Genomic DNA, 51,706 nt, shown 5'->3' with positions numbered 1-51,706 from the left:
TCATGTATCACTGTAGGGGGTAGAGCACTGTTTCGGCTAGGGGGTCATCCCGACTTACCAAACCGATGCAAACTCCGAATACCTACAAGTGCCGAGCATGGGAGACACACGGCGGGTGCTAACGTCCGTCGTGAAAAGGGAAACAACCCAGACCGTCAGCTAAGGTCCCAAAGTTATGGTTAAGTGGGAAACGATGTGGGAAGGCTTAGACAGCTAGGAGGTTGGCTTAGAAGCAGCCACCCTTTAAAGAAAGCGTAATAGCTCACTAGTCGAGTCGGCCTGCGCGGAAGATGTAACGGGGCTCAAACCATACACCGAAGCTACGGGTATCACTTAGGTGATGCGGTAGAGGAGCGTTCTGTAAGCCTGTGAAGGTGAGTTGAGAAGCTTGCTGGAGGTATCAGAAGTGCGAATGCTGACATGAGTAACGACAATGGGTGTGAAAAACACCCACGCCGAAAGACCAAGGTTTCCTGCGCAACGTTAATCGACGCAGGGTTAGTCGGTCCCTAAGGCGAGGCTGAAAAGCGTAGTCGATGGAAAACAGGTTAATATTCCTGTACTTCTGGTTATTGCGATGGAGGGACGGAGAAGGCTAGGCCAGCTTGGCGTTGGTTGTCCAAGTTTAAGGTGGTAGGCTGGAATCTTAGGTAAATCCGGGATTCTAAGGCCGAGAGCTGATGACGAGTGTTCTTTTAGAACACGAAGTGGTTGATGCCATGCTTCCAAGAAAAGCTTCTAAGCTTCAGGTAACCAGGAACCGTACCCCAAACCGACACAGGTGGTTGGGTAGAGAATACCAAGGCGCTTGAGAGAACTCGGGTGAAGGAACTAGGCAAAATGGCACCGTAACTTCGGGAGAAGGTGCGCCGGTGAGGGTGAAGGACTTGCTCCGTAAGCCCACGCCGGTCGAAGATACCAGGCCGCTGCGACTGTTTATTAAAAACACAGCACTCTGCAAACACGAAAGTGGACGTATAGGGTGTGACGCCTGCCCGGTGCCGGAAGGTTAATTGATGGGGTTAGCTAACGCGAAGCTCTTGATCGAAGCCCCGGTAAACGGCGGCCGTAACTATAACGGTCCTAAGGTAGCGAAATTCCTTGTCGGGTAAGTTCCGACCTGCACGAATGGCGTAACGATGGCGGCGCTGTCTCCACCCGAGACTCAGTGAAATTGAAATCGCTGTGAAGATGCAGTGTATCCGCGGCTAGACGGAAAGACCCCGTGAACCTTTACTATAGCTTTGCACTGGACTTTGAATTTGCTTGTGTAGGATAGGTGGGAGGCTTTGAAGCGTGGACGCCAGTCTGCGTGGAGCCAACCTTGAAATACCACCCTGGCAACTTTGAGGTTCTAACTCAGGTCCGTTATCCGGATCGAGGACAGTGTATGGTGGGTAGTTTGACTGGGGCGGTCTCCTCCTAAAGAGTAACGGAGGAGTACGAAGGTGCGCTCAGACCGGTCGGAAATCGGTCGTAGAGTATAAAGGCAAAAGCGCGCTTGACTGCGAGACAGACACGTCGAGCAGGTACGAAAGTAGGTCTTAGTGATCCGGTGGTTCTGTATGGAAGGGCCATCGCTCAACGGATAAAAGGTACTCCGGGGATAACAGGCTGATACCGCCCAAGAGTTCATATCGACGGCGGTGTTTGGCACCTCGATGTCGGCTCATCACATCCTGGGGCTGAAGCCGGTCCCAAGGGTATGGCTGTTCGCCATTTAAAGTGGTACGCGAGCTGGGTTTAGAACGTCGTGAGACAGTTCGGTCCCTATCTGCCGTGGACGTTTGAGATTTGAGAGGGGCTGCTCCTAGTACGAGAGGACCGGAGTGGACGAACCTCTGGTGTTCCGGTTGTCACGCCAGTGGCATTGCCGGGTAGCTATGTTCGGAATAGATAACCGCTGAAAGCATCTAAGCGGGAAACTAGCCTCAAGATGAGATCTCACTGGGACCTTGAGTCCCCTGAAGGGCCGTCGAAGACTACGACGTTGATAGGTTGGGTGTGTAAGCGCTGTGAGGCGTTGAGCTAACCAATACTAATTGCCCGTGAGGCTTGACCATATAACACCCAAGCAATTTGACTACTTCGAAAGAAGCATCAGATTGCGGTGTGTGAAGACGAAACGAACCGAAAGTTCGAATCTGCTCAAAGCAACACACAACACCGAAAGCTATCACATACCCAATTTGCTGAAGCGAGGTCATCTGGCCACGACTCAGTACCCGAATTTCTTGACGACCATAGAGCATTGGAACCACCTGATCCCATCCCGAACTCAGCAGTGAAACGATGCATCGCCGATGGTAGTGTGGGGTTTCCCCATGTGAGAGTAGGTCATCGTCAAGATTAAATTCCGAAACCCCTATCTGCGTATGCAGGTAGGGGTTTTGTTTTTGTCCGCGAGAAAGTTGGCGTATAGGGTTTCTATGCAACAGCTCGGGGCATGGCTATCATGCGGGCCTCATTGTGAGGCGATACTTGCATGCTGACGTTGTTAAAACTCTTGAAAGATGGTCGTTTCCATTCCGGGCAAGCGCTTGGCGTTGCTCTGGGGATCAGCCGGAGTGCTGTTTGGAAGCAACTCCAGCATCTCGAGGCGGAGTTGGGTCTCACTATTCATAAGGTGCGCGGTCGCGGCTATCAGTTGCGCGCGCCCCTGACGCTGCTCGATCCGGCCGGGGTCGCTGAGCATTCGCCGTCCAGTCAATGGCCGGTGCTGGTCTTTGACTCGCTTGATTCAACCAATGCCGAAGCCCTGCGTTCAATCGAGCGGGGGATGGCGGCGCCGTTCCTGGTGCTTGCGGAGCGGCAAACGGCCGGTCGTGGTCGCCGGGGTCGCAAGTGGGTCAGTCCCTTTGCCGAAAACCTTTACTACAGCCTAGTGCTGCGTATCGATGGTGGTATGCGCCAGTTGGAGGGCTTGAGCCTGGTGGTAGGCCTTGCCGTGATGCAGACTTTGAGAGACCTGGGCATTGCTGGGGCGGGGTTGAAGTGGCCCAATGATGTACTGGTTGGCGAGAAAAAGATCGCCGGCATATTGTTGGAGTTGGTCGGAGATCCTGCTGATGTGTGCCACGTTGTCCTGGGTGTGGGGATCAACGTGAATATGCAGGAGGCTGATGAGGTCGATCAGCAGTGGACCTCCATGTACTTGGAGGCGGGCAAGGGGTTTGATCGTAATCTGCTGGTGGCACACCTCGGTGGTGTGCTCCAGGAACACCTTAATCGTCACCAGTCTGCAGGTTTTTCGGTGCTGCAGGCGCAGTGGGAGCAAGGTCACCTCTGGCAAGGGCGTGCGGTATCGCTGATTGCCGGGGTGAACCGGATTGATGGTGTGGTGATGGGTATCGACGGGCAAGGTGCGCTGCGCTTGAAAGTCGACGGCGTGGAAAAGGTTTTTAGTGGTGGCGAGCTAAGTTTGAGGCTGCGCGATGATTCTTGAGCTCGACTGTGGGAATAGCTTTATCAAGTGGCGCGTGCTGCATGCAGACGCCACGCATCTGTTTGCCGAGGGTGTGGTGGACTCGGACCTGGCCCTGCTGGAGGGTCTGCGCGGCTGTGTGGGGCTGGATCTCAAGTACTGTCGCCTGGTCAGTGTGCGCACCAATGATGAAACGGCAGCGTTGGTGACGGCATTGGCCGATGCATTTGGTGTTTTCGCGCTGTGTGCGGCGCCGTCCAGGTCGATGTCCGGGGTTGAGAATGGTTACGAGGATTTTCAGCGACTCGGCCTCGATCGCTGGTTGGCCATGCTCGGCGCCTATCACCTGGCCGCAGGGGCCTGTCTGGTACTGGATTTCGGTACGGCACTGACAGCCGACTTCATTGCTGCTGATGGCAAACACCTGGGGGGCTTCATTTGCCCGGGTATGCCGCTGATGCGTCATCAATTACGCACGCACACCCGGCGCATTCGTTATGACGACATCGCGGCCTCTCGGGCGCTGGAAAGTTTCGCGCCGGGTCGTAATACGGTTGAGGCGGTAGAGCGTGGCTGTTCATTGATGCTGCGTGGGTTTGTCCTGACTCAGCTGGAACTGGCGCGTGAGTACTGGGGCGAAGATTTCAGCGTGTTTCTCACCGGCGGCGACGCGGACCTGGTGTCCGGCGTCGTCCCGCAAGCGCGGGTAGTGCCGGATCTTGTATTCGTGGGTCTGGCCATGGCCTGTCCATTGTCCTGAGGTTCTTATGCGTTGGTTGTTTCTGCTGTTGTTGGTTCTTAACGTCTTCTATTACGTCTGGCATCAGCAGGAGGTGCCCTTGCGTGCCAAGGACGTTACTCCGCTAAGTTTGTATAAGGGGTCGCAGCAGGATATCCGGCTGTTGAGTGAAACCAGGAGCTCCGCAGTGGCGCGCGACACGTCCAGGGCTGAGTCGGCGGATGAGAGCTGCCTGTACCTGGGCGGATTTGCTCGCCAGGAGACGGCCAGGGCATTCGAGGGGCGGCTGGCTGCGCTCGATATCAAGGTGCAACAGCTGGCAACTTCGCTGCCAGATTCAGCCGGCTTCTGGATGCGCGTATCCCCGCAAACCCGGCATTTGGCCGATGACGCTGCCTTGCAGAAGCTTGTTAATGAATTCAATGAGTTAAAACATAAAATAATGCGGTGCGAGGGGGTTGCAACTGCTCAATAGGTTGCATAGAATGGCGCCCGCTACGCAGTGAAGGCCTTTAACGGCAAACATCGCGAAGCACGGTCAACGCAGCTAACCTCAGGTTTTTAATGAGAAAATGCTTGACAGAAGGCTGGCATGATGTAGAATGCCGGCTCGCTTAGGAGGGGTTCCCGAGCGGCCAAAGGGATCAGACTGTAAATCTGACGTCTACGACTTCGAAGGTTCGAATCCTTCCCCCTCCACCATTTTTAGCGTGAGCTGCAAGCTTACGCGGGTATAGTTTAGTGGTAGAACCTCAGCCTTCCAAGCTGATGATGCGGGTTCGATTCCCGCTACCCGCTCCAAGTTTGCAGGTTGTGCAAAGTGTTTCGCTCTTGTAGCTCAGTTGGTAGAGCACACCCTTGGTAAGGGTGAGGTCAGCGGTTCAAATCCGCTCAAGAGCTCCATATAACAAGGCAGATATGAAAATATCTGCCTTTGTTTTAATGGCTAGTGTGACTTGTTTAATTCTTCTCTGTAGGGGTGAATTCGATGGCTAAGGAAAAGTTCGAACGTAATAAGCCGCACGTCAACGTAGGCACCATTGGTCACGTCGACCACGGCAAAACTACTCTGACTGCTGCTCTGACTCGTGTCTGCTCCGAAGTGTTCGGTTCGGCGAAGGTCGACTTCGACAAGATCGATAGCGCCCCTGAAGAAAAAGCTCGTGGCATTACCATTAACACCGCTCACGTTGAGTACGATTCGGCCGTGCGTCACTACGCACACGTGGACTGCCCAGGTCACGCCGACTACGTAAAAAACATGATTACCGGTGCTGCTCAGATGGATGGCGCAATTCTGGTTTGCTCGGCCGCTGATGGTCCGATGCCGCAAACCCGTGAGCACATCCTGTTGTCCCGCCAGGTAGGCGTTCCGTACATCGTGGTCTTCCTGAACAAGGCTGACATGGTTGACGATGCTGAGCTGCTGGAGCTGGTTGAGATGGAGGTGCGTGATTTGCTCAGCACCTACGATTTCCCGGGTGACGACACTCCGATCATCATTGGTTCGGCGCTGATGGCGCTGAATGGTCAAGACGACAACGAGATGGGCACTACTGCCGTCAAGAAGTTGGTCGAGACTCTGGATACTTATATTCCGCAGCCTGAGCGTGCTATCGACAAGCCGTTCCTGATGCCAATTGAAGACGTATTCTCGATCTCTGGTCGTGGTACGGTTGTGACTGGTCGTGTAGAGCGTGGCATTGTTCGCATCCAGGAAGAAGTTGAGATCGTTGGTCTTCGTGACACGGTCAAGACAACTTGCACGGGTGTTGAGATGTTCCGCAAGTTGCTGGACGAAGGTCGTGCTGGTGAGAACTGTGGCGTATTGCTGCGTGGCACCAAGCGTGATGACGTTGAGCGTGGTCAGGTCCTGGTCAAGCCGGGTACTGTCAAGCCGCACACCAAGTTTACTGCAGAGGTTTACGTTCTGAGCAAGGAAGAGGGTGGTCGTCATACGCCATTCTTCAAAGGCTACCGTCCACAGTTCTACTTCCGGACCACTGATGTGACCGGTAACTGCGAACTGCCGGAAGGCGTCGAAATGGTAATGCCAGGTGACAACATCCAGATGACTGTCACTCTGATCAAAACCATCGCGATGGAAGATGGTCTGCGTTTCGCTATCCGTGAAGGCGGTCGTACCGTCGGCGCTGGCGTCGTAGCCAAAGTAATCGAGTAAGTTGTTGTAATGTCTTTTTCAGGCCGGCATAATGGTCGGCCTGATTTTGTTTTAGGTCAGTAGCTCAATTGGCAGAGCGACGGTCTCCAAAACCGTAGGTTGGGGGTTCGATTCCCTCCTGACCTGCCAGATTCACTCAGTGTGTCTGGCTTTCTTTTCACAGGATCTTCATAGATGACTCCTAAGGCTGAAGCTCAAGGCTCTCGCTTCGATCTGCTTAAGTGGCTAGTAGTAGCTGCTTTGGTGGTTGTTGGCGTTGTTGGCAATCAGTATTACTCTGCTTCGCCGATCCTGTACCGTGTACTCGCTTTGCTTGCTATTGCTGCTGCAGCTGCCTTTGTAGGCCTGCAAACAGCGAAGGGCAAGTCTTTCTTTGTACTGGTTAAGGAAGCTCGCACCGAGATTCGTAAAGTCGTGTGGCCAACTCGCCAAGAAACCACGCAGACCACCTTGATTGTGGTGGCTGTTGTTCTGGTTATGGCGTTGCTGTTGTGGGGGCTTGATTCCCTGCTCGGTTGGCTTGTTTCCTTGATTGTTGGCTAAGGGTGTCCCGTGGCTAAGCGTTGGTACGTTGTGCATGCTTACTCGGGTTACGAGAAGCATGTCATGCGCTCGTTGGTAGAGCGCGTAAAGCTGGCTGGCATGGAAGATGGCTTCGGCGAAATTCTGGTTCCCACTGAAGAAGTGGTTGAAATGCGTAATGGCCAGAAACGCAAAAGCGAGCGCAAATTCTTCCCTGGTTATGTGCTGGTCCAGATGGATATGAACGAGGGTACTTGGCACTTGGTCAAGGACACTCCTCGGGTGATGGGTTTCATCGGCGGTACCGCTGATAAGCCTGCACCGATCACTGATAAAGAGGCAGAAGCGATTCTGCGTCGTGTTGCTGATGGTAGCGACAAGCCGAAGCCGAAGACGTTGTTCGAGCCGGGCGAAGTGGTTCGTGTCACCGACGGTCCGTTTGCCGATTTCAATGGCACGGTCGAAGAAGTTAACTACGAAAAGAGCCGGATCCAAGTGGCAGTGCTCATTTTCGGTCGCTCTACTCCGGTAGAGCTAGAGTTCAGCCAGGTCGAAAAGGTCTAGCCGAACAAGCATCCCAACCCCGCAGCCCTAGGCTGTGGGGTTTTGTCGTCACTGGGATAAACGCGCAAGTAACCGGGGAGCCTTTCGAGGCGTTTGAACCCGTAATTGGAGTGCCTCATGGCCAAGAAGATTACCGCTTACATCAAGCTGCAAGTGAAGGCCGCTCAGGCTAACCCAAGCCCACCTGTTGGTCCGGCCCTGGGTCAGCACGGCGTGAACATCATGGAATTCTGCAAGGCTTTCAACGCCCGTACTCAGGGTCTTGAGCCAGGTCTGCCGACTCCAGTGATCATCACTGTCTACAGCGACCGTAGCTTCACGTTCGAAACCAAGTCGACCCCTGCTTCGGTTCTGCTGAAGAAGGCTGCTGGTCTGACTAGCGGTTCCGCTCGTCCTAACACCGTTAAGGTTGGCACCGTAACTCGTGCTCAGCTGGAAGAAATCGCGAAAACCAAAAACGCGGATCTGACTGCAGCTGATATGGAAGCAGCCGTGCGTACTATCGCCGGTTCTGCTCGTAGCATGGGCCTTAACGTGGAGGGTGTGTAATGGCTAAGCTGACCAAGCGCCAAAAGGCTATCGCCGGCAAAATCGAAGCGGGCAAGTCCTACAACTTTGTAGACGCTGCTGCCCTGCTGACCGAGCTGTCGACTGTCAAGTTCAGCGAGTCCGTTGACGTTGCTGTAAACCTGGGCGTTGACCCACGTAAATCCGACCAGGTCGTTCGTAGCGCTACTGTGCTGCCACACGGTACTGGCAAGACTGTACGTGTTGCTGTCTTCACCCAAGGCCCGGCAGCTGAAGCTGCTCTGGCCGCTGGCGCCGATCGCGTTGGCATGGACGACCTGGCTGCCGAAATGAAAGGCGGCGACCTGAACTATGACGTCGTTATTGCTTCCCCGGATGCAATGCGCGTTGTAGGTCAGTTGGGTCAGATCCTCGGTCCACGTGGTCTGATGCCTAACCCTAAAGTCGGCACCGTAACTCCAGACGTAGCTACCGCGGTTAAAAACGCCAAGGCTGGTCAGGTTCGTTATCGCACCGACAAAAACGGCATCATCCACACTTCCGTTGGCAAAGTCGGTTTCGACGCCGTCAAGCTGAAGGAAAACGTTGAAGCCCTGATCGCTGATCTGAAGCGTATCAAGCCAGCTTCCTCGAAAGGTATCTACGTCAAGCGCGTTACCCTGAGCACCACTATGGGCCCAGGTCTGGTCATCGACCAAGGCTCGCTGGACGTATAAGCAATACATTGGCGTGAGAAATCACGCCAATTGAAAAAATTGGGGTCCCTGCCTGGCGGGGGCTATCCAAGACCGTAGGCGACGTAAGTCTTAAACCACAAGCCTACGCAGATGGTGCTCCCGGTTCCTTACCGAATCAGACACCAAAACGACATCCGGCTCCGGCCAGATGAAACGGTAACAAGCAGGAGTTAAACCCGTGGCAATTAATCTCGAAGACAAGAAGGCCATCGTCGCTGAAGTCAACGAGGCTGCCAAAGCTGCTCTGTCCGCTGTCGTGGCTGATGCCCGTGGTGTGACAGTAGGCGCTATGACCGGACTCCGTAAAGAGGCTCGTGAAGCTGGCGTATACGTACGTGTTGTACGTAACACCCTGCTCAAGCGCGCTGTTGCTGACACTGAATACAGTGTCCTCAACGACGTGTTCACCGGCCCGACTCTGATCGCGTTCTCCAAAGATCATCCAGGCGCTGCTGCCCGTTTGTTCAAGGAATTCGCCAAGAGTCAGGATAAGTTCGAGATCAAGGCAGCTGCGTTCGAGGGCAAGTTCCTCGCAGCTAACCAAATCGACGTACTGGCAACACTGCCGACCCGTAACGAAGCTATTTCTCAGCTGATGAGCGTGATTCAAGGCGCTACCAGCAAGTTGGCTCGTACTCTGGCTGCAGTTCGCGAGCAAAAAGAAGCTGCCGCAGCCTAAGGCTGAGCACTTTCTCTCGCGTATTTTTGTTTATTTCGATGGCCGCGTAGGCCGTCCCCCAATTCAGGAAATACAGCAATGTCTATCTCCCAAGACGATATCCTCAACGCCGTAGCTGAAATGTCGGTTCTGCAGGTTGTTGAGCTGATCAAAGCTTTCGAAGAAAAATTCGGCGTTTCCGCTGCTGCTGCATCGGCTGGTCCAGCTGCTGCTGCCGCCGTTGTTGAAGAGCAAACCGAATTCAACGTCATGCTGACCGAAGCTGGCGAGAAGAAAGTAAACGTGATCAAGGCAGTACGTGAACTGACCGGTCTGGGCCTGAAAGAAGCCAAGGCTGTAGTTGACGGCGCTCCTGCCATGGTTCTGGAAGCTGTTTCGAAAGACGCAGCTGACAAAGCCAAAGCAACTCTGGAAGAAGCAGGCGCTAAAGTCGAGCTGAAGTAAGCTTCGACTTTGCGTCTCCAGCCCGAGCGTTAAGCGAAAGGCTGATGGCTGGTGGCTCTTGCCACCGGCCTTTTTCCGTTATTGGCAGCCGATTGGGTCGGTGTCGATAACGTGCTGTAACCACCCGATGCGGTGGCGCAAACCATGGGGTTTGCACGATTTTCTGGCTGCTCCCGTCGGGAGGGGCCAAACAAGCAGGTGACCAAGCTGGGGAACGCTGATGGCTTACTCATATACTGAGAAAAAACGTATCCGCAAGGACTTTAGCAAGTTGCCGGACGTCATGGATGTGCCTTACCTCCTGGCCATCCAGCTGGATTCGTATCGTGAATTCTTGCAAGCGGGAGCGACTAAAGATCAGTTCCGCGACGTGGGCCTGCATGCGGCCTTCAAATCCGTTTTCCCGATCATCAGCTACTCCGGCAATGCTGCGCTGGAGTACGTCGGTTATCGCCTGGGCGAACCGGCATTTGATGTCAAAGAATGCGTATTGCGCGGTGTAACTTACGCCGTACCTTTGCGGGTAAAAGTGCGCCTGATCATTTTCGACAAAGAATCGTCGAACAAAGCGATCAAGGACATCAAAGAGCAAGAAGTCTACATGGGTGAAATCCCCCTGATGACTGAGAACGGTACCTTCGTAATCAACGGTACCGAGCGTGTAATCGTTTCCCAGCTGCACCGTTCCCCGGGCGTGTTCTTCGACCACGACCGTGGCAAGACGCACAGCTCTGGCAAACTGCTGTACTCGGCGCGGATCATTCCTTACCGCGGTTCGTGGCTGGACTTCGAGTTCGACCCGAAAGACTGCGTATTCGTGCGTATCGACCGTCGTCGCAAGCTGCCTGCATCGGTACTGCTGCGCGCGCTGGGCTATACCACTGAAGAAGTGCTGGACGCGTTCTATACCACCAACGTTTTCCACCTGAGCGGCGAAACCCTCAGTCTGGAACTGATTGCTTCGCGTCTGCGTGGTGAAATCGCTGTTCTTGATATTCAGGACGAGAAGGGCAAGGTCATCGTTGAGGCTGGTCGCCGTATTACTGCGCGCCACATCAACCAGATCGAAAAAGCCGGCCTCAAGACCCTGGAAGTGCCTCTGGACTACGTCCTGGGCCGCACTACCGCCAAGGCCATCGTGCACCCGGCAACCGGCGAAATCCTGGCAGAGTGCAACACCGAGCTGAACACCGAGATCCTGGCAAAAATCGCCAAGGCCCAGGTTGTTCGCGTCGAGACTCTGTACACCAACGATATCGACTGCGGTCCGTTCGTCTCCGACACCCTGAAGATCGACTCCACCAGCAACCAATTGGAAGCGCTGGTCGAGATCTATCGCATGATGCGTCCAGGCGAGCCGCCAACCAAAGACGCTGCCGAGACCCTGTTCAACAACCTGTTCTTCAGCCCTGAGCGCTATGACCTGTCTGCGGTCGGCCGGATGAAGTTCAACCGTCGTATCGGTCGTACCGAGATCGAAGGTTCGGGCGTGCTGTGCAAGGAAGACATCGTCGCGGTACTGAAGACCCTGGTCGACATCCGTAACGGTAAAGGCATCGTCGATGACATCGACCACCTGGGTAACCGTCGTGTTCGCTGTGTAGGCGAAATGGCCGAGAACCAGTTCCGCGTTGGCCTGGTACGTGTTGAGCGTGCGGTCAAAGAGCGTCTGTCGATGGCTGAAAGCGAAGGCCTGATGCCGCAAGACCTGATCAACGCCAAGCCAGTGGCTGCGGCGGTGAAAGAGTTCTTCGGTTCCAGCCAGCTGTCCCAGTTCATGGACCAGAACAACCCGCTGTCCGAGATCACCCACAAGCGTCGTGTCTCTGCACTCGGCCCGGGCGGTTTGACTCGTGAGCGTGCTGGCTTTGAAGTCCGTGACGTACACCCGACTCACTACGGTCGTGTCTGCCCGATTGAAACGCCGGAAGGTCCGAACATCGGTCTGATCAACTCCCTGGCGGCCTATGCGCGCACCAACCAGTACGGCTTCCTCGAGAGCCCGTACCGTGTGGTGAAAGACGCCCTGGTTACCGACGAGATCGTGTTCCTGTCCGCCATCGAAGAAGCTGATCACGTGATCGCTCAGGCTTCGGCCACGATGAACGACAAGAAAGTCCTGATCGACGAGTTGGTAGCTGTTCGTCACCTGAACGAGTTCACCGTCAAGGCGCCGGAAGACGTCACCCTGATGGACGTCTCGCCCAAGCAGGTAGTTTCGGTTGCAGCGTCGCTGATCCCGTTCCTCGAGCACGATGACGCCAACCGTGCGTTGATGGGTTCGAACATGCAGCGTCAAGCTGTACCCACCCTGCGCGCTGACAAGCCGCTGGTCGGTACCGGCATGGAGCGTAACGTAGCTCGTGACTCCGGCGTTTGCGTCGTGGCTCGTCGTGGCGGCGTTATCGATTCCGTCGACGCCAGCCGTATCGTGGTTCGTGTTGCTGATGACGAAGTTGAAACCGGCGAAGCTGGTGTCGACATCTACAACCTGACCAAGTACACCCGCTCCAACCAGAACACCTGCATCAACCAGCGTCCGCTGGTGCGTAAAGGTGATCGGGTTCAGCGTAGCGATATCATGGCCGACGGCCCGTCCACCGACATGGGTGAACTGGCGCTGGGTCAGAACATGCGCATCGCCTTCATGGCATGGAACGGCTTCAACTTCGAAGACTCCATCTGCCTGTCGGAACGTGTAGTTCAGGAAGATCGCTTCACCACGATCCACATCCAGGAACTGACCTGTGTGGCACGTGACACCAAGCTTGGGCCAGAGGAAATCACTGCCGACATCCCGAACGTGGGTGAAGCGGCACTGAACAAGCTGGACGAAGCCGGTATCGTTTACGTAGGTGCTGAAGTAGGCGCAGGCGACATCCTGGTGGGTAAGGTCACTCCGAAAGGCGAGACCCAACTGACTCCGGAAGAAAAACTGCTGCGTGCGATCTTCGGTGAAAAAGCCAGCGACGTTAAAGACACATCCCTGCGTGTACCAACCGGTACCAAGGGCACTGTCATCGACGTACAGGTCTTCACCCGTGACGGCGTTGAGCGTGATGCTCGTGCTCTGTCCATCGAGAAGACTCAGCTCGACGAGATCCGCAAGGATCTGAACGAAGAGTTCCGTATCGTTGAAGGCGCGACTTTCGAACGTCTGCGTTCCGCTCTGGTCGGCCACAAAGCCGAAGGCGGCGCCGGCCTGAAGAAAGGTCAGGAGATCACCGACGAAGTGCTCGACGGTCTTGAGCACGGCCAGTGGTTCAAACTGCGCATGGCTGAAGATGCTCTGAACGAGCAGCTCGAGAAGGCCCAGGCCTACATCGTTGATCGCCGCCGTCTGCTGGACGACAAGTTCGAAGACAAGAAGCGCAAACTGCAGCAGGGCGATGACCTGGCTCCAGGCGTGCTGAAAATCGTCAAGGTTTACCTGGCAATCCGTCGCCGCATCCAGCCGGGCGACAAGATGGCCGGTCGTCACGGTAACAAAGGTGTGGTCTCCGTGATCATGCCGGTTGAAGACATGCCGCACGATGCCAATGGCACCCCGGTCGACGTAGTCCTCAACCCACTGGGCGTACCTTCGCGTATGAACGTTGGTCAGATTCTCGAAACCCACCTGGGCCTTGCGGCCAAGGGTCTGGGCGAGAAGATCAACCGCATGATCGAAGAGCAGCGTAAAGTTGCCGAGCTGCGCAAGTTCCTGCACGAGATCTACAACGAGATCGGCGGGCGCCAGGAAAGTCTTGATGACTTCTCCGACCAGGAAATCCTGGATCTGGCGAAAAACCTGCGTGGCGGCGTACCAATGGCCACTCCAGTGTTCGACGGTGCCAAGGAAAGCGAAATCAAGGCCATGCTGAAACTGGCAGACCTGCCAGAAAGCGGCCAGATGCAGCTGACCGACGGCCGTACCGGCAACAAGTTCGAGCGCCCGGTTACCGTTGGCTACATGTACATGCTGAAGCTGAACCACTTGGTAGACGACAAGATGCACGCTCGTTCTACCGGTTCGTACAGCCTGGTTACCCAGCAGCCGCTGGGTGGTAAGGCGCAGTTCGGTGGTCAGCGTTTCGGGGAGATGGAGGTCTGGGCACTGGAAGCATACGGTGCTGCATACACTCTGCAAGAAATGCTCACAGTGAAGTCGGACGATGTGAACGGCCGGACCAAGATGTACAAAAACATCGTGGACGGCGATCACCGTATGGAGCCGGGCATGCCCGAGTCCTTCAACGTGTTGATCAAAGAAATTCGTTCCCTCGGCATCGATATCGATCTGGAAACCGAATAACACGTGACGTGAATCGAGAGCGGGGCGCGATTGCCCGCTCTCTGCTCCGCCAGGAGGAAAGGCCTTGAAAGACCTACTGAATTTGCTGAAAAACCAGGGTCAAGTCGAAGAGTTCGACGCCATCCGTATCGGATTGGCATCGCCTGAGATGATCCGTTCGTGGTCGTTCGGTGAAGTTAAAAAGCCGGAAACCATCAACTACCGTACGTTCAAACCTGAGCGTGACGGCCTGTTCTGCGCCAAGATCTTTGGCCCGGTAAAGGATTACGAGTGCCTGTGCGGTAAGTACAAGCGCTTGAAGCACCGTGGTGTGATCTGCGAGAAGTGCGGCGTTGAAGTTGCACTGGCAAAAGTTCGTCGTGAGCGCATGGCGCACATCGAACTGGCCTCGCCAGTTGCCCACATCTGGTTCCTGAAATCGCTGCCGTCGCGTATTGGCTTGCTGATGGACATGACCCTGCGTGATATCGAACGCGTTCTCTACTTCGAGAGCTACGTCGTTATCGATCCAGGCATGACCACCCTTGAAAAAGGTCAGCTGCTCAACGACGAGCAGTACTTCGAAGCGCTGGAAGAGTTCGGCGACGATTTCGATGCCCGCATGGGTGCCGAAGCTGTCCGCGAACTGCTGCACGCTATCGACCTGGAGCACGAGATTGGCCGCCTGCGTGAAGAAATTCCGCAAACCAACTCGGAAACCAAGATCAAGAAGCTGTCCAAGCGTCTGAAGTTGATGGAAGCCTTCCAGGGTTCCGGCAACCTTCCAGAATGGATGGTGCTGACCGTTCTGCCGGTTCTGCCGCCAGACCTGCGTCCACTGGTCCCGCTGGATGGCGGTCGCTTCGCGACTTCCGACCTCAACGATCTGTATCGTCGAGTGATCAACCGTAACAACCGTTTGAAGCGCCTGCTTGATCTGTCCGCTCCGGACATCATCGTGCGCAACGAAAAGCGTATGTTGCAGGAAGCTGTCGATGCACTGCTCGACAACGGTCGTCGTGGCCGCGCTATCACCGGTTCCAACAAGCGTCCTCTGAAATCCCTGGCTGACATGATCAAGGGTAAGCAGGGTCGTTTCCGTCAGAACTTGCTCGGTAAGCGTGTTGACTACTCCGGTCGTTCGGTAATTACCGTAGGCCCGACCCTGCGTCTGCACCAGTGCGGTCTGCCGAAGAAAATGGCTCTCGAGCTGTTCAAACCGTTCATTTTCGGCAAGCTGGAAATGCGTGGTCTGGCGACCACCATCAAAGCGGCCAAGAAAATGGTCGAGCGCGAACTGCCAGAGGTTTGGGACGTTCTCGCTGAAGTGATCCGTGAACACCCGGTTCTCCTCAACCGTGCACCGACCCTTCACCGTCTGGGTATCCAGGCGTTTGAACCGGTACTGATCGAAGGTAAGGCTATCCAGCTGCACCCTCTGGTCTGTGCTGCGTACAACGCCGACTTCGACGGCGACCAAATGGCCGTGCACGTACCGCTGACACTGGAAGCCCAGTTGGAAGCGCGTGCGTTGATGATGTCGACCAACAACATCCTGTCGCCAGCCAACGGTGAGCCAATCATCGTTCCGTCGCAGGACGTTGTATTGGGTCTGTACTACATGACGCGTGAAGCGATCAACGCCAAGGGCGAAGGTCGTGTGTTCGCGGATCTGCAAGAAGTTGACCGTGTGTTCCGTGCCGGCGAAGCCGCACTGCACGCCAAGGTCAAAGTGCGCATCCATGAAACCGTCAACGACCGTGATGGCGGCAGCGTGAGCAACGTTCGTATCGTCGACACCACTGTCGGCCGTGCCTTGTTGTACCAGGTTGTGCCGAAAGGTCTGTCGTACGATGTCGTCAACCTGCCGATGAAGAAAAAGGCGATCTCCAAGCTGATCAACCAGTGCTACCGCGTGGTTGGTTTGAAAGAGACCGTGATCTTCGCTGACCAGCTGATGTACACCGGTTTTGCCTATTCGACCATTTCCGGCGTTTCCATCGGTGTTAACGACTTCGTTATCCCGGATGAAAAAGCCCGCATCATCAGTGCAGCCACCGATGAAGTGAAAGAGATCGAAAGTCAGTACGCCTCCGGCCTGGTAACCCAGGGCGAGAAGTACAACAAAGTGATCGACCTTTGGTCCAAGGCGAACGACGAAGTTTCCAAGGCGATGATGGCCAACCTCTCGAAAGAGAAAGTCATCGACCGTCATGGCGTCGAAGTCGAGCAAGAGTCCTTCAACTCGATGTACATGATGGCCGACTCGGGCGCACGGGGTTCTGCTGCGCAGATCCGTCAGCTCGCCGGTATGCGTGGCCTGATGGCCAAGCCGGACGGTTCCATCATTGAAACGCCGATCACTGCGAACTTCCGTGAAGGTTTGAGCGTACTCCAGTACTTCATCTCCACTCACGGTGCTCGTAAAGGTCTGGCGGATACCGCGTTGAAAACCGCTAACTCCGGTTACCTGACTCGTCGTCTGGTAGACGTGGCACAAGATCTGGTTGTAACCGAGATCGACTGCGGCACCGAGCACGGCCTGCTGATGACTCCGCACATTGAAGGCGGTGACGTTGTAGAGCCGCTGGGTGAGCGCGTATTGGGTCGTGTTATTGCCCGTGACGTGTTCAAGCCAGGTACCGAGGACGTCATCGTTCCTGCTGGCACCCTGGTTGACGAGAAGTGGGTCGAGTTCATCGAGCTGAACAGCATCGACGAAGTGATCGTGCGTTCGCCGATCAGCTGCGAAACCCGCTACGGCATCTGCGCCAAGTGCTACGGCCGTGATCTGGCTCGTGGTCACCAGGTGAACATCGGTGAAGCGGTCGGCGTAATCGCTGCCCAGTCCATCGGTGAGCCGGGTACCCAGCTGACCATGCGTACGTTCCACATCGGTGGTGCGGCAAGCCGGACCTCCGCAGCCGACAGCGTTCAGGTGAAGAATGGCGGTACCGTCCGTCTGCATAACCTGAAGCACGTTGAGCGAGTGGATGGTTGCCTGGTTGCTGTGTCCCGTTCCGGTGAGCTGGCGATCGCTGATGACTACGGTCGTGAGCGTGAGCGCTACAAGCTGCCGTACGGTGCTGTGATTTCGGTTAAAGAGGGTGACAAGGTCGACGCTGGCGCAATCGTGGCCAAGTGGGATCCGCACACTCACCCAATCGTTACCGAAATGAAAGGTACCGTGACCTACGTGGGCATGGAAGAAGGCATCACGATCAAGCGTCAGACTGACGAATTGACCGGTATGACCAACATTGAAGTACTCGACGCCAAAGATCGTCCAGCTGCCGGTAAAGACATCCGTCCTGCCGTGAAGATGGTCGACGATAACGGCAAGGATCTGTTGCTGCCAGGCACTGACGTAATTGCTCAGTACTTCCTGCCAGCCAACGCCCTGGTCGGTGTAGCGGATGGTGCGAAAATCGCGATCGGTGATGTTATCGCGCGTATTCCACAAGAGACTTCGAAGACCCGTGACATCACCGGTGGTCTGCCGCGTGTTGCCGACTTGTTCGAAGCTCGTCGTCCGAAAGAAGCCTCGATTCTGGCGGAAGTCAGCGGCACCATCGCGTTCGGTAAAGAGACCAAAGGCAAGCGCCGTCTGGTTATCACTCCGAACGACGGTACCGATCCGTACGAAGAGCTGATTCCGAAGTGGCGTCACCTGAACGTCTTCGAAGGCGAACAGGTAAACCGCGGCGAAGTTATCTCCGACGGCCCGAGCGATCCACACGACATCCTGCGTCTGCTGGGTGTAAGTGCGCTGGCCAAGTACATCGTCAACGAGATCCAGGACGTTTACCGTCTGCAAGGCGTGAAGATCAACGATAAGCACATCGAGACCATCCTGCGTCAGATGCTGCGTAAAGTTGAAATCGCTGAATCCGGCGATTCCACTTTCATCAAGGGCGACCAGATGGAATTGACTCACGTGCTGGTCGAGAACGAGCGTTTGGCTGGCGACGACAAGTTCGTCTCCAAGTTCACTCGCGTTCTGCTGGGTATCACCAAGGCGTCGTTGTCCACCGAATCGTTCATCTCGGCGGCCTCTTTCCAAGAGACCACTCGTGTACTGACCGAAGCGGCGGTAACCGGCAAGCGCGACTACCTGCGCGGCCTGAAAGAAAACGTGGTCGTGGGTCGTCTGATCCCGGCTGGTACCGGTCTGGCTTATCACAGCGAGCGCAAGCGTCGCCGTGATGCTGACAAACCGTTGCGCGTAAGCGCCAGTGAAGTGGAAGCTGCACTGACCGAAGCGCTGAACTCGAGCGGTAACTGAGTTCTGCGATAAATGAGCGTAAGGCCCTGACCGCTCCGTTCGTCGAATCCTGACAATTTGTCGAGGTTCAATGGGTGGGGAGGTTGGGGCCTTGCCTTGACTGGGGGCAAGATCCTCTTTAGACTCTTGTACCCCTAAATTTGGCGGGAATTCGTTCCTGCCATTTTGCTTTTCTTGCAAGACAATAGCGTCGCAAGACAACAGTGGAGCTAGTAGATGGCAACTATCAACCAGCTGGTACGTCAGCCGCGTAAGCGTATCGTCGAGAAATCCGACGTGCCTGCGCTGCAGAACTGCCCGCAACGTCGTGGCGTATGCACCCGTGTGTATACCACCACGCCGAAAAAACCTAACTCGGCACTGCGTAAAGTATGCCGTGTGCGTCTGACCAACGGTTTCGAGGTTTCCTCGTACATCGGCGGTGAAGGCCACAACCTGCAAGAGCACAGCGTGGTACTGATCCGCGGCGGTCGTGTAAAAGACTTGCCAGGTGTTCGTTACCACACCGTACGCGGCTCCTTGGATACTTCCGGCGTTAAAGGTCGTAACCAGGGTCGTTCGAAGTACGGTACCAAGAAGCCTAAGTAGTAGCGGCTTTTTGTAAAAACTGAATCATCTTATTTTCTGAGTCGATAAGAGTAAGGTCGGAGGCGTCCCGCAAGGGCACCGATTCCGAGCGAACCTGAAGACCGTTTGAGGGCTTATCCATGCCAAGAAGACGCGTAGCAGCCAAGCGCGAAGTGCTTGACGATCCAAAATACGGAAGCCAAATCCTGGCCAAGTTCATGAACCACGTGATGGAAAGCGGCAAGAAAGCCGTTGCCGAGCGTATCGTTTATGGCGCGCTGGAAAAGGTTAAAGAACGCAAGAACAGCGATCCCCTGGAAATCTTCGAGAAAGCTCTCGACGCCATCGCTCCGCTGGTCGAAGTGAAGTCGCGCCGTGTAGGCGGTGCTACTTACCAGGTTCCGGTCGAAGTTCGCCCGTCCCGTCGTAACGCCCTGGCAATGCGCTGGTTGGTAGACTTCGCCCGTAAGCGCGGCGAGAAGTCTATGGCTCTGCGTTTGGCCGGCGAACTGTTGGACGCTGCTGAAGGTAAAGGTGCTGCTGTTAAGAAGCGTGAAGACGTGCACCGTATGGCCGAAGCTAACAAAGCTTTCTCGCACTACCGCTTCTAATTTTAGCTTCACTAATTTTGCGAGGGCTTTATGGCTCGTACTACTCCGATTAGTCGCTACCGTAACATCGGTATCGTCGCTCACGTGGATGCTGGTAAAACCACCACCACCGAGCGCGTCCTTTTTTACACTGGCAAAAGTCACAAGATGGGCGAGGTGCATGACGGCGCCGCGACCACAGACTGGATGGTGCAGGAGCAGGAGCGTGGTATTACCATTACTTCTGCTGCGATCACCGCCTTCTGGAAAGGTTCTGCCAAGCAGTACAAAGACGAGCATCGCTTCAACGTAATCGATACCCCGGGCCACGTAGACTTCACTATTGAAGTTGAACGTTCCCTGCGCGTACTCGACGGCGCTGTCGTTGTGTTCTGCGGTACTTCGGGTGTTGAGCCACAGTCGGAAACCGTATGGCGTCAAGCCAACAAATACGGCGTTCCACGTCTTGTTTACGTCAACAAGATGGACCGTGCTGGTGCGAACTTCCTGCGCGTGATCGCTCAGATCAAGCAGCGTCTGGGTCACACTCCGGTGCCAATCCAGTTGGCCATTGGTTCGGAAGACAACTTCCAGGGGCAGATCGATCTGCTCAACATGGAAGCCGTCTACTGGAACGATGCTGACAAAGGCATGACTCCACGTCGTGAAGCTATCCCTGCTGAACTGCAGGAACTGGCTGACGAATGGCGCAACAACATGGTTGAGGCTGCTGCCGAAGCCAACGAAGAGCTGATGAACAAGTACCTCGAAGGTGAAGAACTCACCAACGAGGAAATCAAGGCCGCTCTGCGTCAGCGTACTATCGCTGGTGAGATCGTCTTGGCTGTTTGCGGTTCTTCCTTCAAGAACAAGGGTGTTCCCCTGGTTCTCGACGCCGTTATCGACTACCTGCCTGCACCTACGGATATTCCTGCCATCAAGGGTACTGACCCGGATGACGAGACTATCGAACTGGAGCGTCATGCAGACGATGCGGAGCCGTTCTCGGCTCTGGCGTTCAAGATCGCTACCGACCCATTCGTGGGTACTTTGACCTTCGTCCGCGTTTACTCGGGCGTGTTGAGCTCCGGCGACGGCGTGATCAACTCGGTTAAAGGCAAGAAAGAGCGCGTGGGTCGTATGGTGCAAATGCACGCAAACGCCCGTGAAGAGATCAAGGAAGTACGCGCTGGTGACATCGCGGCCCTGATCGGCATGAAGGACGTCACCACTGGTGAAACCCTCTGCAACGCTGACAAGCCAATCATCCTGGTTCGCATGGACTTCCCGGAGCCGGTTATTTCGGTTGCCGTAGAGCCTAAGACCAAGGATGACCAGGAAAAAATGGGTATCGCTCTGGGCAAACTTGCTCAGGAAGATCCATCTTTCCGCGTTAAAACCGATGAAGAGACTGGTCAAACGATCATCTCCGGCATGGGCGAGCTGCACTTGGACATCCTGGTTGACCGGATGCGCCGTGAGTTCAACGTCGAAGCCAACATCGGCAAGCCTCAGGTTTCCTATCGTGAGCGCATCACGAAGAACTGCGAAATCGAAGGCAAGTTCGTTCGTCAGTCCGGCGGTCGTGGCCAGTTCGGTCACTGCTGGATTCGTTTTGCTCCTGCTGACGAAGGTCAGGAAGGTCTGCAATTCCTGAACGAAGTAGTGGGTGGTGTGGTTCCTAAGGAATACATCCCGGCTATCCAGAAGGGTATCGAAGAGCAGATGAAGAACGGCGTTGTTGCCGGCTATCCGCTGATCGGCCTGAAGGCTACCGTGTTCGATGGTTCTTACCACGACGTCGACTCCAACGAGATGGCGTTCAAGGTGGCTGCTTCCATGGCGACCAAGCAACTGGCCCAGAAGGGCGGTGGTGAGTTGCTCGAGCCGATCATGGCAGTAGAAGTTGTTACGCCTGAAGACTACATGGGTGACGTGATGGGCGACCTTAACCGTCGTCGCGGCATGATCCTGGGTATGGAAGACACGGTTTCCGGCAAGGTAATTCGTGCTGAAGTGCCGTTGGGTGAAATGTTCGGTTATGCAACCGACGTTCGTTCCATGTCCCAAGGTCGCGCAAGCTACTCCATGGAATTCAAAAAATACAATCCAGCTCCGACGCACATCGTCGAAACTGTAACCAAAAAACAAGGCTGATTCAGCCCTTTAGGCAAGGAGTTAATTGTCGTGGCTAAAGAAAAATTTGACCGTACCCTCCCGCACGTCAACGTTGGCACCATCGGTCACGTCGACCACGGTAAAACCACGCTGACCGCTGCTCTGACTCGCGTCTGCTCCGAAGTTTTCGGTTCGGCTGTTGTTGCTTTCGATAAAATCGACAGCGCTCCAGAAGAAAAGGCTCGTGGTATCACCATCAACACCGCGCACGTTGAATACAACTCGCTGATCCGTCACTACGCTCACGTCGACTGCCCAGGTCACGCTGACTACGTGAAGAACATGATCACCGGTGCTGCTCAGATGGACGGCGCTATCCTGGTTTGCTCGGCCGCTGATGGTCCGATGCCACAAACCCGTGAGCACATCCTGCTGTCCCGTCAGGTTGGCGTTCCGTACATCGTTGTCTTCCTGAACAAGGCTGACATGGTAGACGACGCTGAGCTGCTGGAACTGGTTGAGATGGAAGTGCGCGATCTGCTGAGCACTTACGACTTCCCAGGTGACGACACTCCGATCATCATCGGTTCGGCTCTGATGGCTCTGAACGGCCAAGACGACAACGAAATGGGCACCACTGCCGTTCGTAAACTGGTTGAGACTCTGGACAGCTACATTCCAGATCCGGTCCGTGTTATCGACAAGCCGTTCCTGATGCCAATCGAAGACGTATTCTCGATCTCGGGTCGCGGTACTGTTGTAACTGGTCGTATCGAGCGCGGTATCGTCAAGGTTCAGGATCCACTGGAAATCGTTGGTCTGCGTGACACTACCGTCACCACCTGCACCGGTGTTGAAATGTTCCGTAAGCTGCTCGACGAAGGTCGTGCTGGCGAGAACTGCGGCGTGCTGCTGCGCGGCACCAAGCGTGACGACGTTGAGCGTGGCCAGGTTCTGGTCAAGCCAGGTTCGGTTAAGCCGCACACTACCTTCGAAGCTGAAGTGTACGTGTTGAGCAAAGAAGAAGGCGGTCGTCACACTCCGTTCTTCAAAGGCTACCGTCCACAGTTCTACTTCCGGACCACTGACGTGACCGGTAACTGCGAACTGCCGGAAGGCGTTGAAATGGTAATGCCAGGCGACAACATCAAAATGGTTGTCACCCTGATCAAAACCATCGCAATGGAAGATGGTCTGCGTTTCGCTATCCGTGAAGGCGGTCGTACCGTCGGCGCTGGCGTCGTAGCCAAAATCATCGCTTAAGTAAGTGATGACTTGAAAAAAGCCCCCGCTCAGCGGGGGCTTTTTTTATTGAGTTGACACTGTGATAGCCCGTCTATAGAATTGCGCCTCCTTTTAACGGGCGTATTGCGCTCGCTGGGAATAGCAGCCGGAGTCTGAAATCCAATGCAAAATCAGCAAATCCGTATCAGGTTGAAGGCTTTTGACCATCGCCTGATCGACCAATCCACCCAGGAAATCGTGGAAACCGCGAAACGTACTGGTGCTCAAGTGCGTGGTCCAATTCCACTGCCTACCCGTAAAGAGCGGTTCACCGTTCTGGTCTCCCCGCACGTCAACAAAGACGCGCGTGACCAGTACGAGATCCGTACTCATAAGCGCGTTCTGGACATCGTCCAGCCAACGGATAAAACCGTTGATGCACTTATGAAGCTTGATCTTGCGGCCGGTGTGGAAGTGCAGATCAGCCTCGGCTAAGACTCGGTCTTAGTCGTGTAACGCTCTGAAATGGGCGGCCATAGCGGGTGAAAGCCCCGTACACTCATGAGGTTTACAACATGACTATTGGTGTAGTCGGTCGTAAATGCGGTATGACCCGTATTTTCACCGAAGAAGGTGTCTCCATTCCGGTCACGGTCATTGAGATCGAGCCGAATCGCGTCACCCAGTTCAAAACTGAAGAAACCGATGGCTATCGTGCAGTGCAAGTCACTGTCGGCGAGCGTCGTGCTTCGCGTGTTACAGCTGCTCAAGCTGGCCACTTCGCTAAAGCGAACGTTGCCGCTGGTCGTACCGTAATGGAATTCCGCCTTGAAGAAGGCGAGTACCAGGCCGGCGATCTGATCAACGCTGAAATCTTCGCCGCTGGTCAACTGGTTGATGTAACCGGTCAGTCCAAGGGTAAAGGCTTCCAGGGTACGATCAAGCGTTGGAACTTCCGCGGGCAAGATAATACCCACGGTAACTCCGTGTCCCACCGCGTTCCAGGCTCTATCGGCCAGTGCCAGACTCCTGGTCGTGTATTCAAGGGCAAAAAAATGTCCGGTCATATGGGCGCTGAGCGCGTGACCGTGCAGTCCCTCGAAGTAGTGCGCGTGGACGCTGAACGCAATCTGTTGTTGGTCAAGGGCGCTGTTCCTGGCGCTACTGGCGGCAACTTGGTTGTACGTCCAGCAGCCAAGGCTCGCGGTTAAGGGGAAGCTGACATGCAATTAAATGTAAATGACGCTCAAGCGATCGAAGTTTCCGAACTGACATTTGGCGGCGAGTTCAACGAGACGCTGGTTCACCAAGCAGTCGTGGCCTACATGGCCGGCGGCCGTCAAGGTAGCAAGCAGCAAAAGACCCGTTCCGACGTTCGTGGTGGCGGTAAGCGCCCATGGCGTCAGAAAGGTACTGGCCGTGCTCGTGCCGGTACTATCCGTAGCCCAATCTGGCGCGGCGGCGGTACCACTTTCGCAGCTCGTCCACAGGATCACTCCCAGAAGCTGAACAAGAAGATGTATCGCGCAGCAATGCGTTCCATCCTTGCTGAGCTGGTGCGTACTGATCGTCTGGTCGTGGTTCAGGATTTCGCCGTTGAAACGCCGAAAACCAAAGACCTGCTGGGCAAACTGAACAACATGAGCCTGACCGACGTTCTGATCGTGTCCGACGCTGTTGATCAGAACCTGTACCTGGCTGCTCGTAACCTGCCACACGTTGATGTACGTGACGTGCAAGGTTCCGATCCAGTTAGTCTGATCGCATACGACAAGGTGTTGATCACCGTGTCGGCCGTGAAGAAATTCGAGGAGCTGCTGGGATGAACCAGGAACGCGTATTTAAAGTTCTGCTTGGCCCGCACGTTTCCGAGAAGGCTACGGTTCTGGCAGACAAGAAAGGCCAGTTCGTTTTCAAGGTTGCTACTGATGCAACCAAGCTGGAAATCAAGAAGGCCGTCGAAAGCCTGTTCAGCGTGAAAGTAGAGCGTGTTACTACCCTGAATGTTCTGGGTAAGAGCAAGCGCACTGCTCGCGGTCTGGGCAAGCGTAATGACTGGAAGAAGGCAGTTATCTCCCTTCAGCCAGGCCAAGATCTCGATTTCAGCAGCAGTGCTGAGTAAGGAAGGGGTGCATCATGGCAATCGTTAAATGCAAACCGACTTCCCCTGGCCGCCGTTTTGTGGTCAAGGTGGTCAACCAGGAGCTGCATAAAGGCGCTCCTCACGCACCGCTGCTCGAGAAAAAATCGAAGACTGGTGGTCGTAACAACAATGGCCGTATTACTACCCGTCATATCGGTGGTGGTCATAAGCAGCATTACCGTATGGTCGATTTCCGTCGCAACGACAAAGATGGCATCGTCGCCACTGTCGAGCGTATCGAATACGATCCAAACCGTACTGCTCACATCGCACTGCTGTGCTACGCAGACGGCGAGCGCCGCTACATCATCGCCCCTAAAGGCGTGAGTGCTGGCGACCAGCTGATCGCAGGCGCACTGGCTCCAATCAAGCCAGGCAACGCTCTGCAACTGCGCAACATTCCAGTCGGTTCCACCGTACACGGCATCGAACTGAAGCCGGGTAAAGGCGCTCAGATCGCTCGTTCCGCTGGTGCTTCGGCTCAGCTGATCGCTCGTGAAGGCGTTTACGTGACCCTGCGTCTGCGTTCCGGTGAAATGCGTAAAGTCCTGGCTGAATGCCGTGCGACCCTGGGCGAAGTCTCGAACTCCGAGCACAGCCTGCGTTCGCTGGGTAAAGCTGGTGCCAAACGCTGGCGTGGCGTTCGCCCAACCGTTCGTGGTGTTGCCATGAACCCGGTTGACCACCCACATGGTGGTGGTGAAGGTCGTACCTCTGGTGGTCGTCATCCGGTATCGCCATGGGGCTTCCCGACTAAGGGCGCGAAGACTCGTGGTAATAAGCGTACCGACAAAATGATCGTCCGTCGTCGCAAGTAAATAGAGGGATACGACAGTGCCACGTTCTCTGAAAAAAGGTCCTTTTATCGATCTTCACCTACTGAAGAAGATCGAAGTGGCGGCGGAAAAGAATGATCGCAAACCGGTGAAAACCTGGTCGCGTCGTTCGATGATCCTGCCACAAATGGTCGGTCTGACCATCGCAGTACACAACGGTCGTCAACACGTCCCAGTTCTCGTTAACGAAGACATGGTCGGCCACAAACTGGGCGAGTTCGCCGGTACCCGCACTTATCGTGGGCACGTGGCAGACAAGAAAGCCAAGCGTTAAGGGGTTAGGAAATGGAAGTAGCCGCTAAGTTGTCGGGCGCTCGAATCTCCGCCCAGAAAGCCCGCTTGGTCGCCGACCAGATCCGCGGGAAGAAGGTGGGCGAAGCGCTCAACCTGTTGGCTTTCAGCAGTAAGAAAGCCGCCGAGATCATGAAGAAAGTGCTGGAGTCGGCCGTAGCCAACGCCGAGCATAACGAAGGCGCAGACGTTGATGACCTGAAGGTCAGCACCGTTTTCGTCAACGAAGGGCGTTCGCTGAAGCGCATCATGCCACGTGCCAAAGGCCGTGCTGATCGCATCGTCAAGCGGTCTTGCCATATCACTGTCAAGGTTGCTGACAAGTAACGGAGTCGAAGAGATGGGTCAGAAAGTACATCCCATTGGCATTCGCCTGGGAATCGTCAAGGAGCACACCTCCGTCTGGTACGCAGACGGTCGGACTTATGCGGACTACTTGTTCGCTGATCTGAAGGTGCGTGAGTATCTCCAAGACAAACTAAAAAGCGCGTCCGTAAGCCGTATCGATATCCATCGTCCGGCCCAAACTGCACGTATCACCATCCACACCGCTCGCCCAGGTATCGTTATCGGGAAGAAAGGTGAAGATGTTGAGAAACTGCGCCAGGACCTGACCAAGCAAATGGGTGTGCCTGTGCACATCAATATCGAAGAGATCCGCAAGCCGGAACTCGACGGTATGCTGGTTGCGCAGAGCGTAGCTCAGCAGCTGGAGCGTCGCGTAATGTTCCGTCGCGCTATGAAGCGCGCTGTTCAGAACGCCATGCGCATTGGTGCCAAAGGCATCAAAATCCAAGTGAGCGGTCGTCTCGGCGGTGCTGAAATCGCACGTACTGAATGGTATCGCGAAGGTCGTGTGCCACTGCACACCCTGCGTGCCGACATCGACTATGCCAACTACGAAGCTCACACCACCTACGGTGTGATCGGTGTAAAGGTTTGGATCTTCAAAGGCGAAGTAATTGGTGGTCGCCAAGAAGAGCTGAAACCACAAGCACCAGCGCCTCGTAAAAAAGCTGCTAAGTAAGGGGTACGCCAAATGTTGCAACCAAAGCGTACGAAGTTCCGCAAGCAAATGACTGGCCACAACCGTGGTCTGGCATTGCGCGGTAGCAAAGTCAGCTTCGGCGAGTATGCGCTGAAGTCTGTAGCTCGTGGTCGTCTCACCGCTCGTCAGATCGAGTCAGCGCGTCGTGCTCTGACCCGTCACGTAAAACGTGGCGGCAAGATCTGGATCCGTGTGTTCCCGGACAAGCCTGTAACCAAAAAGCCACTCGAAGTTCGGATGGGTAAAGGTAAGGGTAACGTGGAATACTGGGTTGCCCAGATTCAGCCAGGCAAAGTCCTGTATGAAATCGAGGGTGTTTCTGAAGAGTTGGCGCGTGAGGCGTTCGCCCTGGCTGCTGCAAAGCTGCCACTCGCCACCTCCTTTGTTAAGCGGACGGTGATGTGATGAAAGCGAATGAACTTCGTGAAAAATCAGCACAGCAGCTGAACGAGCAACTGCTCGGCCTGCTGCGCGACCAGTTCAATCTGCGTATGCAGAAAGCAACTGGCCAGTTGGGGCAGTCTCATCTGCTCTCGCAAGTTAAACGTGACATCGCTCGCGTGAAGACTGTGCTCAACCAGCAGGCAGGTAAGTAATCATGGCTGAAGCCGAAAAAACTGTCCGTACGCTGACTGGCCGTGTTGTCAGCGACAAGATGGACAAGACCATCACCGTTCTGATCGAGCGCCGCGTTAAGCACCCGATCTACGGTAAATACGTTAAGCGTTCGACTAAGCTGCACGCGCACGACGAAACCAATCAGTGCCACATCGGCGACAAAGTCACTATTCGTGAAACTCGTCCGCTGGCCAAGACCAAGTCTTGGGCACTGGTTGATGTTCTCGAACGCGCTGTGGAAGTCTAAGGACTAGGGGTCGGAGAAATTATATGATTCAGACTCAATCCATGCTCGATGTGGCCGATAACAGCGGCGCACGCCGCGTTATGTGCATCAAGGTGCTGGGTGGCTCCCATCGTCGTTACGCTGGTATCGGTGACATCATCAAAGTTACCGTGAAGGAAGCAATTCCTCGCGGTAAAGTGAAAAAAGGCCAAGTGATGACTGCTGTTGTAGTCCGCACTCGCCACGGTGTTCGCCGTGCTGATGGCTCCATTATCCGCTTTGATGGCAACGCTGCTGTTCTGTTGAACAACAAGCAAGAGCCGATCGGCACCCGTATCTTTGGGCCAGTGACCCGTGAACTTCGTACTGAGAAGTTCATGAAGATCGTCTCGCTCGCCCCAGAAGTGCTGTAAGGAGATCCGACATGCAAAAGATTCGTCGTGACGACGAGATCATCGTGATCGCCGGCAAAGACAAAGGTAAGCGCGGTAAGGTGCTTAAGGTTCTCGCTAACAACCGTCTGGTTATTGGTGGTCTGAACCTGGTCAAGCGTCATACCAAGCCAAACCCGATGTCGGGCGTGCAGGGCGGTATCGTCGAAAAAGAAGCTCCACTGGACGCTTCTAACGTCGCCATTTTCAACGGCGAAACCAACAAGGCTGACCGCGTTGGTTTCAAAGTAGAAGACGGCAAGAAAATTCGTGTCTTCAAGTCGACCCAAAAAGCGGTTGATGCTTGAACACTGCTAGGTAGATGAGACCATGGCACGACTAAAAGAGATTTACCGGAAGGAAATTGCTCCGAAACTTAAGGAAGAACTTAAGCTTTCGAACGTGATGGAAGTTCCGCGCGTTACCAAAATCACCCTGAACATGGGTCTGGGCGAAGCGATCGGCGACAAAAAAGTCATCGAGCACGCTGTTGCTGACCTGGAAAAGATCACCGGTCAAAAAGTCGTTGTGACTTACGCTCGGAAATCCATCGCTGGCTTTAAAGTCCGTGAAGGTTGGCCGATCGGCGTCAAAGTGACTCTGCGCCGTGAGCGTATGTACGAGTTCCTGGATCGTCTGCTGTCGATCTCCCTGCCTCGGGTTCGCGACTTCCGCGGCCTGAATGCCAAGTCCTTCGATGGTCGTGGTAACTACAGCATGGGCGTGAAAGAGCAGATCATTTTCCCGGAAATCGATTACGACAAGATCGACGCTCTCCGCGGTCTGGACATTACCCTGACCACCACTGCCAAGAACGATGATGAAGGCCGCGCTCTGCTGCGTGCTTTCAAATTCCCGTTCCGCAACTGATTGGAGTAGGAAAATGGCCAAGAAGAGCATGAAAAACCGTGAGCTGAAGCGTCAGCTCACCGTTGCCAAGTACGCCACCAAGCGTGCAGCGCTGAAAGCTATCATCGTTGATCTGAACGCAAGTCCAGAAGCGCGTTGGGAAGCTACAGTAGCTCTGCAGAAGCAGCCACGTGACGCAAGCGCTGCGCGCATGCGTAACCGCTGCCGCCTGACTGGTCGTCCGCACGGCGTTTACCGCAAGTTCGGCCTTGGCCGTAACAAACTGCGTGAAGCTGCAATGCGTGGTGACGTACCAGGTCTGGTTAAAGCCAGCTGGTAAGTGCTGTCAAAGTCTCGATGGTCGGGATCGCATGATCCCGACCATCGGTGGCCTTGAATCTGAATCAAGCCCCTTTTGGGGCTTGTTTCATTTCCGGAGTGTGTCTAGAATATCCGGCTCGCCTGAGCCCGTGTTTTTTATGCTCGGAGATTCTCGGCGACACGTAGTAGCCGCAAGGCTAATTTTTCTGTATTAGGAGCGTCTAGCCCATGAGTATGCAGGACCCGTTAGCGGACATGCTAACTCGAATCCGTAATGCCCAGATGGCTGAAAAGTCCGTCGTAAGCATGCCGTCTTCCACGTTGAAGGTGGCTGTAGCTAAAGTCCTGAAGGACGAAGGTTACATCGCGGGTTATCAGATCAGCAGCGAAATCAAACCACTGCTGTCTATCGAGCTGAAATATTTCGAAGGCCGTCCGGTCATCGAAGAAGTGAAGCGCGTTAGCCGTCCAGGCCTGCGTCAGTACAAGTCCGTCGATGATCTGCCAAAAGTTCGTGGCGGTCTCGGTGTGTCTATCGTCTCCACCAACAAAGGTGTGATGACGGATCGTGCTGCGCGCGCTGCCGGTGTCGGCGGCGAAGTTCTTTGCACTGTGTTCTAAGGGGGGATAAGCATGTCTCGCGTCGCTAAGAACCCCGTTAAGCTGCCAGCCGGTGTCGAAGTAAAATTCGCAGGCCAACAGCTTTCGGTGAAGGGTGCCAAGGGTACTCTTGAACTGAACATCCATTCGTCCGTTGAGATCGTTGAAGAAGCCGGTGAGCTGCGTTTCGCTGCTCGCAATGGCGATCAACAGACTCGCGCAATGGCTGGTACCACTCGTGCGTTGGTAAACAACATGGTCCAAGGCGTAAGCCAAGGCTTCGAGCGCAAGCTCCAGCTGGTCGGTGTTGGTTACAAAGCGCAAGCAAAAGGCACAGTGCTGAACCTGGCTCTCGGCTTCTCGCACCCAGTGGATTACGAACTGCCGGAAGGCATCACCGCTGAGACTCCTAGCCAGACCGATATCCTGATCAAGGGCATCGACAAGCAGCTGGTAGGTCAAGTGGCCGCCGAGATCCGCGACTTCCGTCCACCAGAGCCGTACAAAGGCAAAGGTGTGCGCTACGCGGACGAAGTCGTCCGTCGTAAAGAAGCCAAGAAGAAGTAGGGCATAGCAAATGACCGACAAAAAAGTTACTCGACTGCGTCGCGCTCGCAAAGCACGCCTGAAAATGCACGAACTAGAAGTCGTGCGTCTCTGCGTGTTCCGCTCTTCGCAGCACATCTACGCCCAGGTCATTTCGGCCGACGGCAACAAAGTTCTGGCATCTGCCTCGACTTTGGACAAAGAACTGCGTGATGGTGCCACTGGCAACATTGACGCGGCCACAAAGGTTGGCCAGCTGGTCGCTACGCGTGCTAAGGCCGCTGGCGTCTCGCAAGTGGCTTTCGACCGCTCTGGCTTCAAGTACCACGGCCGCGTTAAAGCGCTGGCTGATGCTGCTCGTGAAGCTGGGCTGGAGTTCTAAGTTATGTCAAATAACGACCAAAAGCGCGACGAAGGCTACATCGAGAAGCTGGTTCAAGTTAACCGCGTAGCCAAAACCGTTAAAGGCGGCCGTATCTTCACCTTCACCGCGTTGACCGTGGTTGGTGATGGTAAGGGCCGTGTTGGCTTCGGCCGTGGCAAGTCGCGTGAAGTGCCTGCTGCAATCCAGAAGGCAATGGAAGCTGCTCGTCGCAACATGATCCAAGTGGACCTGAACGGCACCACTCTGCAGTACGCAATGAAATCCGCCCATGGCGCTTCCAAGGTGTACATGCAGCCTGCTTCTGAAGGTACCGGTATCATCGCTGGCGGCGCTATGCGTGCTGTCCTCGAGGTTGCTGGCGTTCAGAACGTTCTGGCCAAGTGCTACGGCTCGACTAACCCGGTAAACGTGGTTCACGCCACTTTCAAAGGTTTGAAAGCTATGCAATCTCCTGAATCCATTGCCGCCAAGCGTGGCAAAAGCGTCAAGGAGATCTTCTGATCATGGCTACCGTTAAAGTAACGCTGATCAAAAGCATGACCGGCCGCATCCCTAACCACAAACTGTGCGTTAAGGGTCTGGGTCTGCGTCGCATCGGTCACACTGTAGAAGTACTGGATACTCCCGAGAATCGCGGGATGATCAACAAGGCTTACTACATGCTGCGTGTCGAGGGTTAATCGATGAAACTCAATGATCTGAGTCCAGCGCCGGGTTCCCGTCGCGAAAAGCATCGTCCGGGCCGTGGTATCGGTAGCGGTTTGGGTAAGACTGGTGGCCGTGGCCACAAAGGTCAAACCTCCCGCTCCGGTGGCACCATTGCTCCAGGCTTTGAAGGCGGTCAACAGCCGCTGCATCGTCGCCTGCCTAAGTTCGGTTTCGTTTCCCTGAAAGCCATGGACCGCGCAGAAGTGCGTCTGTCCGAGCTGGCTAAAGTGGAAGGCGACATCGTCACTGTGCAGTCCCTGAAAGATGCCAACGTGATCAACGTCAACGTACAGCGTGTGAAAATCATGCTGTCCGGTGAAGTGACTCGCGCTGTCACTATCGGCAAGGGAATCGGCGCCACCAAAGGTGCGCGTGCGGCTATCGAAGCAGCTGGCGGCAAGTTCGAGGAATAAATGGCTAAGCAAGGTGCTCTCTCTGCGCTCGGCAAAGGCGGTATGTCTGAACTCTGGGCTCGTCTGCGTTTTCTGTTCCTGGCGATTATCGTCTACCGAATAGGCGCACACATCCCGGTTCCAGGTATCAACCCGGACCGACTCGCGGACCTGTTTCGACAGAATGAGGGGACCATTCTTAGCTTGTTCAACATGTTTTCCGGCGGCGCGCTGGAGCGGATGAGCATCTTTGCACTGGGGATCATGCCGTACATCTCGGCATCGATCATCATGCAACTGATGACAGCCGTCAGCCCGCAGTTGGAGCAGTTGAAGAAGGAAGGTGAAGCTGGGCGTCGCAAGATCGCTCAGTACACCCGCTACGGCACTGTCGTCCTCGCTCTCGTCCAGGCAATTGGCATGTCCATTGGTCTGGCGGGGCAGGGCGTTGCGTTCACTGGTGACTTTGGCTTCCATTTCGTTGCGGTAACCACTTTTGTGGCGGGCGCAATGTTCATGATGTGGCTGGGTGAGCAGATTACTGAGCGTGGTGTTGGCAACGGTATCTCGATGTTGATATTCGCAGGTATCGTCGCCGGTCTTCCGAGAGCGATCGGGCAGTCTTTCGAGTCTGCGCGTCAGGGTGATATCAACATTTTTGCCCTGGTTGCCATCGGTTTGCTGGCAGTAGCGATTATCGGTTTTGTGGTGTTCATTGAGCGTGGCCAGCGTCGTATTGCTGTTCACTACGCCAAGCGTCAGCAGGGCCGTAAGGTTTTTGCTGCGCAGACCAGCCACCTGCCGCTGAAGGTGAACATGGCCGGTGTTATTCCGGCTATTTTCGCGAGCAGCATCTTGCTGTTCCCGGCTTCGTTGGGTACCTGGTTTGGTCAGTCTGAAGGTCTGGGCTGGCTGCAGGACATCTCGCAGTCGATCGCTCCTGGTCAGCCGTTGAATATTCTGCTGTTTAGTGCAGGGATTATTTTCTTCTGCTTCTTCTATACGGCGTTGATGTTCAATCCGAAAGACGTAGCGGAAAACCTGAAGAAGTCCGGTGCCTTTATTCCGGGCATCCGTCCAGGTGAGCAGTCTGCGCGCTACATTGATGGCGTTCTGACTCGTTTGACCCTGTTCGGTGCTCTCTATATGACGGCCGTGTGTCTGTTGCCCCAGTTCCTGGTGGTTGCGGCAAACGTTCCGTTCTACCTTGGCGGGACCTCGTTGCTGATCGTCGTCGTGGTTGTGATGGACTTCATGTCCCAAGTACAATCGCACCTCGTTTCGCACCAGTACGAATCCCTGATGAAGAAAGCCAACCTGAAGGGTTACGGCAGCGGCATGCTGCGCTGACCCATAAGGTTCGAGGAGTTGGTGATGAAAGTTCGTGCATCGGTGAAAAAGCTGTGCCGTAACTGCAAGATTATTCGCCGCGAAGGTGTTGTTCGAGTAATTTGCAGCGCGGAACCGCGTCACAAACAGCGCCAAGGCTGAGTGTGATTGTGCTTCAAGCCCGGCAGCTAGTGCGCTGCCGGGTTGATTATTTGTTATTACAGCGATATTATCTCGCGCCCTATTTCTTGGCTTCCGGGGCGTAGGTAGCTGTCAATTGGAGTCCCACTGAATGGCCCGTATTGCAGGCGTCAACATTCCAGATAACAAGCATACTGTTATCTCGCTGACCTACATCTATGGTGTTGGTCGCACTACTGCGCAGAAGATCTGTGCAGTGACTGGGGTAAACCCAGCAGCAAAGATCAAAGATCTGAGCGACGAGCAAATTGAACAGCTGCGTGGCGAAGTGGCGAAGTTCACCACTGAAGGTGATCTGCGTCGCGAAATCAACATGAAAATCAAGCGCTTGATGGACCTCGGTTGCTATCGCGGTCTGCGTCATCGTCGTGGTCTGCCAGTACGCGGTCAGCGTACCAAGACCAACGCGCGTACCCGTAAAGGTCCGCGTAAGCCGATCCGCAAGTAATCGCCCCAGCGAATCGACAGGAAAATTATCATGGCAAAACCTGCTGCTCGTCCTCGTAAAAAAGTTAAAAAGACAGTGGTTGATGGCATCGCCCACATCCATGCATCTTTTAACAACACAATCGTGACCATCACCGACCGTCAAGGTAACGCGCTTTCTTGGGCTACCTCCGGTGGTTCGGGTTTCCGCGGTTCCCGCAAGTCCACCCCGTTCGCTGCTCAAGTAGCTGCTGAACGTGCTGGTCAAGCTGCGCTGGAATATGGCCTGAAAAACCTCGACGTTAACGTCAAGGGTCCAGGTCCAGGTCGTGAGTCCGCTGTCCGTGCTTTGAACGGCTGTGGCTATAAGATCGCCAGCATCACCGACGTGACGCCAATCCCGCACAACGGGTGCCGTCCGCCGAAGAAGCGCCGCGTGTAATCCAGGAGATTGTAAAGAATGGCTCGTTACATTGGTCCAAAATGCAAACTCGCTCGTCGCGAAGGCACCGATCTCTTCCTGAAGAGCGGCGTGCGCGCGATCGAATCGAAGTGCAACATTGAAGCAGCACCTGGTATCCACGGCCAACGCCGCGGTCGCCAGTCCGACTACGGCACCCAACTGCGTGAAAAGCAGAAGGTCCGTCGTATCTACGGCGTTCTCGAGCGTCAGTTCAGCGGCTACTACAAAGAAGCTGCTGGCAAGAAAGGTGCAACCGGTGAAAACCTGCTGCAACTGCTCGAATGCCGTCTGGACAACGTTGTATACCGTATGGGCTTTGGTTCGACTCGTGCCGAATCCCGTCAGCTGGTATCGCACAAATCCGTAAGCGTTAACGGTCAGACCGTAAACGTGCCGTCGTACCAGGTTCGTGCTGGTGACGTGGTCGCGATTCGCGAGAAAGCAAAGAACCAACTTCGCATTGTCCAAGCTCTCGATCTGTGTGCCCAACGTGGCCGCGTAGAATGGGTAGAAGTAGACACTGAGAAGAAGTCGGGCGTTTTCAAGAACGTTCCAGCTCGCAGTGATCTGTCCGCCGACATCAACGAAAGCCTGATTGTCGAGCTCTACTCCAAGTAAGGGCTAGAAAATAGGTGCATCCATGCAGATTTCGGTAAATGAGTTCCTGACACCCCGCCATATTGATGTGCAGGTTGTCAGTCCAACCCGCGCCAAGATCACTCTCGAGCCTCTCGAGCGTGGTTTTGGCCACACCCTGGGCAACGCGCTGCGCCGCATCCTGTTGTCCTCAATGCCCGGCTGTGCAGTAGTCGAGGCCGAGATTGACGGTGTGCTCCACGAGTACAGCGCCATCGAAGGTGTACAGGAAGACGTAATTGAAATCCTGTTGAACCTTAAAGGTCTGGCTATCAAGCTGCACGGCCGTGACGAAGTTACGCTGACCTTGTCGAAGAAGGGTTCGGGGGTGGTTACCGCTGCCGATATTCAGCTGGATCATGATGTCGAGATCGTTAATCCCGATCACGTAATCGCTAACCTGGCGTCTAACGGCGCCCTGAACATGAAGCTAGTAGTAGCTCGTGGTCGTGGTTATGAACCGGCCGACTCGCGTCAGAGCGATGAAGACGAAAGCCGCAGCATTGGTCGCTTGCAGCTTGACTCTTCGTTCAGCCCGGTTCGCCGTATCGCATACGTGGTGGAAAACGCCCGTGTCGAGCAGCGTACTAACCTGGACAAGCTGGTTATTGATCTGGAAACCAACGGTACTCTGGACCCTGAAGAGGCTATCCGTCGCGCTGCAACCATCCTGCAACAGCAGTTGGCTGCGTTCGTGGACCTCAAAGGCGACAGCGAGCCAGTGGTAATCGAGCAAGAAGACGAGATCGATCCGATCCTGCTTCGCCCGGTTGACGATCTGGAACTGACTGTACGTTCGGCTAACTGCCTTAAGGCGGAAAACATCTACTACATCGGTGACCTGATTCAGCGTACCGAAGTAGAGCTGTTGAAGACTCCGAACCTGGGCAAGAAATCCTTGACTGAAATCAAGGACGTTCTGGCCTCCCGCGGTCTGTCCCTCGGCATGCGCCTCGACAACTGGCCGCCTGCAAGTCTTAAGAAGGACGACAAGGCGACTGCCTGATCGTCGTAATCACCGAACGTTGTGTTTGGTAAGGAATGAACCATGCGTCATCGTAAAAGTGGTCGTCACCTGAGCCGCACCAGCTCGCACCGCAAGGCCATGTTTCAAAACATGGCGGTGTCGCTGTTCGAGCACGAGCTGATCAAAACTACACTGCCAAAAGCCAAAGAACTGCGTCGCGTTGCTGAGCCGCTGATCACTTTGGCCAAGACAGACAGCCTGGCTAACCGCCGTTTGGTTTTCGACCGTACTCGTTCGAAAGCTATCGTTGGTAAGCTCTTCAACGACCTGGGCAAGCGTTACGCTACCCGTGAGGGTGGCTACCTGCGCATCCTCAAGTGCGGCTTCCGCACTGGCGACAACGCGCCTATGGCGTACGTCGAGTTGGTTGATCGTGCTACTGCCGGCGAAGCTGTAAGCGCCGAGTAAGACGACAAGCTGTAACGAAGAACCGGGCCTAGTGCCCGGTTTTTTGTGGGCGCTGAAAAAGTACCGCCGACGGGCGGCGTTATTCGCGTGTATCTGGAGCAGCTTTCAATTAGTTAATTTCTATTGATGCTGATCAATTAATGAATTTGATGGTGTCATGTTCCTGGTCAATACTCCTTCTCAGCCGATTAGCCGGCAGTTTCCAAGACTGAAGAGGAAGATTGTGCATGAGCCAGAATAAAACGCTGACTACCGCCAGTGGCGCTCCCGTCGCAGATAACCAGAATTCCCGTTCCGCCGGTCCACGCGGCCCGCTGCTGCTCGACGATTTTCACCTGATCGAGAAGCTCGCCCACTTCAACCGCGAAAATATCCCTGAGCGCCGCGTGCATGCCAAGGGCTCGGGTGCTTACGGTACCTTCACCGTCACCCGCGATATCACCCAGTACACCAGCGCCAAGCTGTTTGCCGCCGTCGGCAAGCAAACCCCGACCTTCCTGCGGTTCTCCACTGTCGGCGGTGAGCGCGGCTCGGCGGACACCGAACGCGATCCTCGTGGTTTCGCTTTGAAGTTCTACACCGAAGAAGGCAACTGGGACATCGTTGGTAACAACACGCCGGTGTTCTTCATTCGTGATCCGCTGAAGTTTCCGGATTTCATCCACACCCAAAAACGTCTGCCGCAAAGCAATCTGAAAAGCGCGCAGATGATGTGGGACTTCTGGTCGCACTCCCCTGAGGCGCTGCACCAGGTGACTATCCTGTTCTCCGACCGTGGGATTCCTGATGGCTACCGTCACATGCACGGCTTTGGTAGCCATACCTACAGCCTGATCAGTGCCAGCGGTGAGCGGCATTGGGTGAAATGGCACTACAAGACCCTGCAGGGCATCAAGAACCTGGCGCCGGCCGAAGCTGCGCGTCTGGCCGGGACTGACCCGGACTACGCCCAGCGCGACCTGTTCGGCGCCATCGAGCGCGGTGATTTCCCGAAATGGCGCGTGTGCATCCAGATCATGAGCGAAGCCCAGGCAGCGGCGCATTACGAGAACCCGTTCGACGTGACCAAGACCTGGTCGCAGAAAGAGTTTCCGTTGATTGAAGTCGGCGAGTTGGAACTCAACCGTAACCCGCTGAACTACTTCGCCGAAGTCGAGCAGGCTGCGTTTGGCCCGAGCAACATGGTTCCGGGTGTCGGCCTGTCGCCGGACCGCATGCTGCAAGGCCGGGTGTTCGCCTACGCCGATGCGCACCGCTACCGTGTGGGCACCAATCACCAGCAACTGCCGGTGAACGCACCACGCAGCCCGGTCAACAGCTATCAGCGCGATGGTTCCATGGCATTTGGCAGCAATGGCGGCGCGGCGCCCAACTACGAGCCGAACAGCTACGTGGAGTCGCCAAAGCAGGCCCCGCACTTCGCTGAGCCGCCACTGGCGTTGAGTGGAGCGGCTGATCGTTACGATCATCGCGAAGATACCGACTACTACAGCCATGCCGGTGCGCTGTTTCGCTTGATGAGCGCTGAACAGAAAGCCCTGTTGGTCAGCAACATTGCTGGCGCCATGGCCGGGGTTTCCGGTGATGTGGTCGACCGTCAACTGCAGCACTTCTTCAAGGCCGATCCGGCGTACGGAGAAGCAATCGCAACGGCGTTGGGTGTACAGCTTAACGAAGTCTAAACGAGAAGCAGAACCGCCCTCAATTGGGCGGTTTTTGCGTTATTTAAACCACTTTTCTCAGAATATCTTCGCTTTTATCTCGCGAATCGAGTGACCAAACGGACGCCTTGGTTCAAACTACAGACTTTCAAGCAGGGAGATGTAGGGCGATGCAAGGTCACCCGGACGTAATCGATTACCTCAACACGTTGCTCACGGGCGAACTGGCAGCGCGTGATCAATATTTCATCCATTCGCGGATGTATGAGGACTGGGGCTTTACCGAGCTCTATGAGCGCATCAATCACGAGATGGAAGAAGAAGCCGGGCACGCCGATGCGCTGATGCGCCGGATCCTGATGCTGGAAGGTACGCCGCGCATGCGCCCGGACGACCTCGACGTCGGCACTACCGTGCCGGACATGCTCGCCGCCGACCTGCGCCTGGAATACAAGGTGCGTGCCGCACTGTGCAAAGGCATTGAGCTGTGTGAGCAGCACAAGGACTACATCAGTCGTGACATGCTGCGTATCCAGTTGGCCGATACCGAAGAAGATCACACCTACTGGCTGGAAAAGCAGTTGGGCCTGATCAAGTTGATCGGTCTGGAAAACTACCTGCAATCGCAGTTCTGATTCTGCTTTGTAGGCGCACGGTTTGCCGGCGATGGCGTCCTTGAAATCGCCATCGCGAGCACGCTTCGCTCCTACAGACGCAAGACACAAAAAAGCCCCTGTCACCGATAACGTGACAGGGGCTTTTTCATGTGACGGTGTCAGGCCCGGTCGCGTTCCAGCAGTGGCTTGAGGTAGAAGCCAGTGTGCGACTGCTTCATCTCGGCCACTTCCTCAGGCGTACCCACGGCGATGATCTGGCCGCCCTTGGAGCCGCCTTCCGGCCCCAGGTCCACCAGCCAATCGGCGGTCTTGATCACGTCCAGGTTGTGCTCGATCACCACTACGGTGTTGCCGTGGTCGCGCAGGCGGTGCAACACGTCGAGCAATTGCTGGATGTCCGCGAAGTGCAGGCCGGTGGTCGGCTCATCGAGGATATACAGGGTCTTGCCGGTGTCGCGCTTGGACAACTCGCGGGACAACTTGACCCGCTGTGCTTCACCGCCCGACAGGGTGGTCGCCGATTGCCCGAGCTTGATGTACGACAGGCCGACATCCATCAGCGTCTGCAGCTTGCGCGCCAGGGCCGGTACCGCGTCGAAGAACACCCGGGCTTCCTCGATGGTCATTTCCAGGGTTTCGTGGATGCTCTTGCCCTTGTACTTGATCTCCAGGGTCTCGCGGTTGTAGCGCTTGCTCTTGCACACGTCGCACGGGACATAGATATCCGGCAGGAAGTGCATCTCGACCTTGATCAGGCCGTCGCCCTGGCAGGCCTCACAGCGTCCACCCTTGACGTTGAACGAGAAACGACCCGGGCCATAGCCCCGTGAGCGCGACTCCGGGACGCCTGCGAACAGCTCACGAATCGGCGTGAACAGCCCGGTGTAGGTCGCCGGGTTGGAGCGCGGCGTACGACCGATCGGGCTCTGGTCGATGTCGACCACCTTGTCCAACAGCTCAAGGCCCTTGATGCTGTCGTGGGCTGCGGCTTCCAGGGTCGTCGCACCATTGAGCGCGGTGGCGCTCAGGGGGAACAGGGTGTTGTTGATCAGTGTCGACTTGCCCGAGCCGGACACGCCGGTCACACAGGTCAGCAGGCCCAGGGGGATTTCCAGGTCGACATTGCGCAAGTTGTTGCCGCGGGCACCTTTGAGGTGCAGTGCCAGCTTCTTGTTGCGCGGCGTGCGTTTGGCGGGCACGGCGATCTTCACCCGGCCCGACAGGTATTTGCCGGTCAGCGAGTCCGGGTGGGCCATGACTTCGGCCGGTGTGCCTTCGGCGACGATATGCCCGCCATGCACGCCAGCGCCGGGGCCGATGTCTACCACGTAGTCGGCGAGGCGAATGGCGTCCTCGTCGTGCTCGACCACGATCACCGTGTTGCCGATGTCGCGCAAATGCTTGAGGGTGCCCAGCAGTCGGTCGTTGTCCCGCTGGTGCAGGCCAATGGAGGGCTCGTCGAGGATGTACAGCACGCCCACCAGGCCGGCGCCGATCTGGCTGGCCAGGCGAATGCGCTGCGCCTCACCGCCGGACAGAGTGTCGGCACTGCGGTCCAGGGACAGGTAGTCGAGGCCGACGTTGACCAGGAACTGCAGGCGTTCGCGGATTTCCTTGAGAATCTTGTCGGCGATTTCGCCGCGCCGCCCCGTCAGTTTCAGGGTGCCGAAGTAGTCGCACGCATCGCCGATCGGCAGGTTGGTCACCGCCGGCAGGGTTTTCTCGCCGACCCACACGTGCCGCGCTTCACGGCGCAGGCGGGTGCCGCGGCAATCCGGGCAGGGCTGGGTGCTGAGGAACTTGGCCAGCTCTTCGCGCACCGAAGCAGACTCGGTTTCGCGGTAGCGGCGATCGAGGTTCGGCACGATGCCTTCGAACGGGTGCGAACGCTTGACGATGTCGCCCCGGTCGTTGAGGTATTTGAAATCGACGTTCTGGCTGCCGCTGCCATGCAGGATGACTTTCTGCTGGTCGGCTGGCAGCTGGTTGAACGGCACTTCCAGGCTGAACCCATAATGGGCGGCCAGGGAGCCGAGCATCTGGAAGTAATAGACGTTGCGCCGGTCCCAGCCGCGAATCGCGCCCTCGGCCAGGGTCAGTTCGCCGTTGACCAGGCGCTTGATGTCGAAGAACTGTTTGACCCCCAGGCCGTCGCAGGTCGGGCAAGCGCCCGCTGGGTTGTTGAAGGAGAACAGCTTGGGTTCCAGTTCACTGATGGCGTGGCCGCAGATCGGGCAGGCAAAACGCGCGGAGAAAATCATCTCCTGACCCGGCTCATCGTCCATCGGTGCGACCAGCGCGATGCCATCGGCCAGCTTCAGGGCGGTCTCGAACGACTCGGCCAGGCGCTGCTGCAGGTCCTCGCGAACCTTGAAGCGGTCGACCACCACATCGATCGAGTGCTTCTTCTGTTTATCCAGCTTCGGCAGCTCATCCAGCTCGCACAGCTTGCCGTTGACCCGGGCACGGACGAAACCCTGGGCCCGCAGTTCTTCGAAGACCGACAGGTGTTCGCCCTTGCGCTCACGGATCACCGGGGCCAGCAGCATCAGCTTGCTGCCCTCAGGCTGGGCCAGCACCAGGTCGACCATCTGGCTGACGGTCTGGGCTTCCAGGGGGATGTCGTGATCCGGGCAGCGCGGAATACCTACGCGAGCGTAAAGCAGGCGCAGGTAGTCGTAGATTTCGGTAATGGTGCCGACCGTCGAGCGCGGGTTGTGGGAGGTCGACTTCTGCTCGATGGAGATGGCCGGTGACAGGCCTTCAATCGTGTCGACGTCGGGCTTTTCCATCATCGACAGGAACTGCCGGGCGTAGGCCGACAGCGACTCGACATAACGCCGCTGACCCTCGGCATACAAGGTGTCAAAGGCCAGGGACGACTTGCCGGACCCGGACAAGCCGGTGATGACGATCAGTTTGTCCCGTGGCAGGGTCAGGTCGATATTCTTCAGGTTGTGGGTTCGAGCCCCACGAATCAGGATCTTGTCCAAGGTGGCCTCGCTCGGCGGGCGTAAACGTAGGAGTATAAGGCCAAATACTGGATGGATGCACACTATCAAATGTGCACGATGGTGCCTTACATGAAGACTCTGTCATCCGTGCGCGGCAAAGCGTCGCCCTATACCCCGTCAACCGATGGGACTGATAGAATCGCCGCCGGTTCACATGAGGTAATTCCATGCACGATCCCCACAGCGAACGCATGAGTGGTAGCGAGACCCGCGCAGCGAGCGGTCTGGCCCTGGTGTTCGCGTTCCGTATGCTTGGCATGTTCATGGTGTTGCCGGTACTGGCGACCTACGGCATGGACCTGGCAGGCGCGACCCCGGCCCTGATCGGCCTGGCGATTGGCGCCTACGGCCTGACCCAGGCGGTGTTCCAGATTCCCTTCGGGATCATTTCCGATCGCATCGGGCGGCGCCCGGTGATTTACCTGGGCTTGATCGTCTTTGCCCTGGGCAGCGTGCTGGCGGCCAACGCCGATTCGATCTGGGGCGTGATCGCCGGACGCATCCTGCAGGGCGCCGGGGCGATTTCCGCAGCGGTCATGGCCTTGTTGTCCGACCTGACCCGCGAACAGCACCGCACCAAGGCCATGGCCATGATCGGCATGACCATCGGCCTGTCGTTCGCCGTGGCCATGGTGGTCGGGCCACTGCTGACCCGTGCCTTCGGCCTGTCCGGGCTGTTCCTGGCGACCGGCGGCATGGCATTGCTGGGGATCGTCATCGTGATGTTCATGGTGCCGCGTTCCACGGGCCCCTTGCAGCACCGTGAGTCCGGGGTCGCCCGCCAGGCCTTGTTGCCGACCCTCAAGCACCCGGACTTGCTGCGCCTGGACCTGGGGATTTTTGTGTTGCACGCGATGTTGATGTCGAGTTTCGTCGCCTTGCCGCTGGCGCTGGTGGAAAAAGCCGGGCTGCCCAAGGAACAGCATTGGTGGGTGTACCTGACCGCGCTGCTGATTTCGTTCTTCGCCATGATTCCGTTCATCATCTACGGCGAGAAGAAACGCAAAATGAAACGAGTTTTACTCGGTGCCGTCGCGACGCTGATGCTCACTGAGCTATTCTTCTGGCAGTTCGGCGACAGCTTGCGGGCCCTGGTGATTGGTACGGTGGTGTTCTTCACCGCGTTCAATCTGCTGGAAGCCTCCTTGCCGTCGTTGATCAGCAAGGTTTCACCGGCAGGCGGCAAGGGCACGGCCATGGGGGTCTACTCCACCAGCCAGTTCCTCGGCTCGGCACTGGGCGGCATCATGGGTGGCTGGATGTACCAGCATGGCGGTCTGTCGGTTGTGTTCCTCGGATGCGCAGGTCTGGCTGCCCTCTGGTTGGCCTTTGCTGTTACCATGCGCGAACCTCCCTATGTGACGAGCCTGCGCTTGCCGTTATCGCCCGAAGCGATCCGCGAAGCCGGTCTGGTTGAGCGCCTGCTGGCCGTCGTTGGGGTAACCGATGCCATCGTGGTGGCTGATGAAGCCGCCATTTACATCAAATTGGACACCGAACTATTGGATCGCACCACCCTCGAGCGCCTGGTCAACAACCCGGCGCCGACAGCGTGCGAAGCCTAGGAGAACGTTATGGCCCGTGGGGTTAACAAAGTCATATTGGTCGGCACTTGCGGCCAGGATCCCGAAGTTCGCTACTTGCCTAACGGTAACGCCGTGACCAACCTGAGTCTGGCGACCAGCGAACAATGGACCGACAAGCAAACTGGCCAGAAAGTCGAAAAGACCGAATGGCACCGTGTATCGATGTTCGGCAAGGTTGCAGAGATCGCCGGCGAATACCTGCGTAAAGGTTCGCAGGTCTACATCGAAGGCAAGCTGCAGACCCGCGAGTGGGAAAAAGACGGCATCAAGCGTTACACCACCGAAATCGTGGTCGACATGCAAGGCACCATGCAACTGCTGGGCGGCCGTCCACAGGGCGACCAGCAAGGCCAGGGCGGCGGCGGTAACAACTATCAGCAAGCCGCTCCACGCCAGCAGGCACCGCGTCCGGCTCCGTCGCAACAGCCACAGCGTGAATCGCGTCCAGCGCCACAGCAACAGGCCGCACCGCAGCCGGCTGCAGACTTCGACAGCTTTGATGACGATATTCCGTTTTAACGCAGCAACAAGCTTCAAGCCACAAGCTGCAAGCTGAAAGAACCCGCGTTTCGGTCCACGAAACGCGGGTTTTTTGCTTTCGCTTGCCGCTTAACGCTGGGCAAATCGCAACATATCCGCATTCACCTGCGCTTTATGCGTATCCGTCAGCCCATGGGGAGCCCCTGGGTAGACGATCAGTTCGGCGTGTTCGATCAAGCGTTTGCTCTCAAGCCCCGCGGCCTGGATCGGCACGATCTGGTCGTCGTCGCCATGGATGATCAGGGTAGGGATGTCGAATTTCTTCAGGTCCTGGCGAAAGTCGGTTTCCGAGAAGGCCTTGATGCTGTCGAGGGTGTTTTTATGGCCGCCCATCATGCCTTGCATCCAGAATGCGTCGATCAGCCCCTGGGACGGTGTGGCGCCGGGGCGGTTGAAGCCGAAGAATGGGCCGCCGGCAACGTCCTTGTAGAGTTGCGAGCGATCGGCGATGGAGCCGGCACGGATGCCGTCGAAGACTTCGATTGGCAGGCCCTTGGGGTTGGTCTCGGTTTTCAGCATCAGCGGCGGCACCGCTGAAATCAGCCCGGCCTTGGCCAGTCGTTGAGTGCCGTGCCGGCCGATATAGCGGGCGACTTCACCGCCGCCGGTGGAGAAGCCAAAGAGAATCACGTTGTTCAGGTCCAGCTGTTCGATCAGTTCGGCGAGGTCGTCGGCGTAGTGATCCATGTCATTGCCGTCCCACGGCTGGCTGGAGCGTCCGTGCCCACGTCGATCGTGGGCGATGGCGCGAAAGCCATTGTCGGCAAAGTGCAGCATCTGTGATTCCCAGCTGTCACTGGAGAGCGGCCAGCCATGGCTGAAAACTACCGGTTGCCCACTGCCCCAGTCTTTGTAGTACAGGGTGTTGCCTTCGCGAGTCGTGAGAGTAGCCATGTCGATCGTCTCCAATGAATGCTCAGGGAATGAGGCTTAGGGCTGTGCCGCCAGGAACTCTGCGGTGGACACCACGCTGGCGTAGGCAAAACCCAGGGCCGACATGAAGGCGGCGTGCACCTGGGCGGCGGGTACCACCTGGCCGTTGAATTCCAGGTCGCGGGACGCGCAGGCGTCGTGGATCACCGTGACGTTGTAGCCAAGGTCCGCCGCAGCGCGCGTGATGCCGTCGATGCACATGTGGCTCATGCTGCCGACCACGACCAGGCTCTCGATGCCTTGCTGGTCGAGGATTGACTGTAGTTCGGTTTCGCGGAACGAGTTGACGAAGTGCTTGAGCACCACCGGCTCGTCGCTGCGATTCAGCACCTTGGGGTGCAACTTGGCGCCATCGGAGCCGGGGGTGAAGAACGGGGCGTCACTGGAAGTGAACTCGTGGCGGATGTGCACCACCGGGTGGCCGGCTTCGCGGAACGCCTGGAGCAGTTTTACCGCGTTGTCGGCAGCGGCATCGGCGCCGACCAACGGCCATTTACCCTGGGGGAAGTAGTCATTCTGGATATCGACTACGATGAGTGCTTGCTTGGCCATGGGTGTTTCCTCTGGAGTGGGTGTGGGCGCCAGTATTGCCGCGCACGGACGCTACGAGGATTGGCCGCACCGACAATAGAAGGGGGAAAACTGACAATGGGTGTAGAACGCGCAGTCGCCGAGTTGGGCGTGCTGATCTATCCCGGTGCGCAGATGGCAGCAGTACACGGCTTGACCGATCTGTTTGGCGTCGCCAATCGCATTGCCGCCGAGCACCAGAGCGCGCAGTTGCCGTGGTTGCGGGTCAGCCACTGGCAGGCAGAGCCCGGACACGCTCCGCAGCGTGTCTACGACAGTCATCCTGGCCCCGATGCGGGCTTGGTGGCGCTGCTGATTCCGCCGTCGATCGGCGGTTTTTGCGAAGGGCAGGCGTCAGCGCCGCTGATCGGTTGGTTGCGCCAGCAGCACGCGAGCGGGGCAACCTTGGGTGGGGTCTGTGTGGGGTCGATTCTGCTGGCTGAAAGCGGTCTGCTCGATGGCCGTAGCGCTACCACTCACTGGACCTCGGCCAAGCAGTTCGCCGAGCGTTATCCCCAGGTCAAGCTCAACGCCGACACCCCCATCGTCGATGACGGCGATTTGATCACCACCGCCGGCCTGATGGCCTGGTCCGAACTGGGCCTGCGCCTGGTAGACCGTTTGCTCGGGCCGAGCATTGCCACCGGCACTGCGCGGTTCCTGGTGGTCGAACACAGTGACAGCGCGAGCCAGTGCGGCAGCAACTTCGCGCCGATCCTCAGCCATGGCGACGCGGCGATCCTCAAGGTCCAGCACTGGCTGCAAGCCAACGGCGCGGTGGAAGTCTCGTTGAGCGTGATGGCCCAGCAGGCGGGCCTGGAGGAGCGGACTTTTTTGCGTCGTTTCCGCACGTCTACCGGCTTGAAACCCACTGAGTACTGCCAGCACCTGCGGGTGGGCAAGGCTCGGGAAATGCTCGAGTTCACCAACGGCACCATCGACCATATCGCCTGGACCGTCGGCTACACGGACCCCAGCGCGTTTCGCGCGACCTTCAGGAAAATCACCGGGCTGGCACCCAGCGATTACCGCAGCAAATTCGGGGTGTCGCCGACGGCGTTACTGGCGCGGTAACAGCGTGGATCGATCGTGCAAAATGCCGGAGCGTTGGCGCTGGTCGTGCAGAATAAGACAAGCCAGTTGCCAGCCGTGCCCCCACGGCACGCGAATCGACCGCGCATCCGCCAATAACCAGGGTTGGCCTGATCCCTGCACCGGCCTGAGCTACATTCATCAAGCACAGATGGCAGGGGGACGCATGACCCCGACTAATCGCAACAAACTGGTGGTGGCCCATTCCGTGCGGCCCCAGGCGCCGCAGCACGAGGTCGAGACCAACCGGGCGCTGGCGCAGTGGCTGGCGCAGATTCTCGGCTGGCCATATGGCGGCAGTTACGACGCGGACACCCATGCCGGGCGCGACCTGTACCTGCTGCCGACCCAGACCCTGGTCGGCGGTGGGGCGGCCCGTCAGTTGCGAGTCAAAGGGCCGGACGATCTGTGGGGCGGCTACGTCGACCACTCGTTCATCTGCACCAAAGCCATCACCCATGGTCTATTGAACAGGCAGGCCAAGGCGCCCGAAGGCTGGGCCCCCTTGTTTGCGGAGCGAGTGCGCCAGGTAGTGCTGGAGGGCATCAGTGTGTTTTCCCTCGAGGACGCCCTGCCAGCGGCCGAGCAACTGCTCGAGCGTGGCCCGCTGCGCCTGAAACCGATACACGCGTGTGCCGGACGCGGCCAGGAAGTGATCAGCAACCTCGCAGCGTTCCGGCAGGTCCTCGGCCGTGCCGACGCTGCCGACTTGTTCGCCAGTGGCGTGGTGCTGGAGCAGGACCTCAAGAAGGTCATCACCCACAGCGTCGGCCAGAGTTTCATTGCTGACACCGTACTCAGTTACTGCGGCGAGCAATACCTGACCGAAGACGGTCTAGGCGAAAAAGTCTATGGCGGTTCGGACTTGCTGGTGGTCCAAGGCTATTACGCCGACCTGCTCAAGTTGCCTTTGGCCGACGACGTGCGCCTGGCCATTGAACAGGCGCAGGTGTTCGACCTCGCGGCGGACGAGGCTTACCCGGGCTTTTATGCCTCGCGGCGCAATTACGACATCGCCCAGGGCCTCGATGCCCGGGGGCAGCGTTGCAGCGGCGTGCTTGAGCAGTCGTGGCGCATGGGCGGGGCCAGCAGTGCGGAAGTGGCGGCGTTGCAGAGTTTCGTCAAGCAACCGGGTTTGCCGGCGATTCGCGTGTCGTCGGTGGAAACCTACCATGACCAGCCCTTGCCGGCCGGGGCCATCGAGGTGTACCGCGGCCCGGCAGAAAACAGTGATTTTCTCCTCAAGTATGTGACGGTCAAACCCTATGACGGCTAGAAGCGAAACCATTGAAATCGAGATCGACGACGAACACATGAGCGCGACCTTCCTGAGTCCCAAATCCAAGGTCCCGGGGGTGTTGTTTGTGCACGGCTGGGGCGGCAGCCAGGAGCGCGACCTGGAGCGGGCCAAGGGCATTGCCGGCCTGGGCTGCGTGTGCCTGACCTTCGACTTGCGTGGACACACCGGCGGTACGGGTATCCCACTGACCCGGGTGACCCGCGAAGATAACCTCAAGGACCTCTTGGCCGCTTATGACCGCCTGCTCGCCCACCCGGCCATCGATACTTCAGCGGTGGCGGTAGTGGGCACCAGTTACGGTGGCTACCTCGCGGCGATCCTCACCACCTTGCGCCCGGTGCGCTGGCTGGCATTGCGGGTGCCGGCGCTGTACCGCGACGAGCTATGGCACACCCCCAAGCGCGACCTCGACAAACAGGATCTGCTCGATTACCGCAGCACCCTGGTGCATGCCGACAGCAATCGGGCCCTGTATGCCTGCGCGCAATTCACCGGCGATGTGTTGCTGGTGGAGTCGCAAACCGATGATTACGTACCCCATGCCACCATCATGAGTTACCGCGCGGCGTGCCAGCAGACCCACTCCCTGACCCACCGCATCATCGATGGCGCCGATCACGCCCTCAGCGAGCCCGTGGCGCAACAGGCCTACACCTCGATCCTGGTGGGCTGGATTACCGAGATGGTGGTGGGTGAGCGGTTGAGCATCATCCAGTCCACCTGACAGGCGTTTTTGAGGTGGGAGCGAGCCTGCTCGCGATGCCCGCAAGGACACCGCGGGGAATCAGGCTTGGCACTTCATCGTTGGCGACCATCGCGAGCAGGCCGCAAGCGGGCGCTCGCTCCTACAGTGAAAGTGGGCGTTCAGGAGGGTTTTTTCTCGATCCGCAGCGCCTTGGCCTTGGCTTCCACCACCAGGTACATGGCCACGGTGATCAACAGCGGCAACAGGAAGTAGATCGCCCGATAGGCCAGCAATCCGGCGACCAGGCTGCCGCGAGAGGCCTGGTGTTGCAGCAGGGCGACAAACACCGCCTCCAGTACCCCAAGCCCGGCCGGAATGTGAGTGATTACCCCGGCGATGGCACTGATCAACAGCACCCCAAGCACCAGCGGATAGTCGAGTTTGCTCGGCAGCAAAGTAAAAATCACCGCCGCCATCAGCGACCAGTTCAATGCTCCCAGGGCCAGTTGCAGCATCGCCATGCGCAGTGACGGCAGGTTGATCTCAACCCCACGAATCGACCATTCACGACGGCTGGAAAAGCGGCACGCCGCCAGGTAGCCGGCGCTCACCAGCAGCAACAGCAGGCCCACGCCCTGCAAGGCCGCGCTGCTGAGCTTCCAGCCCGGGGGCATGTGCACCAGGCCACTGCTGAAGATCGCCCCGGCCACCAGCATGTAGCCAAACCAGTTGGTGGCCAGGCTCAGGCCGAGGATCTTGGCGATGTTGCCCTTGCTGACCCCCAGCCGCGAATACAGGCGATAACGCATGGCGATACCGCCGACCCAGGCACTCAGATTGAGGTTGAACGCGTAGCTGATCACCCCCACCGGCAGGATTTGCCGCCAGGTCAGGTTTTGCCCGATGTAGGTGCGGCCGATCAGGTCGAAGCAGGCATAGGTGAGAAAACTCAGCACGGTAATCGTCGAGGCGATGATCAGGGTCCGCACCTTGAAGTCCTGCAGGGTGTCGAACACTTCGCTCCAATCGATGCGGTGGGCGAGCAGGGTGAACAACACTATCAGCAGCAGGAAAAACAGCGCCGTCAGCGGCTTTTTCAGGCGCCGCCAACGGGACGGCGCATGCTCGGCAACTGCGGGGGCGTCTTGGCTTTCAGCGCGATTCATGGGCGTCATCCTGCACCTGAGTTGCTGGCGTGAAAGGCTGCAGGCGCGGTTTGTGCGCCGGCAGCCAACCGGCCCAGGCGGGGAAGTGCCGCAGGCAGTGGAACACCAGGAAGCCAATGGTCATGCGCCACAGCAATCCTCGGGGGCGCTGGTTGGCCGGCATGACCTTACAGTGATGGTCGCTCAGTTCGTCGAGGCGCTCGCACAGCTCGCGGTTGAATGCCCGGTCGCGAATCAGCACGTTGGCTTCCAGGTTCAACGACAGACTCAAGGGATCGAGGTTGCTCGAGCCGACCGTGCTCCAGTCCTCATCCACCAGGGCGACTTTGCCGTGCAGTGGGCGGTCGCAGTACTCATAGATCTTCACCCCCGATTGCTGCAGGTAGTCATAGGTCAGGCGGGCCGCCAGCTTGGCCACCAACATGTCCGGTTGCCCCTGCAGGATCAGCCGCACCTCGACTCCTCGGCGGGCGGCGTTGCGAATTTCGCGCAGCAGGCGGTAGCCGGGGAAAAAGTAGGCGTTGGCGATGATCACCCGGCGTTGGGCGCTGCGCAGCACCTGCAAGTACACGTCTTCGATGTCCCGGGGGTGGTCGCGGTTGTCGCGGTAGACCAGGCGCACCTGGCCATCGTGATCGCTGAACGCCAGCTCGCTGCGCCGGTGCTTGCGCCGCAGCCAGCCAGAGCGCGCCCTGGCATGGCGGCCGCTTTGCAGCAGGGCGAAGTGATGGATGTCGACCACCGCCGGCCCTTCGACTTGCACCGCATAATCCTGCTTGGCCTGGGGGCCGAAGTCGGCCAGGTGATCGGCGCTGAAGTTGATGCCGCCGACAAAGGCGATGCTGCCGTCCACCACCACGATCTTGCGATGCAGGCGGCGGAACCAGTTGGTACGGATGCCCAGGCGCCGTGGGGCCGGGTCGAACATCTGCAAGTGCACGCCGGCATCACACATCGCCAGGAGGAATTCGCTGGCCAGTTCGCCGCAACCAAAACCATCGAGGCTGACGGTGACACGCACGCCACGCTGCGCCGCCTCGATCAGGATCTGCTGCAGCTCGCTGCCGACCTTGTCCTCGAACAGAATGAAGGTCTCCAGCAGAATTTCGCTCTTGGCCTGGCGCAGAGCCTCGAACACCTTGGGAAAGTAGGCCTCGCCATTTTCCAGCAAGACCACGCAGTTGTTGCCGTGCCAGCCATAGTCGAGGTCGACGAGGGCGCGTCTGGCTGTGACCGATTCGGCGGCGGAGGCCTGGGGTTCGAGCAGGTTTTTTTCCAGCGGGGCGCTGCTCATAGCTCAATCTCCACCGACAGCGGAACGTGATCGGAAAGGTGCGACCAGGGCCGCGCCGCCAGCACCTGCGGGCGATGGGCCTTGAGGTTGCGCACGTAGATGCGGTCCAGGCGCAGGAGGGGCAGGCGGGCCGGGAAACTGCGCGCCGGCTGGCCATGGTGCTCGCGGAACACCTCGCGCAGGCCCAACGGATTGAGCAGATCGTCGGCGCGCTGGCGCCAGTCATTGAAGTCGCCGGCGACTATCACCCTGGCGTCGGCTGGCAACTCTTGCAGGCGCTTGATCAGCAGTTGCAGTTGTTCATCGCGATGGGCCTGATGCAAGCCCAGGTGCACGCACATGGCATGCACCTGCTGGCCGTCACCGGGCAGGCGTAACACGCAATGCAGCACGCCACGGCTTTCATGGCCGCTGATGGAGACGTCGAGGTTGTCGTGACGGATGATCTGGAATTTCGACAGCAGCGCGTTACCGTGGTCGCCTGCCGG

The 51,706-nt window shown here is 57.0% G+C and carries 57 protein-coding genes, 4 tRNA genes and 2 rRNA genes (2 of these 63 running past the window's edge); 57 read left to right on the top strand and 6 right to left on the bottom strand.

Annotated elements, in window-relative coordinates; all coding sequences use genetic code 11:
* The 52 genes from QMK50_RS11225 to bfr form a co-directional block, all read left to right on the top strand.
* Positions 1-2,063 (top strand): 23S ribosomal RNA (locus QMK50_RS11225); it begins 828 nt to the left of the window's first position.
* Positions 2,064-2,233: 170 nt separating this feature from the next.
* A 5S ribosomal RNA gene (rrf, locus tag QMK50_RS11220) occupies positions 2,234-2,349 on the top strand.
* A 136-nt stretch (positions 2,350-2,485) separates the two neighbouring features.
* Entirely contained in the window at positions 2,486-3,445 is a 960-nt protein-coding gene (birA, locus tag QMK50_RS11215) for a bifunctional biotin--[acetyl-CoA-carboxylase] ligase/biotin operon repressor BirA (RefSeq protein ID WP_159998193.1), read from the top strand.
* On the top strand, positions 3,435-4,184 hold the full coding sequence (locus QMK50_RS11210; protein ID WP_159998191.1) for a pantothenate kinase: 750 nt from the start codon (positions 3,435-3,437) through the stop codon (positions 4,182-4,184). The genes birA and QMK50_RS11210 overlap by 11 nt, the downstream gene beginning before the upstream one ends.
* 7 nt (positions 4,185-4,191) lie before the next feature.
* Entirely contained in the window at positions 4,192-4,638 is a 447-nt protein-coding gene (locus QMK50_RS11205; RefSeq protein ID WP_095166156.1) for a hypothetical protein, read from the top strand.
* A gap of 142 nt (positions 4,639-4,780) precedes the next feature.
* Positions 4,781-4,865 (top strand) — tRNA-Tyr (locus QMK50_RS11200).
* Positions 4,866-4,890: 25 nt separating this feature from the next.
* A tRNA-Gly gene (locus QMK50_RS11195) sits at positions 4,891-4,964 on the top strand.
* 26 nt (positions 4,965-4,990) lie between these two features.
* Positions 4,991-5,066: transfer RNA gene (locus QMK50_RS11190), tRNA-Thr, on the top strand.
* 85 nt (positions 5,067-5,151) lie between these two features.
* The gene (tuf, locus tag QMK50_RS11185) at positions 5,152-6,345 is read left to right on the top strand and encodes an elongation factor Tu (protein WP_010467251.1); all 1,194 of its coding nucleotides are present in this window, start codon (positions 5,152-5,154) and stop codon (positions 6,343-6,345) included.
* Positions 6,346-6,398: 53 nt separating this feature from the next.
* Positions 6,399-6,474: transfer RNA gene (locus QMK50_RS11180), tRNA-Trp, on the top strand.
* A gap of 45 nt (positions 6,475-6,519) precedes the next feature.
* Positions 6,520-6,888, top strand: a complete 369-nt coding sequence (secE, locus tag QMK50_RS11175) for a preprotein translocase subunit SecE (protein ID WP_095166158.1) — start codon at positions 6,520-6,522, stop codon at positions 6,886-6,888.
* Between the two features lie 9 nt (positions 6,889-6,897).
* A complete protein-coding gene (gene nusG, locus QMK50_RS11170; RefSeq protein WP_003186097.1) occupies positions 6,898-7,431 on the top strand; it encodes a transcription termination/antitermination protein NusG in 534 nt (177 codons plus the stop codon).
* A 117-nt stretch (positions 7,432-7,548) separates the two neighbouring features.
* Positions 7,549-7,980: a 50S ribosomal protein L11 gene (rplK, locus tag QMK50_RS11165; RefSeq protein WP_007933726.1), complete on the top strand. Its 432-nt coding sequence runs from the start codon at positions 7,549-7,551 to the stop codon at positions 7,978-7,980.
* On the top strand, positions 7,980-8,675 hold the full coding sequence (rplA, locus tag QMK50_RS11160) for a 50S ribosomal protein L1 (RefSeq protein ID WP_003176434.1): 696 nt from the start codon (positions 7,980-7,982) through the stop codon (positions 8,673-8,675). The genes rplK and rplA overlap by 1 nt, the downstream gene beginning before the upstream one ends.
* Positions 8,676-8,874: 199 nt before the next feature.
* Positions 8,875-9,375, top strand: a complete 501-nt coding sequence (gene rplJ / locus QMK50_RS11155) for a 50S ribosomal protein L10 (protein WP_003176433.1) — start codon at positions 8,875-8,877, stop codon at positions 9,373-9,375.
* A 78-nt stretch (positions 9,376-9,453) separates the two neighbouring features.
* Positions 9,454-9,819 (top strand): 50S ribosomal protein L7/L12, encoded by a 366-nt coding sequence (rplL, locus tag QMK50_RS11150; protein WP_025215758.1) that lies wholly within the window; start codon positions 9,454-9,456, stop codon positions 9,817-9,819.
* 220 nt (positions 9,820-10,039) lie between these two features.
* Positions 10,040-14,113: a DNA-directed RNA polymerase subunit beta gene (gene rpoB / locus QMK50_RS11145; protein WP_095166162.1), complete on the top strand. Its 4,074-nt coding sequence runs from the start codon at positions 10,040-10,042 to the stop codon at positions 14,111-14,113.
* 64 nt (positions 14,114-14,177) lie between these two features.
* The gene (gene rpoC / locus QMK50_RS11140; RefSeq protein WP_095166164.1) at positions 14,178-18,377 is read left to right on the top strand and encodes a DNA-directed RNA polymerase subunit beta'; all 4,200 of its coding nucleotides are present in this window, start codon (positions 14,178-14,180) and stop codon (positions 18,375-18,377) included.
* 216 nt (positions 18,378-18,593) lie between these two features.
* On the top strand, positions 18,594-18,965 hold the full coding sequence (gene rpsL / locus QMK50_RS11135; protein WP_002555494.1) for a 30S ribosomal protein S12: 372 nt from the start codon (positions 18,594-18,596) through the stop codon (positions 18,963-18,965).
* Between the two features lie 119 nt (positions 18,966-19,084).
* Positions 19,085-19,555: a 30S ribosomal protein S7 gene (rpsG, locus tag QMK50_RS11130; protein WP_002555493.1), complete on the top strand. Its 471-nt coding sequence runs from the start codon at positions 19,085-19,087 to the stop codon at positions 19,553-19,555.
* A 30-nt stretch (positions 19,556-19,585) separates the two neighbouring features.
* The gene (gene fusA, locus QMK50_RS11125) at positions 19,586-21,691 is read left to right on the top strand and encodes an elongation factor G (protein ID WP_095166166.1); all 2,106 of its coding nucleotides are present in this window, start codon (positions 19,586-19,588) and stop codon (positions 21,689-21,691) included.
* A 30-nt stretch (positions 21,692-21,721) separates the two neighbouring features.
* A complete protein-coding gene (gene tuf, locus QMK50_RS11120; protein WP_008145495.1) occupies positions 21,722-22,915 on the top strand; it encodes an elongation factor Tu in 1,194 nt (397 codons plus the stop codon).
* A 144-nt stretch (positions 22,916-23,059) separates the two neighbouring features.
* Positions 23,060-23,371, top strand: coding sequence for a 30S ribosomal protein S10 (rpsJ, locus tag QMK50_RS11115; RefSeq protein ID WP_003186070.1), 312 nt, complete (start codon positions 23,060-23,062; stop codon positions 23,369-23,371).
* 80 nt (positions 23,372-23,451) lie between these two features.
* Positions 23,452-24,087 carry a 50S ribosomal protein L3 gene (rplC, locus tag QMK50_RS11110; protein WP_003186059.1) on the top strand — a complete coding sequence of 212 codons (636 nt, stop codon included), beginning with the start codon at positions 23,452-23,454 and terminating at the stop codon, positions 24,085-24,087.
* A gap of 12 nt (positions 24,088-24,099) precedes the next feature.
* Entirely contained in the window at positions 24,100-24,702 is a 603-nt protein-coding gene (gene rplD, locus QMK50_RS11105; RefSeq protein WP_003228735.1) for a 50S ribosomal protein L4, read from the top strand.
* Complete coding sequence (rplW, locus tag QMK50_RS11100) at positions 24,699-24,998, top strand: 50S ribosomal protein L23 (protein WP_002555488.1); 300 nt, start codon at positions 24,699-24,701, stop codon at positions 24,996-24,998. Before rplD ends, rplW begins: the two co-directional genes overlap by 4 nt.
* A gap of 14 nt (positions 24,999-25,012) precedes the next feature.
* On the top strand, positions 25,013-25,837 hold the full coding sequence (gene rplB, locus QMK50_RS11095; RefSeq protein ID WP_003228734.1) for a 50S ribosomal protein L2: 825 nt from the start codon (positions 25,013-25,015) through the stop codon (positions 25,835-25,837).
* Between the two features lie 16 nt (positions 25,838-25,853).
* Positions 25,854-26,129, top strand: coding sequence for a 30S ribosomal protein S19 (gene rpsS, locus QMK50_RS11090; protein ID WP_002555486.1), 276 nt, complete (start codon positions 25,854-25,856; stop codon positions 26,127-26,129).
* Positions 26,130-26,140: 11 nt separating this feature from the next.
* Positions 26,141-26,473: a 50S ribosomal protein L22 gene (rplV, locus tag QMK50_RS11085; protein ID WP_003103908.1), complete on the top strand. Its 333-nt coding sequence runs from the start codon at positions 26,141-26,143 to the stop codon at positions 26,471-26,473.
* Between the two features lie 13 nt (positions 26,474-26,486).
* On the top strand, positions 26,487-27,173 hold the full coding sequence (gene rpsC, locus QMK50_RS11080; RefSeq protein WP_003176422.1) for a 30S ribosomal protein S3: 687 nt from the start codon (positions 26,487-26,489) through the stop codon (positions 27,171-27,173).
* A 12-nt stretch (positions 27,174-27,185) separates the two neighbouring features.
* Positions 27,186-27,599, top strand: a complete 414-nt coding sequence (rplP, locus tag QMK50_RS11075; protein ID WP_027898303.1) for a 50S ribosomal protein L16 — start codon at positions 27,186-27,188, stop codon at positions 27,597-27,599.
* Positions 27,599-27,790 (top strand): 50S ribosomal protein L29, encoded by a 192-nt coding sequence (rpmC, locus tag QMK50_RS11070; RefSeq protein WP_002555481.1) that lies wholly within the window; start codon positions 27,599-27,601, stop codon positions 27,788-27,790. The genes rplP and rpmC overlap by 1 nt, the downstream gene beginning before the upstream one ends.
* 2 nt (positions 27,791-27,792) lie before the next feature.
* Positions 27,793-28,059 (top strand): 30S ribosomal protein S17, encoded by a 267-nt coding sequence (gene rpsQ / locus QMK50_RS11065; RefSeq protein WP_003176419.1) that lies wholly within the window; start codon positions 27,793-27,795, stop codon positions 28,057-28,059.
* 23 nt (positions 28,060-28,082) lie between these two features.
* Positions 28,083-28,451, top strand: coding sequence for a 50S ribosomal protein L14 (rplN, locus tag QMK50_RS11060; RefSeq protein WP_002555479.1), 369 nt, complete (start codon positions 28,083-28,085; stop codon positions 28,449-28,451).
* 11 nt (positions 28,452-28,462) lie between these two features.
* Positions 28,463-28,777 carry a 50S ribosomal protein L24 gene (gene rplX / locus QMK50_RS11055; protein ID WP_003176416.1) on the top strand — a complete coding sequence of 105 codons (315 nt, stop codon included), beginning with the start codon at positions 28,463-28,465 and terminating at the stop codon, positions 28,775-28,777.
* 22 nt (positions 28,778-28,799) lie between these two features.
* Positions 28,800-29,339 (top strand): 50S ribosomal protein L5, encoded by a 540-nt coding sequence (rplE, locus tag QMK50_RS11050; RefSeq protein ID WP_003210069.1) that lies wholly within the window; start codon positions 28,800-28,802, stop codon positions 29,337-29,339.
* Between the two features lie 13 nt (positions 29,340-29,352).
* Positions 29,353-29,658 (top strand): 30S ribosomal protein S14, encoded by a 306-nt coding sequence (gene rpsN, locus QMK50_RS11045; RefSeq protein WP_007918460.1) that lies wholly within the window; start codon positions 29,353-29,355, stop codon positions 29,656-29,658.
* Positions 29,659-29,867: 209 nt separating this feature from the next.
* Positions 29,868-30,260, top strand: coding sequence for a 30S ribosomal protein S8 (rpsH, locus tag QMK50_RS11040; RefSeq protein ID WP_003186040.1), 393 nt, complete (start codon positions 29,868-29,870; stop codon positions 30,258-30,260).
* Between the two features lie 12 nt (positions 30,261-30,272).
* Entirely contained in the window at positions 30,273-30,806 is a 534-nt protein-coding gene (gene rplF / locus QMK50_RS11035; RefSeq protein ID WP_003176412.1) for a 50S ribosomal protein L6, read from the top strand.
* A gap of 10 nt (positions 30,807-30,816) precedes the next feature.
* On the top strand, positions 30,817-31,167 hold the full coding sequence (gene rplR, locus QMK50_RS11030; protein WP_003186037.1) for a 50S ribosomal protein L18: 351 nt from the start codon (positions 30,817-30,819) through the stop codon (positions 31,165-31,167).
* A 3-nt stretch (positions 31,168-31,170) separates the two neighbouring features.
* Positions 31,171-31,671, top strand: a complete 501-nt coding sequence (rpsE, locus tag QMK50_RS11025) for a 30S ribosomal protein S5 (RefSeq protein WP_003186035.1) — start codon at positions 31,171-31,173, stop codon at positions 31,669-31,671.
* A gap of 2 nt (positions 31,672-31,673) precedes the next feature.
* Positions 31,674-31,850, top strand: a complete 177-nt coding sequence (rpmD, locus tag QMK50_RS11020) for a 50S ribosomal protein L30 (protein WP_003186033.1) — start codon at positions 31,674-31,676, stop codon at positions 31,848-31,850.
* Positions 31,851-31,853: 3 nt separating this feature from the next.
* Positions 31,854-32,291 carry a 50S ribosomal protein L15 gene (rplO, locus tag QMK50_RS11015; RefSeq protein WP_003228720.1) on the top strand — a complete coding sequence of 146 codons (438 nt, stop codon included), beginning with the start codon at positions 31,854-31,856 and terminating at the stop codon, positions 32,289-32,291.
* A complete protein-coding gene (gene secY, locus QMK50_RS11010; protein ID WP_095166168.1) occupies positions 32,292-33,620 on the top strand; it encodes a preprotein translocase subunit SecY in 1,329 nt (442 codons plus the stop codon).
* 24 nt (positions 33,621-33,644) lie between these two features.
* Positions 33,645-33,761 carry a 50S ribosomal protein L36 gene (rpmJ, locus tag QMK50_RS11005; protein WP_002555468.1) on the top strand — a complete coding sequence of 39 codons (117 nt, stop codon included), beginning with the start codon at positions 33,645-33,647 and terminating at the stop codon, positions 33,759-33,761.
* Positions 33,762-33,891: 130 nt separating this feature from the next.
* Positions 33,892-34,248: a 30S ribosomal protein S13 gene (gene rpsM / locus QMK50_RS11000; RefSeq protein ID WP_003186020.1), complete on the top strand. Its 357-nt coding sequence runs from the start codon at positions 33,892-33,894 to the stop codon at positions 34,246-34,248.
* Between the two features lie 30 nt (positions 34,249-34,278).
* A complete protein-coding gene (gene rpsK, locus QMK50_RS10995) occupies positions 34,279-34,668 on the top strand; it encodes a 30S ribosomal protein S11 (protein WP_002555466.1) in 390 nt (129 codons plus the stop codon).
* Positions 34,669-34,686: 18 nt separating this feature from the next.
* Positions 34,687-35,307: a 30S ribosomal protein S4 gene (gene rpsD / locus QMK50_RS10990; protein ID WP_003210056.1), complete on the top strand. Its 621-nt coding sequence runs from the start codon at positions 34,687-34,689 to the stop codon at positions 35,305-35,307.
* A gap of 22 nt (positions 35,308-35,329) precedes the next feature.
* Positions 35,330-36,331, top strand: coding sequence for a DNA-directed RNA polymerase subunit alpha (locus QMK50_RS10985; RefSeq protein ID WP_007924176.1), 1,002 nt, complete (start codon positions 35,330-35,332; stop codon positions 36,329-36,331).
* A 42-nt stretch (positions 36,332-36,373) separates the two neighbouring features.
* Positions 36,374-36,760 carry a 50S ribosomal protein L17 gene (rplQ, locus tag QMK50_RS10980; protein ID WP_017135967.1) on the top strand — a complete coding sequence of 129 codons (387 nt, stop codon included), beginning with the start codon at positions 36,374-36,376 and terminating at the stop codon, positions 36,758-36,760.
* 227 nt (positions 36,761-36,987) lie between these two features.
* A complete protein-coding gene (locus tag QMK50_RS10975) occupies positions 36,988-38,442 on the top strand; it encodes a catalase (protein WP_320333121.1) in 1,455 nt (484 codons plus the stop codon).
* Between the two features lie 149 nt (positions 38,443-38,591).
* Complete coding sequence (gene bfr, locus QMK50_RS10970) at positions 38,592-39,056, top strand: bacterioferritin (protein ID WP_095166171.1); 465 nt, start codon at positions 38,592-38,594, stop codon at positions 39,054-39,056.
* Positions 39,057-39,196: 140 nt separating this feature from the next.
* Here the strand turns inward: bfr and uvrA are convergent, their stop codons facing one another.
* Entirely contained in the window at positions 39,197-42,031 is a 2,835-nt protein-coding gene (gene uvrA / locus QMK50_RS10965) for an excinuclease ABC subunit UvrA (RefSeq protein ID WP_320333120.1), read from the bottom strand.
* Between the two features lie 188 nt (positions 42,032-42,219).
* On the opposite strand from uvrA, the gene QMK50_RS10960 reads away from it, so the two are divergent.
* Together QMK50_RS10960 and QMK50_RS10955 are read left to right on the top strand one after the other, a co-directional pair.
* Entirely contained in the window at positions 42,220-43,617 is a 1,398-nt protein-coding gene (locus QMK50_RS10960) for an MFS transporter (protein ID WP_095166174.1), read from the top strand.
* 9 nt (positions 43,618-43,626) lie between these two features.
* On the top strand, positions 43,627-44,157 hold the full coding sequence (locus QMK50_RS10955) for a single-stranded DNA-binding protein (protein ID WP_095166176.1): 531 nt from the start codon (positions 43,627-43,629) through the stop codon (positions 44,155-44,157).
* A 90-nt stretch (positions 44,158-44,247) separates the two neighbouring features.
* On the opposite strand, the gene QMK50_RS10950 is transcribed toward QMK50_RS10955, so the two are convergent.
* Both QMK50_RS10950 and QMK50_RS10945 read right to left on the bottom strand, forming a co-directional pair.
* A complete protein-coding gene (locus QMK50_RS10950) occupies positions 44,248-45,072 on the bottom strand; it encodes an alpha/beta fold hydrolase (RefSeq protein ID WP_095166178.1) in 825 nt (274 codons plus the stop codon).
* A 36-nt stretch (positions 45,073-45,108) separates the two neighbouring features.
* Positions 45,109-45,663: a cysteine hydrolase family protein gene (locus tag QMK50_RS10945; RefSeq protein ID WP_159998183.1), complete on the bottom strand. Its 555-nt coding sequence runs from the start codon at positions 45,661-45,663 to the stop codon at positions 45,109-45,111.
* 96 nt (positions 45,664-45,759) lie between these two features.
* On the opposite strand from QMK50_RS10945, the gene QMK50_RS10940 reads away from it, so the two are divergent.
* From QMK50_RS10940 to QMK50_RS10930, 3 genes are all read left to right on the top strand, one after another.
* Positions 45,760-46,755, top strand: coding sequence for a GlxA family transcriptional regulator (locus QMK50_RS10940; protein ID WP_320333119.1), 996 nt, complete (start codon positions 45,760-45,762; stop codon positions 46,753-46,755).
* Between the two features lie 184 nt (positions 46,756-46,939).
* The gene (locus QMK50_RS10935; protein ID WP_320333118.1) at positions 46,940-48,049 is read left to right on the top strand and encodes a DUF3182 family protein; all 1,110 of its coding nucleotides are present in this window, start codon (positions 46,940-46,942) and stop codon (positions 48,047-48,049) included.
* Positions 48,039-48,797, top strand: a complete 759-nt coding sequence (locus QMK50_RS10930) for an alpha/beta hydrolase family protein (RefSeq protein ID WP_320333117.1) — start codon at positions 48,039-48,041, stop codon at positions 48,795-48,797. The genes QMK50_RS10935 and QMK50_RS10930 overlap by 11 nt, the downstream gene beginning before the upstream one ends.
* Before the next feature lie 140 nt (positions 48,798-48,937).
* On the opposite strand, the gene QMK50_RS10925 is transcribed toward QMK50_RS10930, so the two are convergent.
* The 3 genes in view from QMK50_RS10925 to QMK50_RS10915 are tightly spaced (each overlapping or abutting the next) and all read right to left on the bottom strand, a layout consistent with a single transcriptional unit that may run on beyond the window.
* Entirely contained in the window at positions 48,938-49,924 is a 987-nt protein-coding gene (locus QMK50_RS10925) for a lysylphosphatidylglycerol synthase domain-containing protein (protein ID WP_320333116.1), read from the bottom strand.
* Positions 49,911-51,218 (bottom strand): cardiolipin synthase ClsB, encoded by a 1,308-nt coding sequence (clsB, locus tag QMK50_RS10920; RefSeq protein WP_320333115.1) that lies wholly within the window; start codon positions 51,216-51,218, stop codon positions 49,911-49,913. The genes QMK50_RS10925 and clsB overlap by 14 nt, the downstream gene beginning before the upstream one ends.
* Positions 51,215-51,706 carry the 3' portion of an endonuclease/exonuclease/phosphatase family protein gene (locus tag QMK50_RS10915; protein ID WP_159998175.1) on the bottom strand. It continues 318 nt past the right edge of the window, so only the last 492 of its 810 coding nucleotides appear in the window; its start codon lies off the right edge, out of view — the gene reads right to left on this strand; it ends in the stop codon at positions 51,215-51,217. Before QMK50_RS10915 ends, clsB begins: the two co-directional genes overlap by 4 nt.

Origin of the sequence: Pseudomonas sp. P5_152 (assembly GCF_033989915.1) — a bacterium.
In the GTDB taxonomy this organism is placed as follows: Bacteria; Pseudomonadota; Gammaproteobacteria; order Pseudomonadales; family Pseudomonadaceae; genus Aquipseudomonas.
Note: the sequence above shows the minus strand (reverse complement) of the source record. Positions and strands in the feature narration are given on the sequence as shown.

Coding starts and splice junctions, on each gene's coding strand:
- birA (WP_159998193.1), top strand. CDS start 2,486: ATGCTGACGTTGTTAAAACTCTTGAAAGATGGTCGTTTCCATTCCGGG.
- QMK50_RS11210 (WP_159998191.1), top strand. CDS start 3,435: ATGATTCTTGAGCTCGACTGTGGGAATAGCTTTATCAAGTGGCGCGTG.
- QMK50_RS11205 (WP_095166156.1), top strand. CDS start 4,192: ATGCGTTGGTTGTTTCTGCTGTTGTTGGTTCTTAACGTCTTCTATTAC.
- tuf (WP_010467251.1), top strand. CDS start 5,152: ATGGCTAAGGAAAAGTTCGAACGTAATAAGCCGCACGTCAACGTAGGC.
- secE (WP_095166158.1), top strand. CDS start 6,520: ATGACTCCTAAGGCTGAAGCTCAAGGCTCTCGCTTCGATCTGCTTAAG.
- rplK (WP_007933726.1), top strand. CDS start 7,549: ATGGCCAAGAAGATTACCGCTTACATCAAGCTGCAAGTGAAGGCCGCT.
- rplA (WP_003176434.1), top strand. CDS start 7,980: ATGGCTAAGCTGACCAAGCGCCAAAAGGCTATCGCCGGCAAAATCGAA.
- rplL (WP_025215758.1), top strand. CDS start 9,454: ATGTCTATCTCCCAAGACGATATCCTCAACGCCGTAGCTGAAATGTCG.
- rpoB (WP_095166162.1), top strand. CDS start 10,040: ATGGCTTACTCATATACTGAGAAAAAACGTATCCGCAAGGACTTTAGC.
- rpsL (WP_002555494.1), top strand. CDS start 18,594: ATGGCAACTATCAACCAGCTGGTACGTCAGCCGCGTAAGCGTATCGTC.
- rpsG (WP_002555493.1), top strand. CDS start 19,085: ATGCCAAGAAGACGCGTAGCAGCCAAGCGCGAAGTGCTTGACGATCCA.
- fusA (WP_095166166.1), top strand. CDS start 19,586: ATGGCTCGTACTACTCCGATTAGTCGCTACCGTAACATCGGTATCGTC.
- rpsJ (WP_003186070.1), top strand. CDS start 23,060: ATGCAAAATCAGCAAATCCGTATCAGGTTGAAGGCTTTTGACCATCGC.
- rplC (WP_003186059.1), top strand. CDS start 23,452: ATGACTATTGGTGTAGTCGGTCGTAAATGCGGTATGACCCGTATTTTC.
- rplD (WP_003228735.1), top strand. CDS start 24,100: ATGCAATTAAATGTAAATGACGCTCAAGCGATCGAAGTTTCCGAACTG.
- rplW (WP_002555488.1), top strand. CDS start 24,699: ATGAACCAGGAACGCGTATTTAAAGTTCTGCTTGGCCCGCACGTTTCC.
- rplB (WP_003228734.1), top strand. CDS start 25,013: ATGGCAATCGTTAAATGCAAACCGACTTCCCCTGGCCGCCGTTTTGTG.
- rplV (WP_003103908.1), top strand. CDS start 26,141: ATGGAAGTAGCCGCTAAGTTGTCGGGCGCTCGAATCTCCGCCCAGAAA.
- rpsC (WP_003176422.1), top strand. CDS start 26,487: ATGGGTCAGAAAGTACATCCCATTGGCATTCGCCTGGGAATCGTCAAG.
- rplP (WP_027898303.1), top strand. CDS start 27,186: ATGTTGCAACCAAAGCGTACGAAGTTCCGCAAGCAAATGACTGGCCAC.
- rpmC (WP_002555481.1), top strand. CDS start 27,599: ATGAAAGCGAATGAACTTCGTGAAAAATCAGCACAGCAGCTGAACGAG.
- rpsQ (WP_003176419.1), top strand. CDS start 27,793: ATGGCTGAAGCCGAAAAAACTGTCCGTACGCTGACTGGCCGTGTTGTC.
- rplN (WP_002555479.1), top strand. CDS start 28,083: ATGATTCAGACTCAATCCATGCTCGATGTGGCCGATAACAGCGGCGCA.
- rplX (WP_003176416.1), top strand. CDS start 28,463: ATGCAAAAGATTCGTCGTGACGACGAGATCATCGTGATCGCCGGCAAA.
- rplE (WP_003210069.1), top strand. CDS start 28,800: ATGGCACGACTAAAAGAGATTTACCGGAAGGAAATTGCTCCGAAACTT.
- rpsN (WP_007918460.1), top strand. CDS start 29,353: ATGGCCAAGAAGAGCATGAAAAACCGTGAGCTGAAGCGTCAGCTCACC.
- rpsH (WP_003186040.1), top strand. CDS start 29,868: ATGAGTATGCAGGACCCGTTAGCGGACATGCTAACTCGAATCCGTAAT.
- rplF (WP_003176412.1), top strand. CDS start 30,273: ATGTCTCGCGTCGCTAAGAACCCCGTTAAGCTGCCAGCCGGTGTCGAA.
- rplR (WP_003186037.1), top strand. CDS start 30,817: ATGACCGACAAAAAAGTTACTCGACTGCGTCGCGCTCGCAAAGCACGC.
- rpsE (WP_003186035.1), top strand. CDS start 31,171: ATGTCAAATAACGACCAAAAGCGCGACGAAGGCTACATCGAGAAGCTG.
- rpmD (WP_003186033.1), top strand. CDS start 31,674: ATGGCTACCGTTAAAGTAACGCTGATCAAAAGCATGACCGGCCGCATC.
- rplO (WP_003228720.1), top strand. CDS start 31,854: ATGAAACTCAATGATCTGAGTCCAGCGCCGGGTTCCCGTCGCGAAAAG.
- secY (WP_095166168.1), top strand. CDS start 32,292: ATGGCTAAGCAAGGTGCTCTCTCTGCGCTCGGCAAAGGCGGTATGTCT.
- rpmJ (WP_002555468.1), top strand. CDS start 33,645: ATGAAAGTTCGTGCATCGGTGAAAAAGCTGTGCCGTAACTGCAAGATT.
- rpsM (WP_003186020.1), top strand. CDS start 33,892: ATGGCCCGTATTGCAGGCGTCAACATTCCAGATAACAAGCATACTGTT.
- rpsK (WP_002555466.1), top strand. CDS start 34,279: ATGGCAAAACCTGCTGCTCGTCCTCGTAAAAAAGTTAAAAAGACAGTG.
- rpsD (WP_003210056.1), top strand. CDS start 34,687: ATGGCTCGTTACATTGGTCCAAAATGCAAACTCGCTCGTCGCGAAGGC.
- QMK50_RS10985 (WP_007924176.1), top strand. CDS start 35,330: ATGCAGATTTCGGTAAATGAGTTCCTGACACCCCGCCATATTGATGTG.
- rplQ (WP_017135967.1), top strand. CDS start 36,374: ATGCGTCATCGTAAAAGTGGTCGTCACCTGAGCCGCACCAGCTCGCAC.
- QMK50_RS10975 (WP_320333121.1), top strand. CDS start 36,988: ATGAGCCAGAATAAAACGCTGACTACCGCCAGTGGCGCTCCCGTCGCA.
- bfr (WP_095166171.1), top strand. CDS start 38,592: ATGCAAGGTCACCCGGACGTAATCGATTACCTCAACACGTTGCTCACG.
- QMK50_RS10960 (WP_095166174.1), top strand. CDS start 42,220: ATGCACGATCCCCACAGCGAACGCATGAGTGGTAGCGAGACCCGCGCA.
- QMK50_RS10955 (WP_095166176.1), top strand. CDS start 43,627: ATGGCCCGTGGGGTTAACAAAGTCATATTGGTCGGCACTTGCGGCCAG.
- QMK50_RS10950 (WP_095166178.1), bottom strand. CDS start 45,072: ATGGCTACTCTCACGACTCGCGAAGGCAACACCCTGTACTACAAAGAC.
- QMK50_RS10945 (WP_159998183.1), bottom strand. CDS start 45,663: ATGGCCAAGCAAGCACTCATCGTAGTCGATATCCAGAATGACTACTTC.
- QMK50_RS10940 (WP_320333119.1), top strand. CDS start 45,760: ATGGGTGTAGAACGCGCAGTCGCCGAGTTGGGCGTGCTGATCTATCCC.
- QMK50_RS10935 (WP_320333118.1), top strand. CDS start 46,940: ATGACCCCGACTAATCGCAACAAACTGGTGGTGGCCCATTCCGTGCGG.
- QMK50_RS10930 (WP_320333117.1), top strand. CDS start 48,039: ATGACGGCTAGAAGCGAAACCATTGAAATCGAGATCGACGACGAACAC.
- QMK50_RS10925 (WP_320333116.1), bottom strand. CDS start 49,924: ATGAATCGCGCTGAAAGCCAAGACGCCCCCGCAGTTGCCGAGCATGCG.
- clsB (WP_320333115.1), bottom strand. CDS start 51,218: ATGAGCAGCGCCCCGCTGGAAAAAAACCTGCTCGAACCCCAGGCCTCC.